Source organism: Neorhizobium phenanthreniclasticum (assembly GCF_040066075.1).
In the GTDB taxonomy this organism is placed as follows: domain Bacteria; phylum Pseudomonadota; class Alphaproteobacteria; order Rhizobiales; family Rhizobiaceae; genus Neorhizobium; species Neorhizobium petrolearium.
Genome location: NZ_JBEAAL010000027.1, coordinates 1 through 55,904, shown reverse-complemented (window position 1 = coordinate 55,904; position 55,904 = coordinate 1). Strand labels below are relative to the sequence as shown.

The following is a 55,904-nucleotide window of genomic DNA, read 5'->3' as shown; positions in this document are numbered from 1 at the left end:
TAGAGCGATTCCGCATCGCCGAGCTCGTTGGCCAGTTCGTTCCAGTCGAGCTTGACCGCCTTTTCGAAATGCGACGGCAGGTTGCGAATCGCAGCCTTCAGGTCTTCGTCGTCCACCCACTCGGAAAGCAGCGCAAGGCCCGCGACAATCGAATTGACGAAGGATTTCGTTGCCGCGACCGCAAGTTCCGGTCCGGCATTGATGTTGATCGCATGGTTCGAAGCGCCGGCAATCGGCGACGGCAGCGTATTGGTGAGCGCGATCGTGACAGCGCCGGATCTGGTTGCGGCTTCCGCCATGGCGACGATGTCCGGGCTTTTGCCGGATTGGGAAATCGCGATCGCCGCGCCGCCCTCGAGCTTCAGCTTCGCGCCGTAGATCGAGGCAAGCGAGGGGCCGAGCGAAGCGACGGGTCGGCCGGCCGTAAGCTCGATCGCGTATTTGATGAAGGTCGCTGCATGGTCGGAGGAGCCGCGGGCGATGGTGATCAGGAACGCGGGGTCCTTCTCCCGGAGCGCCCGGCCGGCGGCAATGATCTCCGCTGCCGACCGGTCAAGCAACCGGGCCGTCGCCTCCGGTATCTCGTTGATCTCTTGCCGCATATGGGTTTGCATGGTTCAGTCCTTGTCAGTTTTCGCCGAGCGAGAGCTCGGCCACGAAATCATAGGCGTCGCCGCGATAGAGCGAGCGGGTGAGCTCCACCACGCGGCCGGATGCCAGATAGGATACGCGTTCGATCGAAAGCCCGGCGGAGCCCACGGGCACTGCCAGCAATCCGGCATCCGGGTTCTTCATATTGCAGGCGGATATCCGTTGTATGGCGCGCACGGGCCGGGCATCCTTTTTTTCCAGCTCCGCGTAGAGCGAATTGGTGACGGCGGAAGGGTCCGGCAGGAATTCGGCGGAAATGCTGGCGCGTTCGATGGCAAGCGGCATGTCGTTGGCGATGCGCAGGCGTCCGAGGCGTGCCACCTTCGTCCCCGGGGCGAGACCCAGCATCATCATTTCTTCCGGGGAAGGGTGGAACAGGCCCCGTTCCAGCCATTCGGACTTGGTCACCAGCCCGCGCCGCGCCATGTCCTCGGTAAAGGACGTGAGCCGGGTCAGCGGCTGCTCGACACGTGACAGCGGCTTGACCACGAAGGTGCCGGAACCGTGCCTGCGGGTGAGCAGTCCATCCTTGACGAGATCGTCGACCGCCTTGCGCACCGTCACGCGGCTGACATTGGCGTAATCCGCAAGGTCACGTTCGGCCGGCAGCGCGTCGCCGTGACCAAGCTTGCCGGAGCGGATCGCATCTTCCAGGCTCTGGCGCAATTTCCTGTAGAGCGGCCCGGTTCCGGCATTCTGCAGGCCGTCGAAGGGAAGGATGGCGGCAAGCGTCTCGTTCATGCACGCGCCTCCGAAGGTGAGCCATAGGCCTTGACCGCGAGCGCCACGGCACCCGTCAGCGCGTCGGCAAGCGGCTCGGAAAGCCGGCTGCGATGCCGTTCTGCGAGATATTCGGGATAGAGCGGTGCGAGGCCGCCGAGCAGGCAGAGCCGGCCTTTACTCCTGGTGATGGCGTTCACTGCATCAAGCGCTTCGTCGATGCCGGCTGCCCCGGTATTCAGGATGCGGATCGCCGCCTCGTCGCCTTGCCGGGCGTATTCGAAAACCTTCGGCGTATAGCGCCCGTAGTCGCCCGGTTTCGCCAGTCGGGCGAAATCGACCACGTTCTCCGGATTGTTCCCGAACTCCGCGAGAATGGCTTTCGAGAGCCCGGTCATCGGGCGGATAGTGTCGTAGGCGAGCAGGCTTTCCTGCAGCGCAAGCTGGCCGAGTCGCGCGCCGCTGCCGAGATCGCTCACCTGGAATCCCCAGCCGGCGATCGAATGAAGTTTTCCGTCGTGCCGCGCAATATAGACGGTTCCCGTGCCGACGATGCCGATCGCACCGTCCTCGTCGCCGATCGCGCCCTGAAGTGCGATCACGCCGTCGGATACGATCTCCGACTGTTTGAAGGGCAATCGCGCCTGCACGTAGTTCACGGCGTCTCCGACATTATTGCCGGCAAGGCCAAGGACGGCGGGCGCGGATGGGAGATCGGGCGTGATCCCGGCCTCCTCAAAGGCGAGCCGTGCCGCCTCGGCGATATGTTTCAACGCGGTATCCGGATCAGTGAGGATATTGGACGCGCCGCTCTTGCTGCGGCCGAGAATAGTGCCATTTCCGTTGGCCAATGCCGCGCGGCAACTGGTTCCCCCGCCATCGATTCCGATAAAATAATCGACCATGGATACCTCCGGAAATTGATAATACCAAAAAAATACCAATAACCAAGAGAGATTTCAGATTTTCGAAATGCTCTGCGATATTGCGCTGAAATGATTGTATTATTTTCATTTTTCCCAAAGTGCGTTATTGATTTGGTGATAAAAGTTAATTTTCCTTCTGGACAATTGGTATTTTTTTGGCATCATTTTGGTCAGAGGGAGAAATCGGATGAGCAAAAACGCCACCGAAGCAAGGCATGGGAAAGCGGAAGGGCTCGACATGCGCGCGCCCGCCGAAATCCTCGGGCTTCTGGCAGCGGCCCAGCAGGAGGCTGCGAAAGCGGTCGATCGCGCCATCCCGGCTATCGCCGAAGCTGCTGATCTTATGGCTGCAACGTTGAAGTCCGGCGGCAAGCTCGTTTACGTCGGTGCCGGCAGCGCCGGTCTGGTCGCCATGACCGATGCTCTTGAATTGCCCGGGACTTACGGGATCGCGCCGGAGAAGCTGGTTGTCCTGTTCGCCGGCGGCCTTTCCCCGGTCACCGATCTGCCCGGCGGACCGGAAGACGATCCGGTGCTCGGGCGGCACGATGCGGATGTCATCTCCGGAGAAGACTGCGTCCTCTGTGTCTCGGCCAGCGGTTCGACGCCCTATACGGTTGCCGTCGCCGAAGTGGCCAGGGCACGCGGCGCGAAACTGGTGGCGATCGCCAACAATGCCGGCGCAAGACTGTTCGATGGCGCCGATGTGGCGATCCTGCTTGAAACGCCGCCGGAAGTGGTGGCGGGCTCCACCCGCATGGGGGCCGGCACGGCGCAGAAGATGGCGTTCAACATGCTCTCGACGCTGGCCGCGGTGAAGCTTGGCCACGTGCATGACGGCCATATGGTCAGCCTGCGCGCCGATAACGACAAGCTGCGGGCCCGCGCCGCCCGCATGGTGGCGGATATTGCAGGGATCGATTTCGAAGAAGCGCGCGCCTGGTTCGGCGCTGCCGATGGTTCGGTGAAGGTGGCGGTTCTGCTTGCGGCCGGTGCGGCCGATGCGGAAGCGGCGAAGGCGCTGCTGGCCAGGTCCGGCGAGGTGCTGCGTGTCGCACTTGATGAGCTGCACGCAGGCAAAAGTTCCATGAAGCGCGCTTGACGGCGCAAAAAGAGGGAGAACATCATGACCCGCATTTTGAAAGGCATGCTTTTCGCAACGACCGTGCTCGCGCCTGCGGGCCTTGTCGCCACCGACGCGTCCGCGCAGACCGCCCAGCTCACCATCGAGAGCTGGCGCAACGACGACCTGCCGATCTGGCAGGAGAAGATCATTCCGGCCTTCGAAGCGAAAAACCCCGACATCAAGGTAACCTTCGCGCCGATGGCGCCGACGGAATACAATTCCGCCGTCAACGCCAAGCTGGAGGCAGGCACGGCCGGAGACCTCATCACCTGCCGTCCGTTCGACCTGTCGCTTGCCATGTTCCAGAAAGGCCAGCTCGCGGCGCTGAACGACCTGCCCGGCATTTCGAACTTCTCCGACGTCGCCAAGTCCGCCTGGACCACTGATGACGGCAAGACCACCTTCTGCGTGCCGATGGCATCGGTCATTCACGGGTTCATCTACAACAAGAAGGCTTTCGAGGAAGCCGGCGTTGAGGTTCCGAAGACCGAGGATGAATTCTTCGCCGTGCTCGAGAAGTTCAAGAAGGATGGCAATTACATCCCGCTCGCCATGGGCACCAAGGACCAGTGGGAAGCCGCCACGATGGGCTACTACAACATTGGCCCGAACTACTGGAAGGGCGAGGAGGGCCGCAAGGCGCTGATCGCAGGCACCGAGAAGCTCACCGATCCGCAATGGGTCGAGCCCTATGCAACGCTTGCCAAGTGGAAGCCTTATCTCGGCGATGGTTTCGAGGCCCAGACCTATCCGGACAGCCAAAACCTCTTCACGCTCGGCCGCGCCGCGATCTATCCGGCCGGTTCGTGGGAAATCGCGCCGTTCAAGGCTCAGGCCGATTTCGAAATGGGCGCTTTCCCGCCGCCGGTGAAGAAGGCGGGCGACGCCTGCTACATCTCCGACCATAACGACATCGGCCTCGGCCTCAACGCCAAGGGGAAGAATCCGGAAGCGGCGAAGAAATTCCTCGCCTGGGTCGCCTCGCCGGAATTCGCCGAGCTTTACGCCAATGCGCTTCCGGGCTTTTTCAGCCTGAACTCGACGCCGGTGAAAATGACGGATGATCTTGCCCAGGAATTCGTTTCCTGGCGCGAGAACTGCAAGACGACGATCCGCCCGAGCGCGGCGATCGTTGGCCGCGGCCAGCCGAACCTCGACCTCGAAATGTGGCGTGTTTCGGCAAACGTCATCAACGGCACGCAAACGCCGGATCAGGCGGCAGAAGAGACCCAGAAAGGGCTCGACAGCTGGTACAAGCCTGCGAAGTAACGCCTCACGCCCACCATCTGCCCCTCACCCTAACCTTCTCCCCGCTTGCGGGGAGAGGAGGCCTACCTCGCTCGACCTTCGAGATGGGGGAAACCGTTGCGGCATATTCCTTCTCCCCGTCAAAACGGGGAGAAGGTGGCGGTAGCCGGATGAGGGGCATTGCCGTAACATCCAGCACCCGCCGTAACTAAAGACCGGAACCCGCGCCATGAGCGATACCGACATAACCGATACCGAGATCGTCCCGGTGAAGCGGCCCGCTCGCTGGCATATCCTCGTCTTCCTGGCGCCGGCCTTCCTCGTCTATACAGCGGTGATGATCCTGCCGCTCATCGAAACGCTCAGGCTCTCGCTCTTCAACATGGTCGAAGGCCAGCTTGCCTTCGTCGGCTTCAACAACTTTCGCGTCCTCTTCAGCGATCCGAGGCTTTCCGCCGATTTTTGGAACGCGCTTGGCAACAACGTCATCTTCTTCATCATCCATATGCTCGTGCAGAACCCGGTCGGCATTGCCATCGCCGCCATGCTGTCGGTGCCGAACCTGCGCTTCGCCGCCTTCTACCGTTCGGCGATCTTTGTGCCGACACTGCTTTCCTTCGTCATCGTCGGCTTCATCTGGAAGCTCATCCTTTCGCCGATCTGGGGCATTGCGCCCGGCATGATGGATTGGGTGGGACTGAAATGGGCCTTCGCGCCCTGGCTTGGCAAGCCGGAAACGGCGCTCATCACCGTCTCGCTGATCTCGGTCTGGCAATATGTCGGCATTCCGATGATGCTGATCTATGCGGCGCTGCTGAATATTCCCGACGAGGTGCTGGAAGCGGCCGAGTGCGACGGCATTACCGGCTGGAGCCAGTTCTGGAAGATCAAGTTGCCGCTCATCCTGCCCTCGATCGGCATCGTCTCGGTGCTGACCTTCGTTGGCAATTTCAACGCCTTCGACCTGATCTACACGGTGCAGGGGGCGCTCGCCGGCCCGAACGGCTCGACGGATATCCTGGGCACGCTGCTCTACCGCACCTTCTTCGGGTTCCAGAACCAGATGGGCGACCGCTCGATGGGCGCCACCATCGCTGCCGTGATGTTCCTCATCATCCTCGCCGGCGTCTCGCTCTATCTCTTCGTCATCCAGCGGCGCATGCGCCGCTATCAGTTCTGAGGAGACGGACATGTCGAAAGCCCGCTCCGCTCCGCTGCGCACCGCGCTCATTCACCTGGCGCTGATCGCCTATACGCTGGTGGCGCTTTTCCCGGTCTTCTTGACGCTGGTCAATTCGTTCAAGAGCCGCAATGCCATCTTCCGCGAGCCGATGGCGCTGCCGACGCCGTCGACCTTTAGCCTGATCGGCTACCAGACCGTGCTGAACCAGGGCGATTTCGTCGGCTATTTCCAGAACAGCCTGATCGTCACGGTCGTGTCGATCGCGCTGGTTCTGCTCACCGGCGCCATGGCCGCCTTCGCGCTTTCCGAATACCGCTTCCGCGGCAATACGCTGATGGGACTTTACCTGGCGCTCGGCATCATGATCCCGATCCGATTAGGCACCGTGGCGATCCTGCAGGGCATGGTGGCGGCCGGCCTCGTCAACACGCTGACATCGCTGATCCTCGTCTATACGGCGCAGGGCCTGCCGCTTGCCATCTTCATCCTGTCGGAATTCATGCGCACCGTCTCGGACGACCTGAAGAATGCCGGCCGCATCGACGGCCTGTCCGAATATGCGATCTTCTTCCGCCTCGTCCTGCCGCTGGTGCGTCCGGCCATGGCGACGGTCGCAGTCTTCACCATGATCCCGATCTGGAACGACCTCTGGTTCCCGCTGATCCTCGCCCCCGGCGAAAGCACCAAGACGGTCACGCTTGGTGCGCAGATGTTCATCGGCCAGTTCGTCACCAACTGGAATGCGGTCCTCTCGGCGCTGTCGCTCGCCATTCTGCCGGTCATGGTTCTATACGTCATCTTCTCGCGGCAATTGATCCGCGGCATTACCTCCGGAGCCGTCAAGTGAACCCGTCCAATCGTCCCATCCGTGTCCTTGTCGCCGGCCTCGGCAATATGGGCAGGAGCCATGCACTGGCCTATTACGACAATGCGGGCTTCGAGATCGTCGGTCTCGTCAATCGCACCAAGCGCGACCTGCCGGGCGAACTCGATGCCTATCCGCTCTTTACGGACTTCGAGCAGGCATTGCGGGAGACGAAGCCGGATCTCTGCTCGATCAACACCTATTCCGACAGCCACGCGGACTATGCCGTCATGGCTTTCGAGGCCAGCTGCCACGTCTTCGTCGAAAAGCCGCTGGCGACCACAGTTGCCGATGCCGAGCGCGTCGTTGCGGCCGCCAGGAAGCATGACCGCAAGCTGGTGGTCGGCTATATCCTCCGCCATCATCCGTCCTGGATGCGGCTGATCGCGGAGGCCCGCAAGCTCGGGCCTCCCTACGTGTTCCGCATGAACCTCAACCAGCAGTCCTCCGGCGACAAGTGGGACGTGCATAAGGCGCTGATGCAGACGACCCCGCCGATCGTCGATTGCGGCGTGCATTATGTCGACGTCTGGTGCCAGATTACCGATGCCAAAGCGGTCGAAGTGCGCGGCATGGGGCTGCGCATGACCGAAGAGGTCGCGCCGGATATGTACAACTACGGCCACATGCAAGTGTTGTTCGAGGACGGCTCGGTCGGCTGGTACGAGGCGGGTTGGGGCCCGATGATGTCGGAAATGGCCTTCTTCGTGAAGGACGTCATGTCGCCCAAGGGCTCGGTCTCGATCCTCGTCGACGCGAAGGCGAAATCCGACGACATCGATACACATACGAAAACCTCGGTGATCCGCGTCCATTCGGCCGAGACCGGCCCGGACGGCCGGTTCATCCGCGCCGACGAGGATCTGTCGATGACCGGCGAACCGGATCACCAGAAACTTTGCGATCTCGAACAGGCCTATGTGCTGAAGGCCATCCGCGAGAATATCGATCTCTCCCGGCACATGGATGATGCCGTACAGTCGCTGCGCATCTGCCTTGCTGCGGATGAGAGCGTGCGCACCGGCAGGCCCGTGAAACTTTAAGGAAAAAGCCCTTGGGTTCCCTCCAACTGAAATCCATCCGCAAGGCCTTCGGCACCCACGAGGTGCTGAAGGGCATCGATCTCGAGGTGAAGGACGGAGAATTCGTCATCTTCGTCGGCCCCTCCGGCTGCGGCAAGTCTACGTTGCTGCGAGTGATAGCCGGCCTTGAGGACGCGACATCGGGCAGCGTGAGGATCGATGGCGCCGAGGTCATCAATGTGCCGCCTGCCAAACGCGGCATTGCCATGGTGTTCCAGTCCTATGCGCTTTATCCGCACCTGACGGTCAAGGACAATATGGGCCTTGGCCTGAAACAGGCCGGCACGGAAAAGGCAGAGATCGACAAGCGTGTCGCCAAGGCGTCCTCCATGCTGTCGCTCGATCCCTATCTCACTCGCCGCCCGGCCGAGCTTTCCGGCGGCCAGCGCCAGCGCGTCGCGATCGGCCGCGCCATCGTGCGCGAACCGAAGCTTTTCCTGTTCGATGAGCCGCTCTCGAACCTCGATGCGGCGCTGCGTGTGCAAACGCGCCTGGAGATCGCCGGCCTGCACCGGCGCTTGAAGGCGACGATGATCTACGTCACCCACGATCAGGTCGAGGCGATGACGCTGGCGGACAAGATCGTCGTGCTGAATGCCGGCGCGATCGAGCAGGTTGGCTCACCCATGGAGCTTTATAATAAGCCGGCTAATATTTTCGTGGCCGGCTTCATCGGTTCCCCGCAGATGAACTTCATCCCGGCCGAAAAGCTGGGCGACGCCGGCGCCAAGACCATCGGCATCCGCCCGGAGCATATAGCCCTCTCGCGTGAAAACGGCGACTGGAAGGGCAAGGTCATCCATGTGGAACACTTGGGCGCCGATACGATCGTCTATCTGGAGACCGAGGCGACTGGCCTCTTGACCGTCCGCCTGTTCGGGGAACATCGCCACATGCCGGACGACGTGGTGTTCGCGACGCCCGACAGGGCGAGCCTGCACCGCTTCGACGCGAATGATCGAGCGATCGCTTAATCGCTCGTCGTCAGCAATTTGGCCCCGCCGGCCGCCTGGACCGCCAGGCTGCCGAAACGGATGCCGGCCCGAAGGCACATCTCTTCCGAGGCTCCATTCAGCCAGGCGTTGATGAACCCGGCATTGAAGGCGTCGCCGGCACCGGTCGTGTCGATCACCGGCACGGTTTCCGCCGGCGCATGCAGCATCCGGCCGCTCGACATGACCCAGGCGCCCTCAGCGCCTCCCTTCAGTACCACCAGCGGAAAGGCGAGCGACAGCTTGCGGATCGCAACCTGAGGATCGGCCGAACCGGTGATCGCCTCCGCTTCCTCCAGGTTCGGCAGGAAGAGATCGACGCCCTCGCAGGCGCGAAGCAGGCCGCGGTCGTAGATCAGGGTGGCATCCCAGCTCGGGTCGAGCGAGACGGTCAGCCCCTTCTCCTTGGCGCGGGACACGAGGTCGGGGATTTCGTGCAGAGTCGCATACTCGGCAATGTGAAGATGGCATGCCTCCTCCCAATCGAGCGCGGCATCAAGCGTCGCGGGCGGTGCCGGCCCGGCCCGGCGGGTGAGGAAGGCCCGGTCCTGCCCGACGACGGCGGCCACGGTAATCTGCGGGCCGGCATCCCCGGCATGTTCGACGAAACGCAGGTCGACCCCGCTTTCACGGAGCTGTGCCTCGACGCCGGCTGACAGTGAATCCATGCCGATCCGTGCGGCGAGTGCCACCTTGCGCCCGGCATGCGCCATATGCGCTGCGGCGATGAAGGCGCCGCCGCCCGCCGCGATCTCCATGCCACTTGCAAAAAGCTCGCGCCCCAACACCGGCAGGTGATCGAGGCCCGTGAAAATAAGGTCGCAATAGACCCGCCCGATGCTGAGCACCGCGGATCTAGTCTCTGTATGCGTCATCATGAACGGCCCAGAAATTTCTCTGTGCTGGCATCGAAGAGGTAAAGGCTGCCGGGCGCGGCTTCGCAGGTGAACTCGCTGCCGACGGCCGGTATGGATTTGTCCCGCGCCGTCGCTATCACCGAGGCGCCGGCAATGTCCAGATGAACCAGTGTTTCAGGTCCCAGTGGCTCCACGGCGGTTACCGTTCCCGTCAGTCTGAAGCCATCGCTGTCTACTGTCTTGGCATGGGCGATCAGGTCGTGCGGCCTGACCCCGATCAGGATATCGCCTGCGGAAGCCATGTCCACGCCGGAGCCGTTGCGCCTGCCGCGCACGAGGTTCATCGACGGGCTGCCGATGAAGCGGGCGGTGAAGACGTCCACCGGGCTTTCATAGAGTTCCGACGGCGTGCCGACCTGCAGGATGTTACCGTCCTTCATCACCACGATCCGGTCGGCCATGGTCATGGCTTCGATCTGGTCGTGGGTGACATAGACGGTGGTGGTCTTCAGCCGTTGGTGCAGGCGCTTGATCTCGATGCGCATCTGCGAGCGAAGCTGAGCGTCGAGGTTGGACAGGGGCTCGTCGAACAGGAAGGCGGCCGGATCACGCACCATGGCGCGGCCGATCGCGACGCGCTGGCGCTGGCCGCCGGAAAGCGCGGCCGGCCGGCGGTCGAGCAGGGCTTCCAACCCGAGGATCTTGCCGGCTTCCTCGATCCGCTTGTCCTTCTCGGCCTTGCTGAGCTTCGACGTGTAGAGGCCGAAGCCGATATTTTGGCGCACCGTCATATGCGGATAGATTGCATAGTTCTGGAACACCATGGCGATGTTGCGCTGTTTCGGCTCGCGCTGGTTGACCACCGCATCGCCGATCTTCAGCGTGCCGTCCGAAATCTCCTCAAGACCGGCGATCATCCTGAGCGTTGTCGATTTGCCGCAGCCGGACGGGCCGACGAAGACGACGAATTCGCCATCGGCGATCGAAAGATCGATACCCTTGACGGCTTCGACCTTGCCGTAGCGCTTTACGAGCTTTTCAAGTTCTATCGTCGCCATCAGCGGGCTCCCGTAAGCGCGGTGAACTTTTCTTTCAATTCCGCAGCAGCAGCGGCCTCATGATCGGCAGCTTCCTTCGCCGCAGCTTCGAACACCGCGAGCTTTTCCCGGTAGGCTCTGAGTGCATCCTGCATCGGCTCGGGTGCCGGGCCGCCGAAGCGGGCGCGCACGGCGACGAAATGTTCCGGCGAGACGATCTCTTTAAATTTTGGAAGATCGACCGAAGGCTTGCGGCCTACCGAATGTTCGAAGGCCTTGAGGAAGGGCTCGTAACCGTCATTGGTAAGGTCGCCCTTGGCGGCGACGACGCTTTTCGCCGTCGCTGCGGCGATCTCGTGCGCCTCGCGGAAGGAGAGGCCTTCGATCCGCACCAGCGAGTCGGCAAGCTCGGTGATGGTGATGCACGATCGGCGGATGTTCTGGTCGACGCGCTCCGGGTCGATGCTGATCTGGCTGATCAGGGCTGCCAGCAGATCGAGCACGCGCGAGGCGGAGGCGAAGGCCTCGTAGCCCATGCCCTGCGTCTCGCCTTCGCTGTCATTCATGTCGGTGAAAGGGGTGTTGTGCATCACGTCGAGCACGGTCCGCGCCCGGCCAAAAGTTTGGCTGGCGAGGTGGCGCAGATGCTCGATCGGCACCGGATTGCGCTTCTGCGGCATGATCGAGGAAATCTGCACCAGCGCGTTCGGCACGTAGATCTGGCCCACTTCGAAGCTCGTCCAGAACTGGAAGTCCTGGATGAGGCGGCCGAGATGCAGGAACATCAGCTCGATGGCCGAATAGGTGGCGGTCGTATAGTCGACCGCCGCGATGCAGGAATAGGAGTTGCGCAGCGGCGCGGAAAAGCCGAGCAGTTCGGCGACGCGAGCGCGGTCGATCGGAAAGCCCGACGTGGTGATCGCCGCAGCCCCCATAGGCGAGAGGTCGACGATGCGGCGGGCCTCGGCAAAGCGCTCGATATCGCGGATCAGCACTTCGATTGCGGCCGAGAGATAGTGGCCGAAGGTCGTCGGCTGGGCGGGCTGGCCATGCGTATAGGCGACGATCAGCGTGGATTTCTCCCGATCGGCCGCATCGATCATCGCCGCAAGCAACAGCCTGGCCTTGCCCATCAGCGCGTCGATCTTGTCCTTCAGCCCGAGCTTGAAGAGCGTGTGGTCGATGTCGTTGCGGGAGCGGGCGGTGTGCAGCCGGCCAGCGGTGTCGACGCCGATGCGCGCCTTCAATTCCTTCTCGATCAGGAAGAAGAAGTCCTCCACCTCGCCGGTATAGACGAGTGTCGAGGGATCGATCTCCCGGTCGATCGCTTCCAGTGCATCCGCGATCCTGGAAGCCAGATCCCGATCAAGGATGCCGGTCTCGACGAGCATGACGAGATGGGCGCGATCGATGCGGCGGAAACCGTCGACATGATGGCTCCTGGCGCCATCGAAGAGGGGCTTGAGCACGGTCTCCTTGTAGACTGGATCGGGGAATTTGCTGGTGTCGGAAAGGCGCGGGTCCGCCATGGCTTTATCCTTTCAGGCCCGCCAGCATGACGCCGCGGACGATGTAGCGCTGCAGGACGAGGAAGACGATGAGCGTGGGAATGGTGGCGATCGCCGCCCCCGTCATGATCATTTCCCACTGGATCTGCTGCTCCACGGCAAAGCTCGAAAGCCCGACCGGCAGCGTATAGAGTTCCTTGCTGGTGGTGACGATCAGCGGCCAGAAGAAGGCCGTCCAGTTGCCGAGGAAGGTGAAGATGGCGAGCGCCGAGAGCGCCGGCGTGACGAGCGGCATGGCGACCTTCCACCAGATCTGGAATTCGTTGAGACCGTCGACGCGGGCCGCCTCGATGAAGTCGTTCGGCACCGTCTCGAAGAACTGCTTCATCAGGAAGGTGCCGAAGGCGGTCATCATGCCGGGGAACATGATGCCCCAGTAGCTGTCGAGCCACCCGAGCTGGCTCGACATCAGGTACCACGGGATGACCAGCATCTCGGTCGGGATCATCAGCGTCGAGAGGATGGCGAGAAAGATGAAATAGCGGCCGCGGAACTCGAACTTGGCGAGCGTGTAGCCGACCAGGCTGTCGAAGAAGCAGTTGGACAACGTGACGATCGTCGCGACCAGCATCGAGTTGAAGAACCAGCGCATGAAGCGCCCGTCCGCCAGCACGGCAATATAGTTGGCGAGCGTCGGAGCGGCGGGGATGAGGCGCAGGTCGTAGACCTGGTCGGCCGTCTTCAGCGAGGTGGAGAACATGAAGGCGAGTGGCGAGACCATGATCAGCCCGCCGATGAAGAGCAGTGTCCAGGCAATGATCCTGCCGGGGCGGACATCGGCCTTGTAGAGCGGCGGGGAGACGGGTGCAGCGTCGCTCATTTCTTTTCCCTCAGGATGAAGAGCTGCAGCAGCGATACGACGAGCAGGATGGAGAAGAGCACCACCGTCTGCGCCGCGGCATAGCCCATGGCATAGGAGTTGAAGGCTGTCTGGTAGATCATCAGCACCAGCGGCTTGGTCGACCCGAGCGGCCCGCCGGGGTCGTTGGTGGTCATGTTGTAGACCTGGTCGAAGATGCGCAGGAAGCCGATCGACGAGAAGACCACCAGGAATACGGTCGTGGGTTTGAGGAGCGGCAGGGTGATCTTGCGCAGGATCGCCCATTCGCCGAGGCCGTCGATACGGGCGGCCTCGTAGAAGGTGGTCGGGATGGCGCGAAGCCCGGCCATGAAGATGATGATCTGGAAGCCGAGACCCGCCCAGATGGCGGTGACCATGATCGAATAAAGCGCCTGGTCCACGGAGCGGATGAAGGGCTGCTGCGGAATGCCGAGCATGCCGAACACGTCGTTGATGATGCCGATCGGCGGCGGCTGGTAGAACCAGCGCCAGACCCAGGCCATCGCCGCGGCGGTCGTGAGATAGGGCAGGAAATAGAGCGCCCGGATGAAGCCGTGCATGAAGCGCACGCGGTCGAGAAAGAAGGCGATCGTGAAGGAGAGCACGAGGCTGATCGGCGTGCCGATGACCAGGTAGGTGAAGGTATTCCGGAACACCTTCCAGAACTGCGGGTCCTTGAACAGCTTGGTGTAATTGGCGATCCCGATGAATTTCGCCGGCCGGAGCAGGTCCCAGTTGGTGAAGGACAGCCAGAAGGCTTGCGCGGTGGGATAGAAGCGGATGACCGCATAGAAGAGGATCGGCAGAACCAGGAATCCCCAGACCCAGAGAAGCCGCTTCGTCCGTATGGAAAGGCGGTCCCCAAAGGATATCCCTGGAGATCCGCCGGGACGGCCGGATGCCGTCCCCTGCTGTTCGATCGATGCCATGACCGGCTCCAGGGATTACGGCTTGGCCGAGTCGATGATTTCCTGCTCGGCCTGCGCCGCTTGGCTGATGGAATCCTCGACGGATTGGCCTTCGAGCAGCACGCGGTTTGCCATGTCGATGGCATTCTGGCGCTGGGCGGCTTCATCCAGGAACAGCGTGGTATGGGCGTATTCCAGGCCCTTCAGGAATGGTCCGTAGATCGGGTCCTTGAGGTTCGCTTCGGTGAGAGCGGCGGAACGGCGTGCCGGCAGTTCGCCGACCGTCTTCAGCCAGATGTCCATGGCTGCCGGAGAGGAGATATAGGCCAGGAATTTCTTGGAGGCTTCGAGTTCCTCGCCCGTGGTCTTGGCGCCGATGCCGTTTGCGAAATAGCTGGCATAATTGGAGCGCACGCCCTCGGCATTGGCGGGCAGTTCGGTCACGCCCCATTCGAAATCCTTGATGGTCCGGAAGGAGCCGAGGCGGAACGTGCCGTCGATCGTCATGCCGGCCTTGCCGCCGCGGAAGGCGGCCTGGCCTTCGTCCATGAAACCGGCCTGACCGATCTTCTTTTCAAGCTGCAGGCTCGTGTAGAATTTCAGCGCCTTGATGCCAGCCTCACTGTCATAGGCAACCTTCTGGTCGTTGTCGGTATAGGGAACGCCGCCGAACTGGCGGATCAGCACCTCGCGCCACCATTGGTGGTCCTGGCCGCCCATGTCGAGCGTGGAGCCGGCCACCGTCAGGTTGCCCGCGGCATCGTGCTTGGCGATCTTCTCGGCCGCGGCGACATATTCATCGAGCGTTTTCGGCGGGTTGTTCGGGTCGAGGCCGGCCTCTGTGAAGAGCTTCTTGTTGTAGAAAAGGGCGAGCGAGCGAACGGCCGTCGGCAGTCCGTAATAGTCGTCGCCGCGCTTCATCGCGGTCACGATCGGGAAGAACTCGCTCTCGATCTTGTCATGCGGGAAGGCGTCGGTCGGCAGCGGCTGCAGGATGCCGCCGGCCGCAAACTTGTCGAGCCAGCCATAGAAGAGCTGCATGACGTCCGGGCCGTTGCCGGACATGTTGGCGGCGATCACGCGGGTCTGGTAATCGGCATAGGGGAAGGTGACCTGCTTGACGGTGATATCCGGATTGGCCTTCTGGAACTCGGCGATAAGCTGGTCCATCGCCTTCACGCGCGTATCGAACACATATTGCCAGTATTCGATTTCGACCGCCTGCGCGGCGTTGAATGCGAACGTGCTGAAGCCGGCGACGAGACCGGCGAACAAGGTTGCCTTGCGCATGTGAGCCTCCATTTGCCCCGCCGGGTCCGCCGGTCTTGGGGTTTGATTGTTCCCTGCATTCGGCCGCATTGCGCGATCCGATGCGTTTTTTGGTTTCCGGAAGGATCGCTTCGATGCCTCCCGTTTGAAGTGCTGCGACCCCTTCGCCTCAGCCCTTTCCTTACGGTTCCCCGACTGAGGCCGTTTGTCAATAAGATAATTTACTTGAATTATTCTATTGCGAGAACCCGTTTTCCGGCGCTATGAATCGCCTGGAACGGAAGGTCGGCGACATGACGATACACACGATCGGCACGCACCCGGTGGCCATCGGCAAGAACCCCGAACGAAGCCGCGATCACAACCGCCGCGTCGTACTGGACGTGGTGCGCCGGCACGGTTCGCTTGGACGCGCTCATATCGCCAAGATCACGCAGCTCACCCCCCAGGCCGTTGCCAATATCGTCGACGAGCTGGTGGGCGAGGGGCTGCTGATGGAAATGGGACGCCTGCGTTCCGGGCGCGGCCAGCCGCCCATCCAGTTTGCGGTGAACCCGGAGGGCGGCGTGACGATCGGCGTGGAAATCGCTGCCGACCGCATGGTGACTGTCGCCCTCGATCTGTCCGGCAGGCTAAGGGAGAAGCGGATCACTTACCTTAAGGACACGACACCGGAGCATATTCTTTCGGCCTTTACGTCGGAACTTTCGACCGTCGAGAAATCTGTGGGGTCGAAATTGCTTGGCACCGGCGTCGTCATGCCGGGCCCCTTCGAGATCGACGGCATGACGTCGGTCGGTCCGACCACGCTTCCCGGCTGGGCCGGCCTCGATGCGGCGCAGGCGCTGGGCGAGGCCTGCGGACATACGGTCGTGGTCGAAAACGATGCGACCGCCGCCGCCGTCGGCGAACGCCTGTTCGGCGCGGGGCTGACGATATCCAATTTCGGCATGATCTATTTCGGCGTCGGCATCGGGTTGGGGATCATTCAGGACGGCGCGCCCTATCGCGGTGCCTTCGGCAATGCCGGCGAAATCGGCCACGTGACCGTCGTTCCCAAGGGACGACCCTGCCCTTCCTGCGGTCAGCTCGGCTGCCTGGAAGGTTACGCCTCCGTCTATGTGCTGAAGGAGAAACTTGGCCGCGCCGGTATCCCGGAATGCGAGTTCGCCGATATCGAGAGGCTTCATGCCGCAAATCATCCGATCGTGGAGGAGTGGGTGGACGAGGCTGCCACCTATCTCGGCCCGATGGTGGCGATGCTCGAAAACATCCTTGACCCGCAGACGGTGATCCTGGGCGGCGCGCTTCCGGACGCCGTCATTGACGATATCATCACCCGCCTGGGCAACAACCTGCCCACCTCGGTCGCCAGCCGCCGCCAGCGCGCCCTGCCGCGCGTGCTGCGCGGAAAGACGGGCCAGTTGACGGCCGCGCTCGGCGCTGCGGCCCTTCCGCTTTTCGACATGGTGACACCCAAGCTCGAGACTTCGCTTGCGGGGCTTGCCGATATTCCTGTCTGACATATTGGGAGAAGATTTCATGCTGACCGCCCGCGAACGCATTGAACGGCAGATGGCCGATCCCTCGCTCGTCCGGCTCCATCGCAAGCTTTCGCGGCTGAAAGCGACGGTCACGATGATGAACACGGGGGCGCATCCGGACGACGAGCAGAACGGCATGCTCGCCTGGTTTCGCCTCGGCCTCGGCATGCGCGTCATCATCGCCTGTTCGACCCGCGGCGAGGGCGGCCAGAATGCGCTGGGTCCTGAGCGGCTCGGCCCGCTCGGCGTGCTGCGCTCCCGCGAACTTGAGGAAGCGGCCCGCGCGATTGACTCGGATGTTTCCTGGCTTGGCCATGGTCCATCCGATCCGGTCCACGATTTCGGCTTCTCCAAGGATGGCGACGCCACGTTCATCCGCTGGGGCGAAGCCCGCACGGTGGAGCGTCTGGTGCGCGCCTACCGCATGGAGCGGCCGGATATTGTCATTCCGACATTCCTCGATGTGCCGGGCCAGCACGGCCATCACCGTGCCATGACGCGGGCCGCCGAGGCGGCGATTGCACTCGCCGCCGACGCCAATGCCTATCCGGAGCATTTCGCCGAGGGCCTGAGGCCCTGGCAGGTCGCGAAATATTACCTGCCGGCGTGGTCGGGAGGCGGTGACACTTACGACGACGAGGTGCCGCCGCCGGATACGACCGTGACGGTGCTGGCGGAAGGCCGCGAGCCTGCGACAGGTGCTGAATACGACCGGATCGGCGAATGGTCGCGCTATTATCATGCCTCCCAGGGCATGGGGCATTGGCCGAAACGGCCGGAGCGGCAATGGGAGCTGCATCTGAAGCTCTCCGCCGTCGGTTCGGTGGCTGAACATTCCGTTCTTGAAAACCTGCCGACTTCGCTTTCAGCGCTTGCCGATTTTTCCGATCTTCCGAGCGATGCAGCGAATGCGTTGCGATCGGCGGATAGTGCGATTGCGGTGGCCATTTCGGCCTTTCCGGATCGCGAGGCGATCATCAAGGCGCTGGCCGAAGCGGCCGGCTGGCTTGACATTGTTGCTTCCTCCGCGCCGGAAGAATTCATGGCCCTGCATGGCCACCGTATCGCGCGCAAGCAGATGGAAGTCGATGCGGCGATCCTGGATGCGGCTGCAGTCTTCGAGCGCGCCTATGCCGTGCCTTCCGTCATATCGCCCGGCGGTGCAGCGATACTCACCGTCGAACTCGGGGAAGGCGCTTCGGATCACAAGGTCGATGTCGTTCCGGTTCTGCCGGCCGGTGTCTCGTCGTCCGTTCAGTCGTTCACCCATGACCGGCTTTTCGCGCTGACCGCCGCCTCCGACGCGCCGCTTTCCGATCTTTACCTTCCCGCCTGGTCGGCGATGGGCGGCAATGGCCATGCGCATGTAAAGGTCTCGGCCGAAATCGCCGGCCGGACCGTTACCGGCACCTTCGATCTGGAAGAACCGTTCGCGGTCGCACCTGCTCAGTCGCTGACCCTGCTGCCCGATGCGCTGGTGGTTCCGCTCGGCACGAAGCAGACCGAATGGCTGGTCAAGGCGGATATCTCCGGCGTCGACGCGCCGGTCTCCTTCAGGACGCCGGCCGGCTGGACGATAAAGAAGGCCGACGGCGACTGGATCGCGTCCGCGACCGATGCCGTCAGGCCCGGCCTCGTCGAAATCGAACCGCAGGTCGATGGCCGCCCTGCCTTCCAAGTCACGCCGATCGCCTACAGGCATATCGGCCGCGCGAGCTTCCGCGCCCCGGCGATGCTGAAAATCCTCTCGCTCGACTTGAAGCTACCGGAAGGCGCCCGCGTCGGCTACGTGGGCGGCGGAGCGGATCGCGCCGGCCTGTGGCTCGCCCGCATGGGGCTCGACGTCACCGAACTCGATGCGCAGGCGCTGTCCGGCGATCTTTCGCGGTTCACCACCATCGTCGTCGGCATCTTCGCCTTCGGCATCCGCAAGGATCTCGCCGCCGCGACTGGCCGCCTGCATCGCTTCGTGGAAGAGGGCGGCCATCTCGTCACTCTCTATCACCGGCCGACCGACGGCTGGAATCCGGAGGAAACGCCGGTCCGCCGCATCGATATCGGCTCGCCCTCGCTGCGTTGGCGCGTCACCGATCCGCGCGCCGAAGTTGCTGTGCTTGCGCCGGAACATGTCCTCCTGAAAGGACCCAACGTCATCGGCCCGGAAGACTGGCAGGGATGGGACAAGGAGCGCGGGCTCTATTTCGTCTCCCGCTGGGATGACGCCTACGAACCGCTGCTCGCCATGCATGACGTCAACGAACAGCCGCTGAAGGGCGCGCTGATCTCCGGTGCGATCGGCAGGGGGCGTCACACTCATACTAGCCTCGTGCTGCATCACCAGCTCGACAAGCTGGTCCCCGGCGCCTTCCGGCTGATGGCGAACCTCGTGCAGCCGGCGTGAGCACGGAAGGGGCGATAGAAACAGACCAGGAGCAGGCATCAAACGCCCGCATCGGGATCGGCTGGCTGCTGCTCGACATGACACTGGTTTCCGGCGGCATGACGGCATTGGTCAAGGCGCAAGGGGCAACCTACCCGGCGTTCCAGCTCGTCTTTATCCGGGCGATGATCGGACTTCTCTTCATCCTGCCGCTCATCTGGCACCATCGGGAGGAGATGGTCCGCATCAAGCACCCATGGCGGAATATTCTCCGCATCTCATGCAATGCGATCGCGCTCACCAGCAATTTCCTGGCGATCACCATGCTGCCGCTCGCCACGGTCAATGCCGTCGGCTTTTCGCGGCCATTGATTACCATGGCCATGGCGGTCGCCTTGCTTGGCGAGACGGTGAGCCGTATCCGCTGGCTTGGCGCGGCCGTAGCCTTTGGTGGCGTATTGATCGTCATGGCGCCGGGCACCGAGAGCTTTGATATCGAGGTCCTGGTTGTCCTGATCTCTGTCGTCTTCGGTTCGCTGGCAATTATCCAGACCCGCGCGCTGAAGGATGAGAATACCACCGTGATGATGGTTTTCTACACGGTCGGCCTTGCCGTCATCACCGCCGTGCCGGCCATCTTCACATGGCAGCCGGTGGCTCGGTTCGACTGGCTTCCGCTGCTCGGCATCGGCTTTCTCGCCCAATTGGGACAATACTGCTTCCTGCGGGCCTACCGCATCGCCGATGCCAGCGTGCTGGCGCCGGTCGGCTACCTCTCGATCGTATTCGTGACGGTCGTCGGTTACGTCTTCTTCGGCGAGGTGCCGGAGGTTCGGGTGGTGGCCGGAGTGGTCATCATACTTGCCTCGCTTCAAGGAGCAGCTTGGCTTGAGCAGCGCCGCGCTCGTGCTGTGCGCAAGATGATGTGAACCAATGTGAGCGGGATCAGACCGCGTTGTCGAACTTTCTGCCGGCCTTGTCGTTACAAAGAGACAAGGAGGCGCCTATGGCCGCTCTATTCGTCATTCTTTCCTGCGTCACGGTTCTGGCCGGCGTATTTACGGTCGTCATCAGGCAGATGGCCGATGCTCATCGGCAGCATTATCGCGATGAAATGGCAGCCAATAACCTTGCATACGCCCGACAGCGCGAGATTGACGAGAAGGCGTCGCGCAAGGTGCGGCTGTTGCGTGGCATTGCAACCTCCCGAAAGCCCACGTCCCGACTGCCGTCAGATCATCCGCACTCTGTGCTGATGAGGTGACGGCTTTTGTCTTGAAGCGTGCGTTTCAGTTCCCGCTGAAAGGAACTTATTGAGGGGGAGGATTTGGTGGAGCTAAGCGGGATCGAACCGCTGACCTCTTGCATGCCATGCAAGCGCTCTCCCAGCTGAGCTATAGCCCCATCAGGGTGGTCCGGTATTTTCCGGTCCTGGGAAACTCCTAGGCGCTGCGCCTCGCGGAGTGGCGGCTTATTACTTCCGGTTTTCGGAGAGTGCAAGCCGAAATTTGTCGGCCCGGCAACTTTTATTGAATTGCCGGGCCTTGGTGTGGAATCCGATCAGACTTCGTCGTCGTCGCCGGTGACGCCGATAATGCCCGACATATCGTCGTCTTCATCGTCTTCATCGGTTTGAAGGAAGGTATCGTCGTCGTCATCGCCGAGATCGACATCGTCGTCGCCGATATCCGGCAGGTCATCGCCGCCGGCGGCCTCGTCGCCTTCTTCGAGCGAAACGAGTTCGACTTCCGGATTTTCGGTATCGACTTCCTGGACGTCCTCTTCCTCGGCCTGTTCCATCTTCACAGCTACGCTGTTTTCTTCGAAGAAGGAGAGCGGCCAGGACTTGCCGGTATAGGGGGAGACCACCGGGTCGCGGTTCAGGTCATAGAACTTCTTGCCGGTATCCGGATCGGTGCGTTTGGTTCCGAGTTCCGCTTTTGCCACAGTCAGAGCCTCATGAGGGATGGCCGAGTAGATCGGCGCGCCGCTTGGAAAGCGGCTCTATTGGGTGAAAAACTAAGCCGGTCCCCATAAGGCTTGTACCCCGTGATGTCAAAGACAAACTTTCATGGATTGCATCAACGCGTCCCCGGTGACCGTCCGGCAGCTTTATGATAGTCACCCCGTCAGGATGGAAGGAAGCCGCCCATGTATCAACCGCCGCATTTTCGAGAAGAAGACCTGGGCACCCAGCATGCATTGATCCGCGCGCATTCGCTCGGCCTTTTGATTACCTCCGGCAATTCCGGCCTCATTGCCAATCCGGTGCCATTCCATCTGGATGCCGATGCCTCGGCAAAGGGAACGCTGAGGCTGCATCTTGCCCGCGCGAACGGCCAGTGGAAGGATATCCGAGACGGAGCGCCGGTTCTCGCTGTTTTCCAAGGTGCGGATTCCTATGTTACGCCCTCATGGTATCAGACCAAGCGCGAGACCGGCAAAGTCGTGCCGACGTGGAATTACGCGATCGTCCAGGCAAGAGGGCCCGCCCGGGTTATGGAGGATGCCGATTGGCTGCTTGCCCAGATCAATGCCATGACCAATCAGCATGAGGGCAAGCGCGCCTTGCCTTGGTCGATAGGCGATGCGCCGGAAGATTTCATTCGCGCGCAGCTGAAGGGCATCGTAGGCGTGGAGATTGAGATCGCCGAGATCGAAGGCAAGTGGAAGGTAAGCCAGAACCGCCCGGTCACCGATCGCAAAGGTGTTGCGGCGGGGCTTGATGAAATGCCCGGACAGGACGATATGGCGGAGCTCGTCCGCCATTATGGCGCAGCGCGCGAAGCTTGAGTTTTCGAAATTGACGTCTGGAATGATCATCGCTATCGACGGACCCGCCGCCTCCGGCAAGGGCACGCTTTCCCGCCGCCTCGCAGAAGAATACGGCTTTCACCATCTCGACACCGGCCTCACCTACCGTGCCACCGCCAAGGCGTTGATCGATGCCGGTCTGCCGCTCGATGATGAAAAGGTCGCCGAGAAAGTGGCAAAGGGCGTTGAACTGGCGGGGCTCGATCGCGATATATTGTCCAGCCATGAGATCGGCGAGGCGGCCTCGAAGATTGCCGTCATGCCTTCCGTCCGCCGGGCATTGGTCGAGGCGCAGCGTGATTTCTCGCAAAGAGAGCCGGGAACGGTGCTGGATGGCCGGGATATCGGAACGGTCGTCTGCCCGAATGCGCAGGTGAAGCTTTACGTGACCGCTTCGCCGGAAGTGAGGGCGAGACGTCGTTATGACGAGATTCTCGCCAAGGGCGGCATGGCGGATTATGCGGCGATTTTCGCCGACGTGAAGAAGCGTGACGAACGGGATATGGGCCGCGCCGATAGCCCTCTGAAGCCTGCCGAGGATGCGTACTTGCTTGATACGTCGGAAATGAGTATAGAGGCCGCGTTTCAGGCAGCGAAGGTTGTCATCGACGCCGCCTTGAAGACGACTTGACGATGTAAGCCGGTTTGCGTCCGGCTTCGTCTTTGAGAACCCGCTTGACGCTCGGTCCCCGCGCCGGATTGGCCTCTACAGAGGAGGCGGACCTGATGCTCAGGCATGTGTAACACGAACCACCGGCGCATACGTGCCTGTTTAGAGGCACTCTAGGAGATTTCATGGCAGTATCTAACCCCACGCGGGAGGACTTCGCAGCCCTCCTCGAAGAGTCCTTTTCCAAGACCGACCTTGCTGAAGGCTATGTCGCCAAGGGCATTGTGACGGCGATCGAAAAGGACGTCGCGGTTGTTGACGTCGGCCTCAAGGTCGAAGGTCGCATCGCGCTGAAGGAATTCGGCGCCAAGGGCAAGGACGGATCGCTGAAGGTCGGCGACGAAGTCGAAGTTTATGTCGAGCGCATCGAAAACGCACTCGGCGAAGCGGTTCTCTCGCGCGAGAAGGCGCGCCGCGAAGAAAGCTGGGTCAAGCTCGAAGCCAAGTTCGAGGCCGGCGAGCGCGTCGAAGGCGTCATCTTCAACCAGGTCAAGGGTGGCTTCACCGTCGATCTCGACGGCGCCGTTGCCTTCCTGCCGCGTTCGCAGGTCGACATCCGTCCGATCCGCGACGTCACTCCGCTCATGCACAACCCGCAGCCCTTCGAAATCCTCAAGATGGACAAGCGTCGCGGCAACATCGTGGTTTCGCGCCGCACGGTTCTCGAAGAGTCCCGCGCCGAGCAGCGTTCTGAGATCGTTCAGAACCTCGAAGAGGGCCAGGTGGTCGAAGGCGTCGTCAAGAACATCACCGATTACGGTGCGTTCGTCGACCTCGGCGGCATCGACGGCCTGCTGCACGTTACCGACATGGCGTGGCGTCGCGTCAACCATCCGTCGGAAATCCTGTCCATTGGCCAGCAGGTCAAGGTTCAGATCATCCGCATCAACCAGGAAACCCATCGTATCTCGCTCGGCATGAAGCAGCTCGAGTCGGACCCGTGGGATGGCATTGCCGCCAAGTATCCGGTCGGCAAGAAGATCTCCGGTACCGTCACGAACATCACCGACTACGGTGCGTTCGTCGAACTGGAACCGGGCATCGAAGGCCTGATCCACATCTCGGAAATGTCCTGGACCAAGAAGAACGTTCACCCCGGCAAGATCCTGTCCACCACGCAGGACGTTGACGTAGTCGTTCTCGAAGTCGATCCGTCCAAGCGCCGCATCTCCCTCGGTCTCAAGCAGACCCTCGAGAACCCGTGGCAGGCATTTGCCTACAGCCACCCGGCCGGCACCGAAGTCGAAGGCGAAGTCAAGAACAAGACCGAGTTCGGCCTGTTCATCGGCCTCGAAGGCGACGTCGACGGCATGGTTCACCTCTCCGACCTCGACTGGAACCGCCCGGGCGAGCAGGTCATCGAGGAATACAACAAGGGCGACGTCGTCAAGGCCGTCGTTCTCGATGTGGACGTCGAGAAGGAACGCATCTCGCTCGGCATCAAGCAGCTCGGCCGTGACTCGGTCGGCGAAGCAGCCGCTTCCGGCGACCTGCGCAAGAATGCCGTCGTTTCCTGCGAAGTCATCGCTGTCAACGATGGCGGCATCGAAGTGAAGCTCGTCAACCACGAGGACATCACGTCGTTCATCCGTCGCGCCGATCTTTCCCGCGACCGTGACGAACAGCGTCCGGAGCGTTTCTCGGTCGGTCAGGTCGTCGATGCCCGCGTGACCAACTTCTCCAAGAAGGATCGCAAGGTCATGCTGTCGATCAAGGCTCTCGAGATCGCGGAAGAGAAGGAAGCCGTCGCTCAGTTCGGTTCGTCCGACTCGGGTGCTTCGCTCGGCGACATTCTCGGCGCGGCTCTGAAGAACCGCAACAACGCCGAGTAATCGACGTCTTGCAGAAATTGAAACCGCCGGATCGAAGGTCCGGCGGTTTTTTCATGCCCTCCCGGCTGTCGTCCTCGGGTTGAAACCCGAGGATCAGGTCCACCCGGCCATACGCCAGTAAAGATCGTTGGCCCGGCCGGCATCCTCGTCGGTCGTGTCCTCGCCTGTTTCCTCGTCCTGATCCTCGGTCGACTTGTTCTCGTGAAACGCCTGGTCCTCGGGCGAATGCTGCTCTTCACCATCCTCGTCGGTTTTTGATATTTCCCGCGTCTTGCGTTCTTCCGGGTCCTTTTCCCGCTCTTCGGGCGGATAGGGGACAAAGGGCAGGGGAATGCCCTCACGCAGCGGTATTGGCAGGGGGAGGGCGAATTGTTCAGGGAGCTGCGACGCACTGGCGGGCTGGCCGCTTGTGTTCGCCTGGGGGAGGGCCGGACGGGTCGCCGGAGCCGGAACGTCCGGTTCCGAGAGGCGGGGCGCGGCAGGCCTCGGCAAACGATCGGCTGCGGCTTCTTTGGTAAGCGGATCAGGTCTTGCAGGGGATTGGCCGTCGGCCCGTTCCTCCAGTTCCTGATGCTCCGGCAAAGGCCTCGCTGCGGGTGGCAGCGGTTCCAGGAGTTCGCTGTTGCCTTCCGCGAAGACCTCGGCAAGCCACTCGGTCATGGCTGCAGGCGTCGCCTTGTTCGATATGATTGAAGGATGCGTCTGTTCAAGGTTTCGCTGCGAAAGACGGGCAAGTGCCGGGCCGTCATAGATAGCAGACGAGGTGCGTCCTTCAATCGAAGCAGGGCGTGCGTTGTTCTCTTCCCCGTTCCCGGGACGCCGTGCCGTGGGTGGAGTTTCCGGCGTCTCCTCCGCCGGGCCCGCAGAGAGATCGGGGCGGTCGCCTTCTGCAACTTCCGCCGCGGCCTCCTGCTCGACCGTAGCTGCTTTGGCGACCTCGCCTTCAGCATTGTTTTCCGCGTGCAGCGCGCTTTCCTCGGGCAATGCGGAGGTCGTGATTTCCGTATCTGTCGAGAGCATGCTCGATTCGGGAGCGGAAAGTACCTGGTCCGCCTCAATCGAAGCCGCGGCCTGCTGTGCTGACGCCTCGCCGCTGCCGGTGGCCTTCGTACCGATATTGTCGCGTTGACCGCCTGGAACGCTGCTGGCGTCATCTGACGGCGGCGCCGAAGCCGCAACCGACTCTGCCTCGGACGAAAAGTTCGTTCCGACAGTCTGATCGGGCGGGACCGGTATGGTATTGGCAGGTCGCGACGGCGGGTTGAGTACCTGCTCAGCCCCGGCATTCTGGCGATAGGAACTGACGACCGCTTTGGCGGCGAGATCGCGGTCGAGCAATTGAGCGGTTTCCATCCGCAAGGCGAGCCGGGCCGCATCCGGCCCTGTGGGATTGTTGAGAATTTCGGCCAGCAACCGCAGCGAAACACCCTTGACGAGCTGATTGAGCATGCGCTCGAGCACAGCACGTTCAGCCGGATTCATCGCTTTGACCGCTTCCGAAAGACGCCTGGCATAATCGAGCAGGGCTTCCCCCTCACGCCGAGGAACTCTGATCAGTTTGCCGATGGTCTCCGCGAAGATCGAGGCACCCTGTGCGAGCTGGATCTGGGCCGAAAGTGAGAGAATGTCCAGCCTGCCGCCTGACAGGGACGAGGACGCGATGGTCTCGGCATTTGCGGAATTGTTGGCGACAGTGATGCGCTGGCGCATGGCCAGCTGCTGCGACGGGTTCTGGTATTCGATGAATGAACTTAACGTGGCACGAACCGGAGGCAGCATTGTCCGCTCCATGTCTAATTGTGACGACAGGACAGTTCGGCCACGCGATTGTGTGTTTTCGCAACGGAACGGCGTTGCGGCCGTAACGCCTCATGGCGTTCCCAATGCCGATAGCTGGCAATCAATCTCCGGCAAAAAGGTTAACGTCTCGCTAACATGCGGGCGAGGAATGATCTTGGACGGCACAGTAAGCGGACAGTCCGGATTATTGCGGGATTACGCGGCCAGTTTCTTTTTCAACAATTCATAAATGCCGATCTCGTCCACGCGGACCGGCAGGATTCCGCCAACCGTGGTTGCCTCGACTGCCTGGCCTTCGAGCAGCGTTTCCACGGCATCGGCGGTGAATTCGCTCGCGGGCGCCTCGCCGGCAACGAGGATCTTGCTGGTCTGGTTCTGATCTTCCGCAGAAGTTGCCTCGTCGACGGCCGGAGTGTCGCCGCCCGGCTCGGACGAATCGGAAAGAGCGACCTGCTCGGCTGCAGCGGCAAACACGCTCAGCAGCGTCTGCGTGTCGACGGAAGCAGCGTCGGTTTTGCCGTCGCCGCCCACGTCCGCTCCATCATTTTTGTTCGTCTTCTCGATGACGTCTTGGACCTTCTGGACGTCTTCGAGCTTCTTGCCGGCTTCCGCGGCCTCGATGTCTTCCAGGCGCTCGGCGCGGGTTTCCTCGTCCTCGACGCGAGTGGGATCGTAACCCTGCGGGCCGAGCTTCAATTCTTCCAGGGTCTTCGGATCGGCAACGTCCTCAAGCCGCTGGACCACGCGGTCGACTTCCGCCCCGAGCTTGCCGCCATTGGCCTTTTTGGTGAAGGCGTCCATCAGGCGCTGGTTGTCGTCGCCGTAGGGATTCTGGATTGCCGCCAGCAGCGTCTTGATGGAGATGCCGATATCCTTGAGCCCGAGATCCTCCTCCAACTTGCTGATCTGGCTCAGATCCATCGGCTTGAGCAGATCTTCAAGCGCTTCGCCCAGCCGATAGTTCGAGCGGGCCTCGTCGGTATCGAGGCCGAGCTTCTTGGCCAGGCGGTCGATGAGATCGATCTTCAATTCGTTGGGATCTGTGCGGTTGGTGCCGAACAGCGCGGAGGTAATCTTCTCCCTGGCGCGCTTGGCCTCCTCGCTGGCGCTGACCCGCGCCTCCGTGACCGGATCGCGTTCCTTGCCGGACCGTTCGGCTTCCTCTTCCTTGCGCTGTTCCTCGATGCTGTCGAGCATCGATTGCATCGCGTTGGTTGCCGCAAGTCCGTAGGTCTGCTGTGTTGGAAGCAACATGCCCGATTATCCGGTCTCATTGAGAGATATGCCGGAGGCGACGATAGGTTTCGAAGGTTAACGAATTATTGCCGGCTGATTAGGACTTGTCCCAACGAGAGTTGGAGGCCGCGGCTTGAGGACCAGCGTGACCAGCACAAAACTGACGTAAAGAAGCAGGTACCAGGATCCGAGCTTGCCGAATGAAACCACATGCCAGGTCTTCTGCGTCGGATAGATCCAGGTCCCGGTCAGCGTGCCGATGTTCTCCGCAACCCACAGGAAGGCGGATGAGAGGAACGCTGCCACGACCAGCGGCATACGCAGTGTCGTCCGGTCTGTCGTGAAATGGATGTCGACGCGCCGGAAGACGACGACAGTTGCTGCGAACAGAAGATAACGCAGATCCGGCAGGTAGTGATGACTGAAGAAATTGATGTAGATCGCAATCGCCAGCAATCCGGTGAGCCACATTGGCGGATAGCGGGTGAAGCGCATGTCGAAGATGCGGATCGTGCGCGCCATGAAGGAACCGACGGAGGCATACATGAAGCCGGAAAACAATGGCACACCGGCGATCTGAATGATCGCGGGTTCCGGATAGGCCCATGATCCCATATGCACCTTGAAGATTTCCATGACGGTGCCGGTGATGTGATAGACTAGGATAACTTTGGCCTCGTCCCAGCTTTCCATCCTGAAGCGCAGAAACAGGAATTGGATTGCCAGTGCAGCGATGAACAGGAAATCGTAGCGGTAAAGCGCCCAGTCCGGCTGCCAGACGAGCTTGGTGACGAGCAGCAGGGTGAGCATAATCGCCGCGAACAGGCAGGCCCAGGCCTGTTTCAGGCCGAAAAGGATGAACTCGGAAAGCCACCAGGGAAGTGGCGCCAGCACACCGCGAACGAGAAGGCGCAGCGGTTCGAGATAAGGCCCCGTCTCATGCGCCGGAGGACGTTCTGGGGAACGCCGTTCCATCAGCTGTGGGCGAAGATGTCCGTCTCTTCCCAACCGAGCAGGTCAAGTTTTGCCCGGGTCGGCAGGAAGTCGAAACAGGCCTGGGCAAACTCGAGGCGTTTGTCGCGCACGAGCCGCTCGTTCAGTTTGTCGCGCAGTGCGTGCAGGTGCAGCACGTCGGAAGCGGCATATTCGAGCTGCGCCGGCGAGAGTACCTCCGCAGCCCAATCGGACTGCTGCTGCGCTTTCGACACGTCGATATCGAGCAGTTCCTTGAGGTTGTCCTTGAGGCCGTGCCGGTCGGTATAGGTGCGTGTCAGGCGCGAGGCGATCTTGGTGCAGAAGGCGGGTGTCGTGGTCACCCCGAATGTTTGAAACAGAACGGCGATATCGAAACGGCCGTAGTGGAAGATCTTCTGCCGGGACGGATCGGCAAGCATGGCGACAAGGTTCGGCGCTTCTCTTTGGCCTGCAGCGATGCGGATCACGTCGGCGGAGCCATCGCCCGGCGAAAGCTGCACGACACAGAGCCGGTCGCGGCGCGGAACGAGGCCGAGTGTTTCCGTATCGATGGCGATAGCACCCGTGTAGCGGGCTGCATCAGCCGCCGGAATATCGCCTTCATGATATCGAATCTCTGCCATGTCCGTCTCCGTCGCCTATGTTCGGCCATCCGCTATAGACCACGTTTTTCGCCAAGGATACCGTCATCTTCGGGAGGGGGAGGCCCGGACCGCCGAAAAGCCTGCTGCCGAGCGACAAGTTCAAGCCTGAGCAAATACTCAGCTTTGCGCTGAATGCATTGCTGCATTGCAACAGAATGGATTGGCACGCTTAATCGATTATCCTATATCAATAGTCATCGAGCGACGCACTCCTCCTCCCAGTGTCGCTTGATACGGATCGACAACACCTCCTCCTCCCAGTTGTCGATCAAGTTTAAAGCCTGGCGCATCCTCCTCCCGCGCCAGGCTTTTCTATTTTCAGCCTTCTCCTCCGATACCCTTTGATCGACACGTTGTTGCGTCGGACGGACTCGTCCGGGTCCGCCGAACGATATGGCGATAACGTCACGTGCGTGTCACGGGCCGCCGATATAGCAATCCTCGCCTTCCCTTTTGAACTTTTCGTGAGGTTTACTATGCGCAAGCTTTTTGCTGCCCTGGTCGTTTCGACCGCACTCGCCGGTGCTGCCCAGGCCGCTACCGTCTATCCGCTGGATCGTGCGACGATCCTCGCCGGCTCCCCTTTCGACTTCAAGGTTGAGTTCAGCAGCGTCGTGAAGCCGGAGGACGTCAAGATCACCGTCAATGGCCAGGACTACAAGGCCGTTCTCGGCAAGGATGTCCAGTTCGTCGCCGAAGAGAAGGTGAAGGACAAGGTTGCCGGCTCTGCCGTCATCCTGCGCGGTCTGACGATTGCCAATGCAGGCGACTACAAGGTTGAGGTTTCCGCAGGCTCCGAAACGAAGAGCGTTACCTGGAACGTCTATAACACCGGTACGACCCCGAAGGCGAAGAACATCATCTTCATGCTTGGCGACGGTCTTTCCGTGGCGCACCGGACTGCCGCTCGCCTCATGTCCAAGGGGATGACCGAAGGCAAGGCCAACGGCCGCCTCAATATGGACGATCTCGATCGCATGGCCTTCATCGGCACCTCGGCAGCCGACTCGATCACCACCGACAGCGCCAATACCATGTCGGCCTACATGACCGGGCACAAGGGTGCCATCAATTCGCTCGGCGTCTACGCCGATCGCACCGCGGATACTCTGGACGATCCCCGCGTCGAGACCATCGGCGAGGCGCTGCGCCGTCAGACGAAGAAGTCGATCGGCATCGTCGCCACCTCGGAAATCGAAGATGCAACGCCGGCAGCCGTCGTGTCGCATACCCGTCGCCGCGACGACAAGGCAGAGATCGTCGGCATGATGCTCGACGTGAAGCCGGACGTTATTCTTGGCGGCGGATCCGCTTATTTCCTTCCGCAGGCGACGAATGGCTCCAAGCGCAAGGACGACAAGGACTATATCAAGATGTTCCAGGATGCAGGCTACAAGCTTGCGACCGACAAGAACGAACTGGCCGCCGCCACGAACGCGGACAAGATCCTCGGCCTCTTCCACACCGGCAACATGGATGTGGCCCTCGACCGGGAAATCCTCAAGAAGGGCACCGTCGGCAAGTTCCCCAATCAGCCGGGCCTCGTCGAAATGACGAAGACGGCGATCGATCAGCTCTCGAAGAACCCGGAAGGCTTCTTCCTGATGGTCGAGGCCGCCAACATCGACAAGATGACGCATCCGCTCGACAATGAACGTGCGGTCGTTGACACGATCGAATTCGATCAGGCGGTCGGTGTGGCCAAGGATTTCGTCGCCAGGAACCCGGATACCTTGCTCGTCGTGACCGGCGACCATACGCATGGCATCACCATTGTGGGCATGATCGACGATGATGCTGAAGGAACCGAAATGCGCGAGAAGGTCGGCGTGCGCGGCTTCCCGAACTATGTCGATGCCAACAAGGACGGTTATCCGGACAGCGTCGACGTGACGAAGCGTCTTGCCATGTTCGTCAGCAACTATCCGGACCATTACGAGACCTTCCGCCCGAAGCTCGACGGTCCGTTCAGCCCGGCTGTTCAGAACGACAAGAAGGAATACGTCGCGAACGAGGCGTACAAGGATGTTCCCGGCGCAGTCTTCGTCCAGGGCAACTTGCCGAAGGATGCGAGCTCGGGCGCCCATACGGTCGATGACGTGGTGCTGCAGGCAACCGGTCCCGCTTCGGAGAACTTCAAGGGCTACATGGAGCAGAGCGACGTCTACAAGGTCCTCGCCGACGCCTTCGCGCTCGGCGTGAAGCAGACGAACTAGAATGGCAATGGCGGCATGCCCATTTGGCGTGCCGCCTGCCGCTTCCTTTGGCCGCTTGCTTTGCCGGTCGGAAAGAAGAAGATAAGTAACGTGATCTGGATTGAGGGAGAGCGGCATGAAAAAGTCGTTTGGGGCGCAATTGAGCCGCCGTCGGACACTGGGTTTCGTGGCCGGTCTGCCATTGTTGATGATGGGGGGCAGGGGCGAAGCTTCCGATGACCTGACCTTTGATGAGCTCTACGGCAAGATCAGCGTTCTGGGGCTCGAATTCTCCGAAAAGGTAAAGGAGCTTGCCGGAAAGCCGGTTGCGATGCGCGGCTTCATGGCGCCACCGCTGAAAGCAGAAGCGCAATTTTTCGTGCTGACCGAAGTGCCCATGTCCATCTGCCCCTTTTGTTCGTCCGATTCCGATTGGCCCGACAATATCGTCGTCGTCTACCTCAACCGCAAACAGACCTTCACACAGCCGAACGAGACGATCGAGGTGCGCGGCACGCTTGAGGTCGGCTCATGGACCGATCCCGATACCGGGTTCGTCAGTCGCCTGAGAATCCGCGACGCCGCATACCAGGCGGTCTGAACATGCTTTCGTTGCGCATTGATGACCTGATCAAGTCGTTTCCCGGGCTGGATGGCCCCGTCCTTCGGATAGATTCCCTGGCATTCTCTCCCGGAGATCGAGTTGCCGTGACCGGCGGCTCCGGTTCCGGCAAGAGCACATTCATCAATGTCGTTACCGGTTTGGAACGGGTTACGACCGGCAAGGTCGTCTGGAACGGGCGAGATATCGCTCGGCTCTCGGAAACATCGCGCGATCGCTGGCGGGCTGAGCATGTCGGCCTCGTCATGCAGGATTTCCACTTGTTCCCGGGCCTTTCCGCCGTTGAGAACGTGCTTCTGCCGGCGCGGCTTGCGCGCGTCGCCGATGCGGCGATGGTCACCCGGGCCCATGAATTGTTGAAGACCGTTGGCCTTTCCCGGCCGGATCAGAAGATCGAGACGATGTCGCGCGGCGAGATGCAGCGCGTGGCGATCGCCCGCGCGCTTCTGCGCAAGCCGGGCGTGATCGTTGCCGATGAACCGACTGCAAGTCTGGATGCGGAGGCGGGCGAGACCGTCGGCCGGCTGCTGCTCGACATGGCAGCGGAGACGAAGAGTACGCTGATCGTAGTTTCACACGACCAACGCCTGACCGATCGGCTGGATCGTCGCCTCACCCTCCGTGCCGGACGTATCGTCGCCGATAGCATGCGTGAAGAGGTGGCGGCATGATTCGCTTCATCCTGTCCGATCTGCGCCGTCTCTGGGCCGGTGCCGCCGTCGTGATACTCCTCGTGGCGCTTGCGACGGCGCTGGGCGTCACCGTCACGCTGCAAGAGCGGGCTTTGCGTCTGGGCAGTGCCCGGGCGGCGGACAAGTTCGACCTCGTCATCGGCGCGGCGGGGAGCGAAACCCAGCTTGTCCTGTCCTCCGTTTTCCTCCAACCCGCTCCCTTGCCGCTGATGCCGGGCGAAGTCCTGGCGAAGCTCTCGAAGGATTCGCGGGTCGCCTGGGCAGCGCCCGTGGGCTTCGGGGACTCCTTCGCCGGCTATCCGCTGGTTGGCACGACGCGCGCCTTGATTTCCAGCACCGTCTCCGGTTTTGCGGAAGGCCGCATGTTCGAGCAGGAAGGCGAAGCCGTGCTGGGTGCGGCCGTCAAGCTGCCGGTCGGTGCAGAAATCAAGCCGATGCACGGCACGGCTGCGACGGGCGGAGAGACCCATGCGGGCGTCGTCTATCATGTCGCGGGTAAACTGCGGCCAACGGGCACGCCGTGGGACCGCGCCATTCTGGTGCCGATCCAGGCCGTCTGGCATGTCCATGGACTCGGTCACGAGCATGGACACGAAGAGGAAGAACATCACGATGGCGACGCGCCTGAAGTGACGCCCGCTGCAGCTGCCACCGATGAGCACGGCCATAGCCCTCTGGAAGCCGCGCAGGAACACGACCACGAGAACGAGGTGGCCGCAGCCGAAGAGCATGAGGGCCACGACGACCATGCCATCGACGTGGATGCCCCGATCGTTGAAGATTTTTCCGCCGACACTCCAGGCCTCCCTGCGGTGCTGGTGAAGCCGAAGACGATCGCGGACGCCTACAAGCTGCGGCAGGAATATCGCAGTGGCAATACGCTGGCCGTTTTTCCAGGCGAAGTGCTGACCGGCCTCTATGCCACGCTCGGTGATGCCAAACTGGTCTTGAGCGCCGTGGCAGCGGGTTCGCAGGGCCTCGTGGCGGCGGCGCTGGTTCTCGTCACCGTCACGCATATCGGCCAGCGGCGACGCCAGATCGGTGCGCTCCGGGCGTTCGGAGCGCCACGGCTTTCGGTCTTCGCGATCGTCTGGCTGGAACTCTTTTCCCTGGTCGCGCTCGGCATTGGCCTGGGTTTCCTGGCAGGTCTGGTCGCCGCCGAGGTGATTGCCGGTCTCTTCACGGCCGAGAGCGGCATCGTGTTGCCGGTCGAATTCACCTATGAGGATCTGCAGCTCGCGCTTGTCCTCCTCGGCGTCTCGGCCGTGCTGTCGGCCGTACCGGCAATCCTGGCCTATCGCCAGTCGCCGGCAACAGCCCTTCGTGCTTAAGCCAATGCCCTGATCGATGCGATCAGCTCGTCCTCGATATCGAGGCCCTGTTCGATCGCCGTTCGGCGGGAGGTCTGGCCGCGCCGGCCGGGCAGGCGAACACGCTCTTCGGCTGTCATCTCTCGCGCCAGTTCGGCTATCCGTTCGGCGGCCGATCCGGCTCCGGCAGAAGGATCGATAACGATCAGCATTTGCCCGACGGAAGGCGGCGTGCCTTTCTCCTCCATGAACGAACTGGCCTCGTAGGAGAAATTCGATCCCGTCAGGCCGGCCGCAAGGATCTCCACCATCAGCGCCAGCGCCGCGCCTTTGGCTCCGCCGGATGGGGCCATGAGGCCCTTCAGCGCGGCATTGGGATCGGTGGTCGGCACGCCTTCGACATCGAAGGCCCAGCCTTCCGGAATGTCCACGCCCTTCTGCTTGGCGGCCATGATCTTGCCGGCCGCCACGGTGGAGAGCGCCAGATCGATGACCAGCGGGTCCTCGCCTGCTACCGGCGCGGCAAACGCAATCGGGTTGGTGCCGAACAGGCGTTTCCTCCCGCCCCAAGCGGCCATGGAGGCCGGCGCATTGGCGAACATCAGCGCCACGAGATCCAGTTCGGCAAACCTCTCGACTGTCAGCGCCATGACGCCGGCATGGTGCGAGCGATGGACGAGGCCAAGCGCGACGCCCTGCTTGCGGGCGATTGCGGGCAATTCCGCGACGGCAAGGTCAAAGGCCGGATAGGCGTAACCGAGCGCAGCGTCGACAGAAAGCACCGCCGGCCGGGGTCGCGTGGCGACCGGCCTTGCCTTTCCGTCCACCTTGCCGCTGCGCGCCTGGCCTATATAGGCCGGAATGCGCCTGAGCCCATGACCGTATTGCCCGGCGGCCTCCGCATGCACGAGCGCGCGTGCGACGGAACGGGCGGTCTCGGTGAGGACGCCATTGGCTTCGAAAACGCTCTTCACGAGCGCTTCGGTTTCTTCGAGGGTCATGTGCATGAAAGGATATCCAGGCTGGTTACGGATGGTTATCCTGCATATAGCCCGATAATCACAGGCAGGTTAGTGCCTGATCGAGATAACTTGCCACACCCGAAGGCGGCGCGGGGATCGGGGAGGCGCGCCGCACGGCCGAGATGATATAGCTATCGATCGCGGAATCGCCGGAGGAGCGAGAGAGCGAGACGCTGGTGACGTTGCCGCGGCCATCGAAGCTGAAGCGCACGGCCGCCGTCCCTGTGCCATCGCCCGGGCATCTGCGCGCTGTTCTGGCGAGCTTCGCCTGCACACGGGATTTCCACTTGGCCGGCGAAATCGATTGCGAGAAGAAGCCTGCCGAGTTCTGGCTGGCGGCGGTGCGGTCCGATTGCCTGGCCTGAACTTTCGCCTCGGCCATATCCTGGCGAGCCTGCTGTTGTTGCTGCTTCGGCTTCTGGGTCCTCTTGGCCTGTTCCTTCCTGGGCTCGGGTTTCTTCGCTTCATCCGGTTTTGGCGGCTCAGGCCGCATCATCGGCAACGGCACCTCGACATTTTCCAGCGCAGCCGTCATCTGCTCCTCGATCGGGTCGATCTCTTCGACAGGCTCCGGTGGCGGCTCTGGAATGGTCTGGGTGATCTGGGGTTCCGGCTCCGGCATTTCCCGAGGCGGTTCTTCGATCACGGGTTCGGGTTGCGGTTCCTCGGCCGGCTCCGTCTGCTCGCTCTTGACCTCCTCCTGATCCTGCTGGTCGGGGGAAATCTGGTCCTCTTCGGTATTGACGGCCTCGGGTTCCGGAGCAAGCTCGATCATGATCGCGGCCGGCGGCGAATTGTCGGCCGGCGCATCCGGCGTTTCCTGCATGAGAAGCGCTGCAGCGCCGATATGCACCGAAAGCATCAGCAGCCCGGCAACGCTCCACAGCGCCAGTTCGCCGGCGCGCCCGCTCGGGCCTGCCTGCGAGACGACGAGGCTCATGGTGCAGCTCCCGGGGAGGGCGTGGCCGGTGGAGCCTGCGGCTGCGGAGATGGCGCTTCGGTAGCACCGGCAGATGGTGTGGGCTGTACCGGGACGGTTTCGAGCCCCACCAGCGCGATCTTCAAATAACCGGCGTCCCGCAGGAGGTTCATGACTTCCATGAACTGCCCGTAGTCGACGGCCTTGTCGGCACGCAGGAAGATCCGCGTATCCTTGTCGCCCTCTGTCACAGCACCGAGCGCTGCCGCCAGCTGGTCGCGGGCCACGGCATCATTGCCGATGTTGAGGCTCAGATCCTCCTTCACGGTCAGGTAGAGGGGCTCGTCCGGCCGTTCGGCCGGCTTGGCGGTCGAGGCAGGGAGGTCGACATTGACGTCGACGGTCGCAAGCGGCGCGGCCACCATGAAGATGATCAAGAGCACCAGCATGACGTCGATGAACGGCGTCACGTTGATCTCGTGGTTCTCCGAAAGGTCGTCGCCATGATGTTCGCGAATGCCGCCGGCCATGGTCGATCAGCCTCCTGCCACCAGCGAGACCGGCGTCTTGCGGGCTCCCGGCGGGATCTTGCGGAAATCGAGGTCGCGGCTGACCAGCCGCTCGACGCCGGCGGCCGCGTCCGCCAGAAGCTGCCGGTAACCGGTGATGGAGCGGGCGAAGACGTTGTAGATGACGACGGCGGGAATGGCGGCGACAAGCCCGATTGCGGTCGCGAGCAAGGCTTCCGCAATGCCCGGTGCGACGACGGCCAGATTGGTCGTGTTGGACTGGGAGATGCCGATGAAGGAATTCATGATGCCCCAGACCGTGCCGAACAGGCCGACGAAGGGTGCCGTGGAGCCGATCGTCGCAAGCACGCCGGTGCCGCGCGACATACGCCGGCCGGCATAGGCCTCGATGCGGGAAAGAACCGAGCCGACGCGCTCCTTGATGCCGTCGCCGTGAGCATGGTCGAGCGCGGCTTCGGATAGCTGCATCTCCTCGGCGGCGGCGCGTAGCATCAGTGCGGCAGGCCCGCCGCGGCTGCCGGCTGCATTGACCGCTTCCGAAAGTGTGCGGGATGTGCGGATGGTCTTCAAAGTCCGGCCTGCGCGGGCGCGGGCGCCGGCAAGCTCAAGCGTCTTGGCAAGCCAGACGGTCCAGGTGACGAGCGAGGCGAAGGCAAGTCCCAGCATCACGCCCTTGACCACCCAGTCGGCCGCCATGAACATGCCCCACGGTGAAAGATCATGCGGCAGGTCGGAGCGGCGTTCCGGTTCGAGGAACTGTGTGAACACATCGACGGGCTCTCGCGCAACCGGCTGTTCTTCCTGTTCGTCGGCCGTCGGCTGCGCACCGTTGTCTGTGTCGCGCTGCACGGTCGAAGAAGCAGGCGCTGAGGTTTCTGGCTGCAAGGGTGTCGTTGCCTGTCGAACTTCGTTCGGTGCTGTGCCGGATGGTGCAGGTGCAGTCTGCGTTTCGGGCGTAGCGACGGACGGGGCAGAAGGAGCAGGAGCGACGGATTGAGCGGGCTCGGTTGCTTGCGGGGCAGCCGATTGCGTCGGCGCCGTTGCCCGCGGCGGCGTTGCCGGCTGCATCGTGGCATCCGGGGCGGGCGCTTGAGCCATCGCCGTCGGGACGGCCAGCAGCGTGGCAGCCAGTATCGTGAGCGTCATCGGGAGCCGGCTCCTGATCGGCTGGCGCATGGAAAAAGCGGGCTTCAGGATAACGGACATAACAGGCGATACTCCGGACTATTCAGCAAGGCAGACCGCGCATGGGCGCGGATCGGCATTGACGGAAACGAAGACATCGGAACGCTGTCGGCCACAGCCGATGCATTCGCGATGTTGCTGCTACCCGATAATAAACATGAGTGGGAATGGCAACTAATAAATCTTGAGAATGCCGATCAAATTCACCTTACACGGCGGCAGTTATGCCGCCGGCACGGGGATCGTTCTTGGTATGCCATAAAACAGGCGGGATTATCGTGCCAGCCAGCCGCCGTCGACCGGCAGAACGATGCCGTGGATATAATCCGAAGCCGGTGCGGCGAGGAAGACGGCAGCGCCTCCGAGCTCCTCGGGCTGGCCCCAATGGCCGGCCGGAATGCGACCGAGGATCGCCGCGTTACGGTCCGGATCGTTCCGCAGCGCTTCGGTATTGTTGGTCGAGAAGTAACCGGGGGCGATGGCGTTCACATTGATGCCCTTGCTCGCCCATTCGCAGGCAAGCAGCCGGGTGAGGCCGGCAAGCCCGCTCTTGGAAGCCGTGTAGGAGGGGATGCGGATGCCGCCCTGGAAGGACAGGAGAGAGGCGATGTTGATGATCTTGCCGCCCTTGCCCTCTGCGATCAGATGACGCGCGAAGGCCTGGGAGAGGAAGAAGACCGTCTTCAGGTTCACGTCCATCACCGCGTCCCAGTCGGCCTCGGTGAAATCGATCGCATCGGCGCGGCGGATGATGCCGGCATTGTTGACAAGGATATCGGCTCGGCCCGTCCAGTCGAGCGTTTCCTTGATTACCCGGTCGACCGGCTCGATCGTGGCAAGGTCCGCCTGGATCGATTTGGCCCGCCCGCCTGCGGCGCTGATCGCCGCTTCCGTCTCGGTCATGGAGGATCGGCCGACCAAGGCTACATCCGCTCCGGCTCCGGCCAGCGCCACTGCGATCGCCTGGCCAAGACCTGTATTGGCGCCGGTGACAATTGCCGTCTTGCCGGTCAGGTCGAATGAAATAGCCATATCCTGTCTTCCTCCACCAAGATAAAAAAACGCCGGGAATTTCTTCCCGGCGGTTCGTAGCATTATCGAGCCAGTGCTTAAAGCGTGCGCGTGACGTGTTCGACGCGGAAGCACTCGATGATGTCGCCGGCGCGGATGTCTTCGTAGTTCTCGAAGGCCATGCCGCATTCCTGGCCGACCGGCACTTCCGAGACTTCGTCCTTGAAGCGCTTGAGCGTCTTGAGCTTGCCTTCGTGGATGACGACGTTGTCGCGGATGAGGCGGACGCCCGCACCACGCTCGACCTTGCCTTCCGTGACGCGGCAACCCGCAACCTTGCCGACCTTGGTGATGTTGAACACCTCCAGGATTTCGGCATTGCCGAGGAAGGTCTCGCGCCGTTCCGGCGAGAGCAGGCCCGACATTGCCGCCTTCACGTCATCCACGAGGTCGTAGATGATGTTGTAGTAGCGGATCTCGATACCTTGACGCTCGGCGAAGGCGCGTGCCTGGGCATTGGCACGCACGTTGAAGCCGATGATCGCCGCATCGGAGGCCTCGGCAAGCGAGATATCCGACTCGGTGATGCCGCCTGCGCCCGAATGGACGATGCGGGCGCGGACTTCGTCGGTGCCGAGCTTTTCGAGCGCACCGGCAATCGCTTCGATCGAGCCCTGCACGTCGCCCTTGATGACCAGCGGAAACTCCTTCACGCCGGAAGTCTGGAGCTGGGTCATCATCTGTTCCAGCGAACCGCGTGAACCCGACTGACGAGCCGCCGCCTTGTCGCGGGCGAGCCGCTGGCGGTATTCGGAGATCTCGCGGGCGCGGCCTTCGTTCTCGACAACGGCGAACTTGTCGCCTGCCTGAGGCGTGCCGGAAAGACCGAGCACTTCGACCGGCGTGGCGGGGCCCGCTTCCTTGACATGCTCGCCCTTGTCGTCGACGAGCGCGCGCACGCGGCCCCACTGATCACCGGCCACGATGATCTGGCCAGGCCTCAGGGTCCCCTTCTGCACCAGCATGGTTGCGACCGAGCCACGACCACGGTCGAGCTGGGCTTCGATCACCGTGCCTTCGGCCGTCCGGTTCGGATTGGCCTTGAGGTCGAGAATTTCCGCCTGCAGCAGGATCGCTTCGAGCAGTTTGTCGAGATTGGTTCCGTTTTTGGCCGAAACCTCGACATCCAGGGTCTCGCCGCCCATGCTTTCCACGAAGACTTCGTGCTGCAGCAGTTCCGTGCGGACCTTCTGCGCATTGGCGCTCGGCTTGTCGATCTTGTTGATCGCAACGATGATTGGAACACCCGCCGCCTTGGCGTGGTTGATCGATTCGATCGTCTGCGGCATCACGCTGTCGTCAGCCGCGACCACCAGGATGGCGATGTCCGTCGCCTGGGCACCACGGGCGCGCATCGCCGTGAAGGCGGCGTGGCCGGGCGTATCGATGAAGGTGATCTTCTGGCCGTTCTGCTCCACCTGATAGGCGCCGATATGCTGGGTGATGCCGCCTGCTTCGCCGGCGACGACGTTGGCATGGCGGATCGCGTCGAGCAGCGAGGTCTTGCCGTGATCGACATGGCCCATGATGGTGACGACCGGCGGACGCGACACCAGTTCGCCTTCGTTGTCGGCAACGTCGAAGATGCCTTCTTCGACGTCCGATTCGGAGACGCGCTTCACGGTATGGCCGAATTCGCCGGCGATGAGTTCGGCAAGGTCGGCGTCGATGACGTCGCCCGGCTTCATCATCTGGCCTTCCTTCATCAGGAACTTGATGACGTCGACGGCGCGCTCGGACATGCGCTGCGACAGTTCCTGAATGGTGATGGTCTCCGGAAGAATGACCTCGCGGACGACCTTTTCACGCGGCTCCTGCATCTGGCTGCGGCGGAATTTCTCCTGCCGGCGGCGGATGGCGGCGAGCGAACGGCCGCGCGAGCTGCCCTCGTCGTCTTCACCGCTCACCGTGGTGATGGTGAGCTTGCCGCGGCGGCGCTCTTCCTCTGTCTTCGGTCGTGCCGGAACCTTGGCAGGTGCCGGAGCCGCCACGCGGCCACGATTGGGGACGCCCCGCGGCGGACCGCGATCCTCCTCCTCCTCCTCATTGGCACGGCGACCACGACCGGCGGCCGGCTGAACGCCTGCGGGCGCCGGAGCACCTGCGGGACGCGGGGCCTGCGGGCGGGCTTCCTGGGGCCGGGCAGCCGGAGCGGCAGCACGTTCGGCCGGCCTCTCGGCAGCCGCAGGTGCCAGAGCAGGGGCTCCGGCCGGGGCGGGTTCTTCGGCGGCCGGCGGCTGCAGCTTGGCCTCTTCCGCACGACGGGCGGCTTCTTCCGCTTCTTCCGCCTTGCGGCGTTCTTCCTCCACCTTGCGGAGTGCTTCTTCCTCGGCGCGACGCTTGGCTTCTTCGACCTCGCGGGCCTGGGCTTCCATCAGTGCGCGACGGCGTGCCTCCATCTCTCCGGCGGAGAGATCGTGCAGGACCTGTGGGCGTTGGGGCTGCTGGCGCTGCGGCTGACCGGACGGACCGCCGGACGGGCGCTGGCCCTGCTGCGGAAGCGGGCGCTGGCTCTGTGGCGCCGGCTGGTGGATCCGGGGTTGCGGCGCGGCCGCCTGAGGGCGTTGCTGCACCGGCTGCGCGGTCTCGGCCGGACGCTGCTGGGCGGGGGCGGGCGCAGTAAAGGCTGGCTTTTCGTCCATCGGCCGGGTTGGCCGCCGCTTCACCGTCTCGACGACGACCGCCTTCGTGCGACCGCGACCCATGTCCTGGCGCACGGTACCCTGGCTCATCCCCGATGGCTTCAGGGTGAGGGTCTTCTTTACGCCGAGTGTCTTGTCGTCTTTATTATCGGTCATTCCGTTCCTGTTCCTTCGGACAGGAACGGATGGAAGCCATCAGAACCTGTCGTTTAATCCGTACATTCCAAAATGGCGGCCGGCCTTCGCCGGTGACCGCGTCATTGTTCTCGCCGGCCAGCGCCGCCATTTGCTCCGGATTGACCGACATCGCGGTACTTTTCGAGCATGGTTGCGCGCTTCACTACACCCTCACCCGCCTGCCCTGCAAGCGCGCAAGCATGGATAAAAGCATTCTGGCCCATCACTTCGTCCAATTCCGCTCCGGTAAAGAACGAAAAGGACGGAATGTCCTCCTCGGCATCGGAGCCGAGCTTCCAGGCCTTGCGGGCCTGGTCTATTTTTCTGACGCCGTCCGGTGCCGCATCGGCGGCATGGAAAACGGCGATTGCCGCGCCCGAACGCACGGCGGCATCCACTTTCGTGGCGCCCGAGATGAACTGACCGGCTTTGCGGGCCAAGTTCATCATCCCCACCAGATCGGCCGCGAGCAGCCGGTCGACGAGTGCACCGAGATCGGCATCGGCCTTCGCCTCGGTCTTCAGCGCCCGGGCGAAGAGCTTTTTATTCACCGCCCGGTCGACAAGTGTCCGTTCCGCCTTGATCCAGCAACCGCGGCCGGGAAGCTGCCGCTTCAGGTCGGGCACGACGCGCCCGTCTGGAGAGGCCACGAAGCGGATCAGGGTTTCCGGCGGTGCAGTCTCGCGTGTGACGATGCAGGTCCGGTCGTTCACGATGATCTCGTCCCACTCGCCATCGCCGTCGGCGTCCGGCGTCTCCCGTAGCGGCATCATTCCTGTTCTGCGGCGTCCGCCTCCTCGGTCTCCGGTTCCGGCTCCGACTCCGGCTGGGCAAGATCCTCTTCGGTGATCCAGCCGGCGAGCAGACGAGCCTGCACGATCATGTTCTCGGCCTCGGTGCGGGAAACGTCGAACTTCGAGAACAGGCCTTCGAACTTCTTCGTTTCGCCGTCCTTGCGTTCGGTCCAGCCGACGAGGTCGTCGGCCGCACAGCCGGCAAAGTCCTCGATCGTCTTGATGCCGTCCTCACCGAGCGCGACCATCATCTGCGCGGTCATGCCGTTGATCTGGCGAAGCTCGTCGGACACACCGAGTTCCTTGCGCTTCGCATCGTTTTCCGCTTCGATCCGCTCCAGATAGTCGCGGGCGCGCGTCTGGATTTCCGTCGCCGTGTCCTCGTCGAAACCTTCGATCGAGGAGATTTCGTCGAGATCGACATAGGCCAGTTCCTCGACCTGCGCAAAGCCTTCCGAGGCCAGCACCTGGCCGATCATCTCGTCGACGTCGAGCGCTTCCATGAAGAGGGCGGTGCGCTCGTTGAATTCCTTCTGGCGACGTTCGGACTCTTCCTGTTCCGTCATGATGTCGATGTCCCAACCGGTAAGCTGGGAGGCAAGACGGACGTTCTGGCCGCGGCGGCCGATGGCAAGCGAGAGCTGTTCGTCCGGAACCACGACTTCGATGCGCTCGGCATCTTCGTCGAGAACCACCTTGGAGACTTCGGCCGGCTGCAGCGCATTGACGATGAAGGACGCCGGATCTGCGGACCACGGAATGATGTCGATCTTTTCGCCCTGCAGTTCGCCGACGACGGCCTGGACTCTGGAGCCGCGCATACCGACGCAGGCACCGACCGGATCGATCGAGCTATCGTTCGAGATGACGGCGATCTTGGCGCGCGAACCGGGGTCACGAGCGACCGACTTGATCTGGATGATACCGTCGTAGATTTCCGGCACTTCCATGGTGAAGAGCTTGACCATGAACTGCGGATGCGTGCGCGACAGGAAGATCTGCGGGCCGCGCTGCTCACGGCGGACGTCGTAGACATAGGCACGCACACGGTCGCCGTAGCGCATGTTCTCGCGCGGGATCATCTCGTCGCGGCGGATGATGCCTTCGCCACGTCCGAGGTCGACGATCACGTTGCCGTATTCGACGCGCTTGACGGTACCGTTGACGATCTCGCCGACACGGTCCTTGAACTCGTCGAACTGACGGTCACGCTCGGCTTCACGGACCTTCTGTACGATCACCTGTTTGGCAGACTGCGCGGCGATGCGGCCGAAATCCATCGGCGGCAGCGGATCGGCGATGAAGTCGCCGATCTTGGCGTCGGGGTTGCGGTCGCGGGCAAGCGCCAGCGGAATCTGGGTCGAATAGTCCTCGGCGTGGTCCACCACTTCCAGGAGGCGCTGCAGTCGGATTTCGCCGGTCTTGGAATTGATGTCGGCACGGATATTGGTTTCCGAACCGTAGCGGGAGCGGGCAGCCTTCTGGATGGCGTCGGCCATCGCGGCCAGCACGATCTCGCGGTCGATGACCTTTTCGCGCGCCACTGCATCCGCGATCTGCAGAAGTTCAAGCCGGTTCGCACTCACTGCCATTGTCGTTGGTCTCCGTAGGTCGCTTGTTATGGCCTCTCCTTGAAGGGCCATTGTGTCTTGTTCGGTTATTCGTCGTCTTCGTCGTTCTGGTTCGCGGCCTGCGTCTTGGCAAGCTTGTCGGCTCGCAGCGCCTCGCGGATCAGATCGTCGGTCAGAATGAGCTTTGCCTCGGCCAGCGCCGAAAAGGGGATTGTCACTCGTGGTTCCTCACCATAGGCGACCTGGTCCCGCTCGAGTGTGAAACCTTCCGCATCCGTTTCCGTGATCCTGCCGCGGAACCGCTTGCGATTGTCGATCATGATCGACGTTTCGCATTTGACGAGATGGCCCTTCCAGCGGGTGAAATCCGACTTGCGGACCATCGGGCGATCGATGCCCGGCGAGGATACTTCGAGATGATACGCCTTATCGATCGGATCTTCCACATCCAGAACGGGCGAAATGGCCGTGGATACGGCTTCGCAACCCTCGACATCCATGGTTCCGTCGTTGCGCTCGGCCATGATCTGCAGCGTCAGGCCGTTCTGGTTCAGCATGCGCACGCGAACCAGCCGGTAATCCATGGCGGTCAGCAGCGGCTCGATGATTTCGGCGATCCTGAGGTCGAGCCCGGTCTCGATGATGAGACGCGGCTCGGTTTCGGTTTGTGGCATAAGCTCTCCGGTTCATTGCCCTCGTCCGGTGTACCGGCCGAGGTTGGAGCGATCGCCTAACAAAAAAGAGCGGGTCCGGCCGGGCCCACTCTTCATCGGACGATCAAGAATATGGCTTGCATATACGCCCTCAGACCCCGGATTGCAAGAGTTGCCTCTTTCGTTGGTCCGAACCGCTGGAATTTGCATAAGCTCGGTCTATAACCGTTTGTAACGACGCACGAAAGAACGAGGATGCAAAGTGCCTGATCGGATATCGACTCTCGCTCCCTTCCGGCACCAAACATTCAGGACGATCTGGATCGCCAGCCTCGCATCTAATTTCGGCAGCCTCATCCAGGCCGTCGGCGCCGCCTGGATGATGACGTCCATATCCGACTCGCAAGACATGGTTGCGCTGGTCCAGGCCTCGACCGCCTTGCCGATCATGCTCTTCTCGATGATCGCCGGCGCGCTCGCCGACAATTTCAACCGGCGCAGCCTGATGTTGACGGCGCAGGTCTTCATGCTCGTCGTTTCGATAACGCTCACAGTCTTCGCCTATCTCGACCTGCTCACCCCCTGGCTGCTGCTTGCCTTCACTTTCCTGCTCGGCTGTGGCGTAGCGCTCAACAATCCTTCTTGGCAGGCATCCGTCGGCGATATGGTGCCGCGCGAAGTCCTTCCGGCGGCGGTGACGATCAACAGCGTCGGCTTCAACATCACCCGCAGCCTCGGCCCGGCGATCGGCGGTGCGATCGTCGCTGCAGGGGGGGCTGCTGCGGCATTTGCCGTCAACTCCTGCAGCTATTTCACACTGATCTATGCGCTTTTGCGGTGGAAACCTGAAAAGCGCGACGACGTGCTGCCGCGGGAAACGCTTTTACGCGCGCTTTCGGCTGGTTTCGGCTACGTGGTTATGTCGCCGAACATCCTGAACGTTCTGTTTCGCGCCTTGGTCTTCGGCATCTCGGCAAGCGCCATCCTAGCGCTTTTGCCGATCGTCGCACGCGACCTCGTCTCCGGCGGCCCGCTCACCTACGGCATCATGCTCGGCGCTTTCGGGGTCGGCGCGATCGCCGGCGCCATGGCCAATTCACGCCTGCGCGAGAAGATGTCGAGCGAAATGATCGTCCGGCTGTCTTTCCTCGGCTTCGCGGCGAGCGCCGCCGTCATCGGCCTGAGCTCAAGCGCCTGGGTCACCACGTTTGCCCTTCTCGTTCCGGGGGCTTGCTGGGTCCTGGCGCTCTCGCTTTTCAATACGACCGTACAGCTTTCCACGCCGCGCTGGGTGGTCGGACGGGCGCTCTCGTTTTATCAAACCGCAGCCTTCGGAGGTATTGCCGGGGGGAGCTGGCTATGGGGTGTCCTGTCCGAGACATTAGGAGTTTCGATCGCATTGACACTGTCCAGCCTTGCCATGCTGGTGGGGGTGGTGATCGGGCTTCGTCTTGCTCTGCCGCAGTTCGTTGATCTCAACCTCGATCCGGTGAACCGGTTCAGCGCCCCATCGCTGAGGCTCGATCTGCAGATGCGCAGCGGGCCGATCGTATCATTGGTGGACTACACCATCGCCGACGAGGACGTGCCGGAATTCCTGACCCTCATGTCGCGTCGGCGGCGCATTCGCATTCGTGATGGCGCGCGGCAATGGGCGCTGATGCGGGATCTCGAACATCCGGAGATCTGGACCGAGACGTATCACACGGCGACCTGGGCCGATTACGTCAGGCATAACCAGCGCAGGACCCAGGCGGATGCCGAGGTATGGGATGCGATCCGCCGTCTCCATCGCGGCGAGGAGGGCCCGCGCGCCCACCGCATGATCGAACGCCAGACCATCCCGCCGCGAAATGACGTGTTCCACAAATCACCACCTGATCTGCATCACTGAGGCACGGGCGTATGTTTTCCTTTCGAAAAGCGAGCCATTCCGATCTGTCCTCCATCGTTGGCCTTCTGGCTGACGATCCTCTCGGCCGGTCGCGCGAAATTGTCTCCGATCCGGTCGATCCCTGCTATGAGCAGGCTTTCGCGGCGATCGAAATGGATGAAAACCAGCTTCTCGCCGTTGCGGTGGATGATGGGGACAGGGTGGTCGGCTGCCTGCAGCTCTCCTTCATTCCCGGCCTCTCGCGCGCCGGCATGTGGCGGGGTCAGATCGAGAGCGTGCGTATCGCAGCTGATCAGCGTGGCAGCGGGCTTGGATCGCAGTTCATCGAATGGGCGGTACAACAGGCGGCGGAGCGCCGCTGCAAGCTGGTGCAACTGACCTCCGACAAGGCGCGGCTCGACGCCATCCGGTTTTATGAGAAGCTCGGTTTCACCGCGAGCCATGAAGGACTGAAACGCAGTCTCTGACTACCTGATCCTTCCTTTGAGGGAAGGGTCGGGGAAGCAGGTGGGTTGAAGCCCGTTCTTCGCCTGCCAGTCGCCCAGCGAGCGGCGGGTCTTGTAGCCTGGCAGACCGTCGACATTGCCGACATCATATCCCCTGGCGACCAGCGCCTTCTGCATGGCGAGCACGTCCGAACGTAGCATTTTTCCGACATCGCCCCAGCTTGCCCGGAACGGTCCGCCACCATTGGCGATGCGGTCGGCCAGGTTGCCGATGAAGAGCGCGTAGAGGTCGGAATTGTTGTATTGCTTGAGCACATAGAAATTCGGTGTGACGATGAATTCCGGCCCGTGCCGTCCGGCGGGAACCAGCATCATTCCGGCAGCCTTGAGATCGGCGGAAGGGAACGCCTTCCCGGAAATGCGGGTGATGCCGGCCGCCGCCCAGGTCGAGATCGGCTTTGCAAGGTCAGGCCCTTCCTGCGCACATGAGACATTGGCCGGAATGGTGACCTCGAACCCCCAGTCGCGGCCGCGTTGCCAGCCTTCCTTCTGCAGGTAATGGGCAATCGAGGCGAGCGCGTCCGGCACCGAATTCCAGATATCGGCATGCCCGTCGCGATCGAAGTCGACGGCATATTTCAGGTAGCTCGACGGCATGAACTGCGGCTGGCCGAGCGCGCCCGCCCACGATCCTTTCATGGTCGCCGCATCGACATCGCCCCGCTCGATCATCGTCAGCGCGGCGATCAGCTCCTCTCGGAACATCTGCTTGCGAGTTGACATGAAGGCTTTGGTTGCGAGCACCTGCACGGCGGAATAGGGCAGTTTTGCGCGCCCGAAGCCCGACTCGCGGCCCCATATGGCCACGATGATCTCGCCCGGCACGCCATAAGCCGCCTCGATCTTCTTCAGCGTTGCTGCATGGGTGGAAAAAAGCCCGCGCCCGGTCGCCGTCAGACCCTGCAGCCGCTTCTCCGAAAAATAGGCACCCGGCGATGAGAACTCCGCCTGGCTCTGGTCCTGCTGTTTCGGAGGCTTCGTGCCTGGCGGCAGGAGATCGGGCAGGGTCCAGTTCAGAGCGATGCCCCGGAATGCGGCCTTCAGCGTCCTCTCGGAAATCCCCGCCCTCTTCGCGTCAGGACCAAGGTCGCTGACAATCCACCGCTGGAACTGCTTTTCGATGTCCGGCCGGTTCTGCGCGAGGGAGGGGAGGGGAAAAAGCATCGCCATTGCCGCGAAAAGCAACGCGGCCATGCGTCTGAAAACACCCCCCTCTGGCCTGCCGGCCATCTCCCCCTCAAGGGGGGAGATCGATTTGGTGCTACGTCTCGCCCACCTCAAACCTCGCGATTGGAGCGGTGTGGGAGCATCTTGCTGATCTCCCCACCTGTGGGGGAGATGGCCGGCAGGCCAGAGGGGGGCGAGCTTGCTCATCGGTCTCCTTCCGAAACTCTATATCGCCGTCCGTGCCCTGAGCGCCGCCGTCAGCGTGCCCTCGTCGAGATAGTCGAGCTCGCCGCCGACCGGCACGCCATGCGCCAGCCGCGTGATCTTCACGTCGATGCCGGAAAGCTGGTCGGTGATATAATGCGCCGTCGTCTGCCCCTCGACGGTGGCGTTGACGGCGATGATGACCTCACGGATGTTGCCCTCGTTCACCCGGTCGATCAGCCCGCGGATGTTGAGATCGTCCGGGCCGATGCCGTCGAGCGGCGAGAGCGTGCCGCCGAGCACGTGATAGGCGGCGTTCATCGCGCCGGCGCGTTCCAGCGCCCAGAGGTCGGACACGTCCTCCACGACGATCAGGACCGACTGGTCGCGCCGCTCGTCGGTACATACGCTACAGGGATCGACCGTATCGACATTGCCGCAGCGCGAGCAGATTTTCACCTTGTCATAGGCCTCGCCCATGGCATGCGACAGGGGGCCGAGAAGCTGCTCCTTCTTCTTGATGAGATGCAGCGCCGCCCGGCGTGCGGAGCGGGGCCCGAGGCCCGGGACCTTCGCCAGAAGCTGGATGAGTTTTTCGATTTCGGGGCCGGTGACTCGCTTTGCCATGCGGCGCTTGTACCTCAAATGCCGGTAAAACGGAATCGCGCAGGAACCGGCGTTCCATAAAACCTGTGACCGAACCGGAAGCTGTATTTCAGCGCGCCGCGATGGCCGCTGCCGCACCCGCCATCGTTCCGGCCGAGAAACGGTTGGCGATCCTGACGGCGCGCGGGCTTTTCAGGAACTGCCGAGCCTTGGCGGCGAGCAGCACCCAGGCGAGATCGACGACGACCAGGACGATGAACATCGCGGCAACCAGTTCCAGCCAGCCGGTCAGCGTCACACCGCCGAGGTCGATGATCGAAGGCAGGAGCGCCACGTAAAACATCATGATCTTCGGATTGCCGAGCGTCACGGTCAGCCCGGCAAAGAACATCTTCAGCGCCGAGCGGCTTTCGGGGAGGTCCTCACCGGGGCCGGCAGGTTCGGCAAACCACATTTTCCAGGCAAGATAGAGCAGGTAACAGGCGCCGATCCACTTGATCGCCACGAAGACGACGTGGAAGCTCTCAGCAATCGCAGCAAGGCCGGCCACCGCGAAGGAGAGCCACACGGCTTCGCCCACCCACATCGCCGCCAGGAAGGGCAGCACGTCGCGGTAGCCCTTGGAAAGCACGCGGGCGACGAGCGCAGCAATGCTCGGGCCTGGCGAACCCGCGGCGACGAACAGCGCCGCCGCGAAGACCAGAAGCGATGTCAGTGTCATTGGAGCCTCCTATCCCTCCGATGGAATGATCAGAACGGCAATTTCATGCCGGGCGGGATCGGCAGGCCGGCAGTCAGTTCCTTGGTCTTTTCGGCGGCAAGCTGCTCGGCGCGTTCCTTGGCGGCCTTGTGGGCCGCGACGATCAGGTCTTCGAGGATTTCGACATCGTCTTCCTTGAAGAGCGACGGGTCGATCTTGAGGCCGAGCATTTCGCCCTTGCCGTTGAGCCTGACGGTGACGAGGCCGCCGCCGGATGTGCCTTCGACGTCGAGAGCGGCGATCTCCGCCTGCATCTTCTCCATCTTGGCCTGCATTTCCTTGACCTTGCCCATCATGCCCATGATGTCGCGCATCTCTCTGTCCTCTTCTTCTATAGCTCGATGTCGTCGCCGGGCAGGATGTCGCCCTCTTCGGATTCCGCGGTCGCCGGTGCCGGCGCTTCCTCGGTTTCGTTCTCTTCTTCTGCGGCGCGGATACGCACGTCGGTGATCTTGGCCCCCGGAAACTGGGCGAGGATCGCCGCCACGTCCGGGTCGGCGCGGGCATCCGTAAGGCGGGCTTCGCGGGCATTGTTATCCGCCTCGACCAGCGTCGGCGCGCCCTCCTCCTTGCTGATGCTGACGACCCAGTGAATGCCGGTCCATTCCTTGAGCTTGACGCCAAGCTCGCCGGGCAGCGTATTCGGACCGCCATCGGCCAACCGCATATCGAGCCGCCCCGGCTCCAGCTTCACCAACCGCACGAAATTGCGCACCAGCGCCTTCAGCTTCGGATCGCGGTTCTGGGTGCAAAGCTCGACGATGTCCTGCAGCGAATTGACCGGCACTTTCGGCTGCGGTTTCTCCGCGGGCTGTTCCTCGATCCGGCCGACCGGCATTTCCTGCCGCTCCGGCGTCGGAACCGATTGCAGCATGGCGGTAGGCCCACGTCCTGAGACTTCGGCCGGCACGCGTGGCGCCGACATCTCCGTGCCGCGGGCATTGACCGATGCGTGCTGCGGCGAAACTGGCCGGCTTCCGCCCCCATTGGCGCCATTGCCGTTCGGGGATGGGGCAGGGCGTTGGCCTTCACCGCTGCCGGAGAAATCCCCCAGCCGGCGTGCGGCCTCTTCCGGCGAAGGCAGATGGGCGGCATGAGTAAGCCGGATCAGCACCATTTCGGCCGCACCGGCGGGACGCGAAGAGTTTTCCGCTTCCGGAATGCCTTTGAGCAGCATCTGCCAGATCCGCGACAGCGTGCTCACCGCGACGCTGTCGGCGAATTCCCGGCCGCGTACGCGCTCGATTTCGCTGAGCGACGGGTCGTTTGCCGCATCGGGAATATACTTGAAGCGGGTGACGAGATGGGTGAAGTCGGCGAGATCGGTCAGCACCACCACCGGATTGGCGCCGGCTTCGTATTGCGCGCCGAACTCGGAAAGTGCCGCCGTCACGTCACCGCGCACGATATGCTCGAAGAGATCGACGATGCGGGCGCGGTCCGCAAGGCCCAGCATGCCGCGCACTGTTTCGGCCTGCACGCTGCCGCCGCCATGGGCGATCGCCTGGTCGAGCAGCGACAGCCCGTCGCGCGCCGAGCCTTCTGCGGCGCGAGCGACCATGGCGAGCGCTTCCGGTTCGGCGGGGATGCCTTCCTTTTCCAGGATGGTCGAAAAAAGGCCGACGAGATCGGCGGCGCTGATGCGGCGAAGATCGAATCGCTGGCAGCGCGAAAGCACCGTGATCGGAACCTTGCGGATTTCCGTCGTCGCGAAGATGAATTTCACATGTTCCGGCGGCTCTTCGAGCGTCTTCAACAGGCCGTTGAAGGCCTGCGTCGAGAGCATGTGCACTTCGTCGATGATATAGACCTTGTAGCGCGCCGAGACGGGCCGGTAGCGCACCTGCTCGATGATCTCGCGGATGTCGTCGATGCCGGTATGCGAGGCGGCGTCCATCTCGATCACGTCGACATGCCGGCCTTCCATGATCGCCTGGCAGTGCTCGCCGGGAATGCGAAGGTCTATCGTCGGCTTGTCGATTTCCGCGGTCTTGTAGTTCAGCGCGCGGGCGAGGATGCGGGCGGTCGTCGTCTTGCCGACACCGCGTACGCCGGTCAGCATATAGGCCTGCGCAATGCGGCCGGTTTCGAAGGCGTTGGTCAGCGTGCGGACCATCGGCTCCTGGCCGACCATGAGGTCCGAAAAATCCTTGGGACGGTATTTGCGGGCGAGCACCCGGTATCCGTTTCCGGTGGGGGTGCTCGTCTGTGTGGGCCCGGTATCGCTCATAAAGTCCTGCCAGCCTGCGCGGGCCGTTCCAGCCACTTGACCGGACCGGAAGCTGACCAAGATGGTATCGAATTGAGGTGGGAGGCTGGCACGGCGACCCGTGCCGGGCTCGTTAGGGCTGCTTCCTTCCGGACCTGACCCGGTTGGCGAGTGGCTCGTCCACCACCAACCTCCCGTCGCACATATCGGCAATAACGCTTCCAAATGCAAGCTGGTGGAATGAATTTGACATTCGAATCTCGTTCGCGGCCCTTTTCAGATCAGATATCGATCCGAAAATTCCACTGGAAATCATATGCTTGCTTGTGGTCCTTGTGATTCCAACATTTGCTTGCGAAGGTGCGCCAAGGATATGCAGATGTTGGAACCGGACCGCCGGATCGGCAAAAACTGCTATCGAATGAAAAACAAACGGGAGGAGAGCTTGAGCGATTTCGAATTGGACGGGAGACTCGCTCGGGATTCGGATCTCGTGACGGTGCTGGGTCTCTGCCAACTCCGTATCCTGAAAGACAGCCGCTGGCCCTGGCTGATGCTGGTGCCGCAACGCAACGGCATGGTCGAGATATTCGATCTCACTCCGCTCGACCAGGCGCTTTTGGCCTTCGAGACGAATACGGTGGCTGCGGCGCTGAAAGAGGCAACCGGCGCGACGAAGGTCAACGTGGGCGCGCTTGGCAATATCGTTCGCCAACTGCATGTCCACGTCATAGCTCGGTTCGAGGGCGATCCCAATTGGCCCGGTCCCGTCTGGGGGTTCGGTCAGGCGGTGCCTTATGACGAACCGCAGAAGCAGGATTTCCTCAAGAAACTCATTGAAGCTCTCTGATCATGACCGCAACTCTTTTCCAAACCGACGCACCGCATCCAGAGCCGAGCGAACTCACCGCCTTTTCCGGCAACAAGCTGGACCGGCAGGCCGAATATCGTGACGACGACTGCCTGGAGAAAGCGCTCGCGGTCGAGGGCATGCATATCTTCGCCTTCACCGGCAGCCGGCTGATCCTGAAGCACGACGGCCAGATCCTCGATCCATTGTTCGCGCCTTACGAACTCGCTGAACTCGAACCTGATTTCGATAACGCCGTTCTGCTCGGCTACAAGGAGAATGGTGAGCCGAGGATTGCCGTGCCGGTATTGATCCCGGTCGAGGGCTTGGCGAGCCATTACAAACCGACGGAGGCGCGGGCGCTCTTCCGTGATTCGCTGATCGAGGGCGAACTGCAGGGCGAGATCGCACAGGCCGTAGCGCTCCTCAACTGGAACGGCGCCAACCGCTTCTGTGGCAAATGTGGTTCTCCGACTGAGCCGAAGATCGGCGGCTACAAGCGTGTCTGCACCCAATGCCAGCATATGACGTTTCCACGTACCGATCCGGTGGTGATCATGCTGACGGTGGATATCGAGCGGGACCGTTGCCTGCTCGGCCGCAGTCACCATTTCCAGGAAGGGATGTATTCCTGTCTTGCCGGTTTCGTCGAGCCGGGCGAGACGATCGAGAACGCGGTCCGCCGCGAAACCTTCGAGGAATCCGGCATTGAGGTGGGAAGGGTGCGTTACCACGCCTCCCAGCCCTGGCCGATGCCGCATTCGCTGATGATAGGCTGCTATGCCGAAGCGACGTCCACCGAGATCAAGATCGATCCGCAGGAAATGGCGGACGTCCGCTGGTTCGAGCGCGCGGAGGTCGCCGCGATGCTGGATGCCGGTCCGGACAGCCCTCATTTTGCGCCGGCGAGGGGCGCGATCGCCCACCGCCTGCTGCGCGACTGGATCGAGTGGAGTGACGAGCGGTCAGGCGCAGCCTGAGCAATCGATCCAGTGAATCGATTGCAGCGAGGAACGCCCTGAGCTCAAGCGAAGGGCCGGGCGGTCAGGCGCAGCCTGAGCAATCGATCCAGTGAATCGATTGCAGCGAGGAACGCCCTGAGCTCAAGCGAAGGGCCGGGCGGTCAGGCGCAGCCTGAGCAATCGATCCAGTGAATCGATTGCAGCGAGGAACGCCCTGAGCTCAAGCGAAGGGCCGGGCGGTCAGGCGCAGCCTACGGAATGATCAGGTGAATCATTTCGAAGGGCAGAGCGTCAGGCTATGCCTGACTGCTCTCTACCCCCTCACTTGCAATTTCTAGCACTTAGCTTTGCTAAGGTGCTGAAATTGCTTTCTCTCCCACAGGGGGGAGAGATAGAAATGCCGCGCCGCCGCGGGCCTACCTCTCCCTTGGTGGGAGAGGTTACAAAATCAACATCTTAGCTTTAGCTAAGTGTTAGATTTTGTTGGTGAGGGGGGTGGCAATCCTAGCCCTTTGCCTTCGTTGAGGTTTCAACTTCATGACCATTGCCCGCTCGGAACGTCTGCTGGTCCTTCTCCAGGTGCTCCGACGTTATCGCCAGCCGGTCAGCGGTGCGAAACTCGCTGCCGAAACAGGCGTCAGCCTGCGCACGCTCTATCGGGATATCGCAAGCCTTCAGGCACGGGGCGCCTTCATCGAGGGGGAGGCGGGCCTCGGTTATCTGCTGAAGCCGGGCTTCATGCTGCCGCCGATGATGTTTTCCGAAGAGGAAATCGAGGCACTGGTGCTCGGCTCCCGCTGGGTGGCGAAGACAGCCGATCCGCGATTGGCCGCCGGTGCCGTGGATGCGCTTGCCAAGATCGCCGCTGTCCTGCCGCCTGAGCTCAAGCAGAACCTCGACACCTCGACCCTGCTTGTCGGCGCGCCGCGCCGGCAGGAGGACAAGGCGGATCTCGGCCTGATCCGGAAGGCGATCCGGGCCGAACACATTCTCGAACTCTCCTATGAGGATGACAAAGGCACACTGACGACCCGGAAAGTCTGGCCCTTCGCGCTCGGTTTCTTCGACAGCGTCCGGGTTCTGGTTGCCTGGTGTGAGCTCAGGCAGAATTTTCGGCATTTCCGCACCGATCGTATGATTTCCGTCACGTCGACGGAACAGCGCTATCCCCGCCGCCGGCAGGTGCTCCTCAAGGAGTGGCGCAAGATGCAGGGGATTCCCGAAGAGCGGTGATCGCTACTGCCATTATCTGACAGCAGGGTGCGATAGCGTCATGTCGGTCTCAAGCACAGGAGCACTGACATGGTTCATCCCGATTTCGTTATTCTCTTCGTCGACAACCCGTTCGCAAGCGCGGAATTCTATCAATCTCTCTTCGGCGTTGATCCCGTCGAACGTTCGGCGACTTTCGCGCTTTTCGTACTGCCGACCGGTCTCAAGGTCGGCCTCTGGTCACGGCACACGGCTGAGCCGCTCGTCACGGACGGCAGCGGCGGGATGGAGATCTGCTTCAGGCGCGAAAATGCGGCCGATGTCGACAGAATCTATGCGGATTGGGCGAAACGCGGCATGCGGGTGCTGCAAACGCCGGTGCAGATGGATTTCGGCTACACCTTCGTCATGACCGATCCGGACGGCCATCGCCTGCGGGTCTATTCGATGAGCGCGGAGTAAGCGCGAAAGGCGGTCGGCAGCGGCGGGCGTGGCACCCCCCTCTGCCCTGCCGGGCATCTCCCCCACAAGGGGGGAGATTGGCTGGACGCCTGCTCACAGCCTTTCATCGAGTGTCCCGAGTGAGCGTCCCGCGTTTGCAACGGCAGTTTGGAAGCGAGGATCACGCCACTTGTGATCTCCCCACCCGTGGGGGAGATGCCCGGCAGGGCAGAGGGGGTATGGCGAGGCAAATCAAAACCTTGGCAAAAATCGACAGGAAAAATCACTCCCGTTCATCCCCGCCCTTTCAACCCATGCCTACAATCTTCGCGTTCCGTTTCGGCTACACCGGTTCAAGCATCGCCGGCGAGATGGGACCGGTGCCCTTTCGGTCTGCCGTTGATGCAGGCGGGTCGTCAGGGGCTGCGCAGAAAATGGTTCCCCTCTCGCCTCAAGGCGGGGCGTGCGTGTGTCGCACACAACCCGGTATGGCATCCGCAAGGACGTAAGACCATATCGCCGCAGAGGAACCGGAGTTGCGC

The 55,904-nt window shown here is 62.2% G+C and carries 51 protein-coding genes, 1 tRNA gene and 1 other RNA gene (1 of these 53 running past the window's edge); 23 read left to right on the top strand and 30 right to left on the bottom strand.

Going from position 1 to position 55,904, the window contains the following annotated elements; translation table 11 throughout:
- The 3 genes in view from ABK249_RS26545 to ABK249_RS26535 are tightly spaced (at most 13 nt apart) and all read right to left on the bottom strand, a layout consistent with a single transcriptional unit that may run on beyond the window.
- Positions 1-614, bottom strand: partial view of an SIS domain-containing protein gene (locus tag ABK249_RS26545; RefSeq protein WP_348864528.1) — the 5' portion only. 409 nt of this gene lie to the left of the window's left edge; 614 of the gene's 1,023 nt are visible here — the first part of the coding sequence; its start codon is at positions 612-614; its stop codon lies beyond the left edge, outside the window.
- A 13-nt stretch (positions 615-627) separates the two neighbouring features.
- Positions 628-1,392 carry a GntR family transcriptional regulator gene (locus ABK249_RS26540; RefSeq protein ID WP_348864527.1) on the bottom strand — a complete coding sequence of 255 codons (765 nt, stop codon included), beginning with the start codon at positions 1,390-1,392 and terminating at the stop codon, positions 628-630.
- The gene (locus tag ABK249_RS26535) at positions 1,389-2,276 is read right to left on the bottom strand and encodes a glucosamine kinase nucleotide-binding domain-containing protein (RefSeq protein WP_348864526.1); all 888 of its coding nucleotides are present in this window, start codon (positions 2,274-2,276) and stop codon (positions 1,389-1,391) included. Before ABK249_RS26535 ends, ABK249_RS26540 begins: the two co-directional genes overlap by 4 nt.
- Before the next feature lie 208 nt (positions 2,277-2,484).
- Between ABK249_RS26535 and ABK249_RS26530 the strand changes: the two genes are divergently transcribed.
- The 6 genes from ABK249_RS26530 to ABK249_RS26505 all read left to right on the top strand — a co-directional run bounded on the left by ABK249_RS26530 (position 2,485) and on the right by ABK249_RS26505 (position 8,775).
- Positions 2,485-3,399 carry an N-acetylmuramic acid 6-phosphate etherase gene (locus ABK249_RS26530; protein ID WP_348864525.1) on the top strand — a complete coding sequence of 305 codons (915 nt, stop codon included), beginning with the start codon at positions 2,485-2,487 and terminating at the stop codon, positions 3,397-3,399.
- Between the two features lie 24 nt (positions 3,400-3,423).
- Complete coding sequence (locus tag ABK249_RS26525; protein ID WP_348864523.1) at positions 3,424-4,692, top strand: ABC transporter substrate-binding protein; 1,269 nt, start codon at positions 3,424-3,426, stop codon at positions 4,690-4,692.
- A 208-nt stretch (positions 4,693-4,900) separates the two neighbouring features.
- Positions 4,901-5,851: a carbohydrate ABC transporter permease gene (locus ABK249_RS26520; protein ID WP_348864522.1), complete on the top strand. Its 951-nt coding sequence runs from the start codon at positions 4,901-4,903 to the stop codon at positions 5,849-5,851.
- A 10-nt stretch (positions 5,852-5,861) separates the two neighbouring features.
- Positions 5,862-6,701 carry a carbohydrate ABC transporter permease gene (locus ABK249_RS26515; RefSeq protein ID WP_037151726.1) on the top strand — a complete coding sequence of 280 codons (840 nt, stop codon included), beginning with the start codon at positions 5,862-5,864 and terminating at the stop codon, positions 6,699-6,701.
- Complete coding sequence (locus ABK249_RS26510; protein ID WP_348864521.1) at positions 6,698-7,762, top strand: Gfo/Idh/MocA family protein; 1,065 nt, start codon at positions 6,698-6,700, stop codon at positions 7,760-7,762. The genes ABK249_RS26515 and ABK249_RS26510 overlap by 4 nt, the downstream gene beginning before the upstream one ends.
- A gap of 11 nt (positions 7,763-7,773) precedes the next feature.
- A complete protein-coding gene (locus ABK249_RS26505) occupies positions 7,774-8,775 on the top strand; it encodes an ABC transporter ATP-binding protein (RefSeq protein WP_348864519.1) in 1,002 nt (333 codons plus the stop codon).
- Here the strand turns inward: ABK249_RS26505 and ABK249_RS26500 are convergent.
- Genes ABK249_RS26500 through ABK249_RS26475 form a run of 6 tightly spaced genes read right to left on the bottom strand, consistent with a single transcriptional unit; the run spans position 8,772 to position 15,306 of the window.
- On the bottom strand, positions 8,772-9,671 hold the full coding sequence (locus tag ABK249_RS26500; protein WP_348864518.1) for a carbohydrate kinase family protein: 900 nt from the start codon (positions 9,669-9,671) through the stop codon (positions 8,772-8,774). The genes ABK249_RS26505 and ABK249_RS26500 overlap by 4 nt on opposite strands.
- A complete protein-coding gene (locus tag ABK249_RS26495; protein ID WP_037151715.1) occupies positions 9,668-10,708 on the bottom strand; it encodes an ABC transporter ATP-binding protein in 1,041 nt (346 codons plus the stop codon). Before ABK249_RS26495 ends, ABK249_RS26500 begins: the two co-directional genes overlap by 4 nt.
- Positions 10,708-12,216 carry an argininosuccinate lyase gene (gene argH, locus ABK249_RS26490; protein ID WP_348864517.1) on the bottom strand — a complete coding sequence of 503 codons (1,509 nt, stop codon included), beginning with the start codon at positions 12,214-12,216 and terminating at the stop codon, positions 10,708-10,710. The genes ABK249_RS26495 and argH overlap by 1 nt, the downstream gene beginning before the upstream one ends.
- A 4-nt stretch (positions 12,217-12,220) precedes the next feature.
- Entirely contained in the window at positions 12,221-13,075 is an 855-nt protein-coding gene (locus ABK249_RS26485) for a carbohydrate ABC transporter permease (RefSeq protein WP_227704869.1), read from the bottom strand.
- Complete coding sequence (locus tag ABK249_RS26480) at positions 13,072-14,025, bottom strand: carbohydrate ABC transporter permease (RefSeq protein WP_348864516.1); 954 nt, start codon at positions 14,023-14,025, stop codon at positions 13,072-13,074. The genes ABK249_RS26485 and ABK249_RS26480 overlap by 4 nt, the downstream gene beginning before the upstream one ends.
- 15 nt (positions 14,026-14,040) lie before the next feature.
- Positions 14,041-15,306, bottom strand: coding sequence for an extracellular solute-binding protein (locus tag ABK249_RS26475; protein WP_081952845.1), 1,266 nt, complete (start codon positions 15,304-15,306; stop codon positions 14,041-14,043).
- 260 nt (positions 15,307-15,566) lie between these two features.
- On the opposite strand from ABK249_RS26475, the gene ABK249_RS26470 reads away from it, so the two are divergent.
- From ABK249_RS26470 to ABK249_RS26455, 4 genes are all read left to right on the top strand, one after another.
- Positions 15,567-16,796: an ROK family protein gene (locus tag ABK249_RS26470; RefSeq protein WP_348864515.1), complete on the top strand. Its 1,230-nt coding sequence runs from the start codon at positions 15,567-15,569 to the stop codon at positions 16,794-16,796.
- Positions 16,797-16,815: 19 nt separating this feature from the next.
- Positions 16,816-19,218 carry a PIG-L family deacetylase gene (locus ABK249_RS26465; protein WP_348864514.1) on the top strand — a complete coding sequence of 801 codons (2,403 nt, stop codon included), beginning with the start codon at positions 16,816-16,818 and terminating at the stop codon, positions 19,216-19,218.
- The gene (locus ABK249_RS26460) at positions 19,215-20,126 is read left to right on the top strand and encodes a DMT family transporter (RefSeq protein WP_037151696.1); all 912 of its coding nucleotides are present in this window, start codon (positions 19,215-19,217) and stop codon (positions 20,124-20,126) included. The genes ABK249_RS26465 and ABK249_RS26460 overlap by 4 nt, the downstream gene beginning before the upstream one ends.
- 77 nt (positions 20,127-20,203) lie before the next feature.
- Positions 20,204-20,461 (top strand): hypothetical protein, encoded by a 258-nt coding sequence (locus ABK249_RS26455; protein ID WP_348864512.1) that lies wholly within the window; start codon positions 20,204-20,206, stop codon positions 20,459-20,461.
- A gap of 64 nt (positions 20,462-20,525) precedes the next feature.
- Here the strand turns inward: ABK249_RS26455 and ABK249_RS26450 are convergent.
- Positions 20,526-20,601, bottom strand: a tRNA-Ala gene (locus ABK249_RS26450).
- Positions 20,602-20,757: 156 nt separating this feature from the next.
- Positions 20,758-21,144, bottom strand: coding sequence for a TIGR02300 family protein (locus ABK249_RS26445; RefSeq protein WP_037151690.1), 387 nt, complete (start codon positions 21,142-21,144; stop codon positions 20,758-20,760).
- A gap of 204 nt (positions 21,145-21,348) precedes the next feature.
- On the opposite strand from ABK249_RS26445, the gene ABK249_RS26440 reads away from it, so the two are divergent.
- From ABK249_RS26440 to rpsA, 3 genes are all read left to right on the top strand, one after another.
- Entirely contained in the window at positions 21,349-21,990 is a 642-nt protein-coding gene (locus tag ABK249_RS26440; RefSeq protein ID WP_348864511.1) for an FMN-binding negative transcriptional regulator, read from the top strand.
- A gap of 22 nt (positions 21,991-22,012) precedes the next feature.
- Positions 22,013-22,642, top strand: coding sequence for a (d)CMP kinase (cmk, locus tag ABK249_RS26435; RefSeq protein WP_348864510.1), 630 nt, complete (start codon positions 22,013-22,015; stop codon positions 22,640-22,642).
- 164 nt (positions 22,643-22,806) lie between these two features.
- Positions 22,807-24,513: a 30S ribosomal protein S1 gene (gene rpsA, locus ABK249_RS26430; protein WP_037151685.1), complete on the top strand. Its 1,707-nt coding sequence runs from the start codon at positions 22,807-22,809 to the stop codon at positions 24,511-24,513.
- A 93-nt stretch (positions 24,514-24,606) separates the two neighbouring features.
- Here rpsA and ABK249_RS26425 read toward each other — a convergent pair whose 3' ends face one another.
- The 4 genes from ABK249_RS26425 to ABK249_RS26410 all read right to left on the bottom strand — a co-directional run bounded on the left by ABK249_RS26425 (position 24,607) and on the right by ABK249_RS26410 (position 29,147).
- A complete protein-coding gene (locus ABK249_RS26425; protein ID WP_348864509.1) occupies positions 24,607-26,292 on the bottom strand; it encodes a hypothetical protein in 1,686 nt (561 codons plus the stop codon).
- 216 nt (positions 26,293-26,508) lie between these two features.
- Positions 26,509-27,567 carry a hypothetical protein gene (locus ABK249_RS26420; protein ID WP_348864508.1) on the bottom strand — a complete coding sequence of 353 codons (1,059 nt, stop codon included), beginning with the start codon at positions 27,565-27,567 and terminating at the stop codon, positions 26,509-26,511.
- Positions 27,568-27,624: 57 nt separating this feature from the next.
- Entirely contained in the window at positions 27,625-28,524 is a 900-nt protein-coding gene (locus ABK249_RS26415; RefSeq protein ID WP_348864507.1) for a DUF817 domain-containing protein, read from the bottom strand.
- On the bottom strand, positions 28,524-29,147 hold the full coding sequence (locus ABK249_RS26410) for a ribonuclease D (protein ID WP_348864506.1): 624 nt from the start codon (positions 29,145-29,147) through the stop codon (positions 28,524-28,526). The genes ABK249_RS26415 and ABK249_RS26410 overlap by 1 nt, the downstream gene beginning before the upstream one ends.
- Positions 29,148-29,644: 497 nt before the next feature.
- Between ABK249_RS26410 and ABK249_RS26405 the strand changes: the two genes are divergently transcribed.
- From ABK249_RS26405 to ABK249_RS26390, 4 genes are all read left to right on the top strand, one after another.
- Positions 29,645-31,384 (top strand): alkaline phosphatase, encoded by a 1,740-nt coding sequence (locus ABK249_RS26405; protein WP_348864505.1) that lies wholly within the window; start codon positions 29,645-29,647, stop codon positions 31,382-31,384.
- Between the two features lie 115 nt (positions 31,385-31,499).
- Complete coding sequence (locus ABK249_RS26400) at positions 31,500-31,964, top strand: hypothetical protein (protein ID WP_037151678.1); 465 nt, start codon at positions 31,500-31,502, stop codon at positions 31,962-31,964.
- Positions 31,965-31,966: 2 nt separating this feature from the next.
- Complete coding sequence (locus ABK249_RS26395) at positions 31,967-32,656, top strand: ABC transporter ATP-binding protein (protein ID WP_348864504.1); 690 nt, start codon at positions 31,967-31,969, stop codon at positions 32,654-32,656.
- Entirely contained in the window at positions 32,653-34,008 is a 1,356-nt protein-coding gene (locus ABK249_RS26390) for an ABC transporter permease (protein WP_348864503.1), read from the top strand. The genes ABK249_RS26395 and ABK249_RS26390 overlap by 4 nt, the downstream gene beginning before the upstream one ends.
- On the opposite strand, the gene ABK249_RS26385 is transcribed toward ABK249_RS26390, so the two are convergent.
- The 9 genes from ABK249_RS26385 to rimP all read right to left on the bottom strand — a co-directional run bounded on the left by ABK249_RS26385 (position 34,005) and on the right by rimP (position 44,572).
- Positions 34,005-34,994 carry an Ldh family oxidoreductase gene (locus tag ABK249_RS26385; protein ID WP_348864502.1) on the bottom strand — a complete coding sequence of 330 codons (990 nt, stop codon included), beginning with the start codon at positions 34,992-34,994 and terminating at the stop codon, positions 34,005-34,007. The genes ABK249_RS26390 and ABK249_RS26385 overlap by 4 nt on opposite strands.
- Before the next feature lie 52 nt (positions 34,995-35,046).
- Positions 35,047-35,949: a cell envelope integrity protein TolA gene (gene tolA / locus ABK249_RS26380; RefSeq protein WP_348864501.1), complete on the bottom strand. Its 903-nt coding sequence runs from the start codon at positions 35,947-35,949 to the stop codon at positions 35,047-35,049.
- Entirely contained in the window at positions 35,946-36,458 is a 513-nt protein-coding gene (gene exbD, locus ABK249_RS26375; RefSeq protein ID WP_037151671.1) for a TonB system transport protein ExbD, read from the bottom strand. Before exbD ends, tolA begins: the two co-directional genes overlap by 4 nt.
- 6 nt (positions 36,459-36,464) lie before the next feature.
- Positions 36,465-37,664 (bottom strand): tonB-system energizer ExbB, encoded by a 1,200-nt coding sequence (exbB, locus tag ABK249_RS26370; RefSeq protein WP_348864500.1) that lies wholly within the window; start codon positions 37,662-37,664, stop codon positions 36,465-36,467.
- 252 nt (positions 37,665-37,916) lie between these two features.
- A complete protein-coding gene (gene kduD, locus ABK249_RS26365) occupies positions 37,917-38,675 on the bottom strand; it encodes a 2-dehydro-3-deoxy-D-gluconate 5-dehydrogenase KduD (RefSeq protein WP_348864499.1) in 759 nt (252 codons plus the stop codon).
- 77 nt (positions 38,676-38,752) lie between these two features.
- Entirely contained in the window at positions 38,753-41,512 is a 2,760-nt protein-coding gene (gene infB / locus ABK249_RS26360; protein WP_227704887.1) for a translation initiation factor IF-2, read from the bottom strand.
- A gap of 101 nt (positions 41,513-41,613) precedes the next feature.
- Positions 41,614-42,306, bottom strand: a complete 693-nt coding sequence (locus ABK249_RS26355; protein WP_152601134.1) for an RNA-binding protein — start codon at positions 42,304-42,306, stop codon at positions 41,614-41,616.
- Complete coding sequence (gene nusA / locus ABK249_RS26350; RefSeq protein ID WP_037151664.1) at positions 42,303-43,919, bottom strand: transcription termination factor NusA; 1,617 nt, start codon at positions 43,917-43,919, stop codon at positions 42,303-42,305. Before nusA ends, ABK249_RS26355 begins: the two co-directional genes overlap by 4 nt.
- A gap of 65 nt (positions 43,920-43,984) precedes the next feature.
- A complete protein-coding gene (rimP, locus tag ABK249_RS26345; RefSeq protein WP_348864498.1) occupies positions 43,985-44,572 on the bottom strand; it encodes a ribosome maturation factor RimP in 588 nt (195 codons plus the stop codon).
- Between the two features lie 241 nt (positions 44,573-44,813).
- Here rimP and ABK249_RS26340 point away from each other — a divergent pair, with 241 nt between their 5' ends.
- Both ABK249_RS26340 and ABK249_RS26335 read left to right on the top strand, forming a co-directional pair.
- A complete protein-coding gene (locus ABK249_RS26340; RefSeq protein WP_348864497.1) occupies positions 44,814-46,445 on the top strand; it encodes an MFS transporter in 1,632 nt (543 codons plus the stop codon).
- 11 nt (positions 46,446-46,456) lie between these two features.
- Positions 46,457-46,912 carry a GNAT family N-acetyltransferase gene (locus tag ABK249_RS26335; RefSeq protein ID WP_348864496.1) on the top strand — a complete coding sequence of 152 codons (456 nt, stop codon included), beginning with the start codon at positions 46,457-46,459 and terminating at the stop codon, positions 46,910-46,912.
- Here ABK249_RS26335 and ABK249_RS26330 read toward each other — a convergent pair whose 3' ends face one another.
- From ABK249_RS26330 to ffs, 6 genes are all read right to left on the bottom strand, one after another.
- On the bottom strand, positions 46,913-48,145 hold the full coding sequence (locus ABK249_RS26330) for a lytic murein transglycosylase (protein ID WP_348864494.1): 1,233 nt from the start codon (positions 48,143-48,145) through the stop codon (positions 46,913-46,915). It lies immediately after the preceding gene.
- A gap of 198 nt (positions 48,146-48,343) precedes the next feature.
- Positions 48,344-48,949, bottom strand: coding sequence for a recombination mediator RecR (gene recR / locus ABK249_RS26325; RefSeq protein ID WP_227704893.1), 606 nt, complete (start codon positions 48,947-48,949; stop codon positions 48,344-48,346).
- Between the two features lie 88 nt (positions 48,950-49,037).
- Positions 49,038-49,649: a LysE family translocator gene (locus tag ABK249_RS26320; RefSeq protein ID WP_348864493.1), complete on the bottom strand. Its 612-nt coding sequence runs from the start codon at positions 49,647-49,649 to the stop codon at positions 49,038-49,040.
- A gap of 29 nt (positions 49,650-49,678) precedes the next feature.
- Positions 49,679-50,002: a YbaB/EbfC family nucleoid-associated protein gene (locus ABK249_RS26315; RefSeq protein WP_037151643.1), complete on the bottom strand. Its 324-nt coding sequence runs from the start codon at positions 50,000-50,002 to the stop codon at positions 49,679-49,681.
- A 17-nt stretch (positions 50,003-50,019) separates the two neighbouring features.
- On the bottom strand, positions 50,020-51,918 hold the full coding sequence (locus ABK249_RS26310) for a DNA polymerase III subunit gamma/tau (protein ID WP_348864492.1): 1,899 nt from the start codon (positions 51,916-51,918) through the stop codon (positions 50,020-50,022).
- A gap of 77 nt (positions 51,919-51,995) precedes the next feature.
- Positions 51,996-52,092: signal recognition particle sRNA small type (gene ffs / locus ABK249_RS26305), an RNA gene on the bottom strand.
- Between the two features lie 226 nt (positions 52,093-52,318).
- Between ffs and ABK249_RS26300 the strand changes: the two genes are divergently transcribed.
- From ABK249_RS26300 to ABK249_RS26285, 4 genes are all read left to right on the top strand, one after another.
- Entirely contained in the window at positions 52,319-52,747 is a 429-nt protein-coding gene (locus tag ABK249_RS26300; protein ID WP_037151879.1) for an HIT family protein, read from the top strand.
- Between the two features lie 2 nt (positions 52,748-52,749).
- On the top strand, positions 52,750-53,727 hold the full coding sequence (gene nudC, locus ABK249_RS26295; protein ID WP_348864491.1) for an NAD(+) diphosphatase: 978 nt from the start codon (positions 52,750-52,752) through the stop codon (positions 53,725-53,727).
- Between the two features lie 519 nt (positions 53,728-54,246).
- On the top strand, positions 54,247-54,942 hold the full coding sequence (locus ABK249_RS26290; RefSeq protein WP_348864490.1) for a helix-turn-helix transcriptional regulator: 696 nt from the start codon (positions 54,247-54,249) through the stop codon (positions 54,940-54,942).
- Between the two features lie 69 nt (positions 54,943-55,011).
- A complete protein-coding gene (locus ABK249_RS26285) occupies positions 55,012-55,383 on the top strand; it encodes a VOC family protein (RefSeq protein ID WP_348864489.1) in 372 nt (123 codons plus the stop codon).
- Positions 55,384-55,904 lie beyond the last annotated feature (521 nt).

Excerpts from the sequence above, each read along its gene's own strand:
- recR (WP_227704893.1), bottom strand. The coding sequence starts at position 48,949 with ATGGCAAAGCGAGTCACCGGCCCCGAAATCGAAAAACTCATCCAGCTT.
- rpsA (WP_037151685.1), top strand. The coding sequence starts at position 22,807 with ATGGCAGTATCTAACCCCACGCGGGAGGACTTCGCAGCCCTCCTCGAA.
- ABK249_RS26480 (WP_348864516.1), bottom strand. The coding sequence starts at position 14,025 with ATGGCATCGATCGAACAGCAGGGGACGGCATCCGGCCGTCCCGGCGGA.
- ABK249_RS26520 (WP_348864522.1), top strand. The coding sequence starts at position 4,901 with ATGAGCGATACCGACATAACCGATACCGAGATCGTCCCGGTGAAGCGG.
- ABK249_RS26315 (WP_037151643.1), bottom strand. The coding sequence starts at position 50,002 with ATGCGCGACATCATGGGCATGATGGGCAAGGTCAAGGAAATGCAGGCC.
- ABK249_RS26440 (WP_348864511.1), top strand. The coding sequence starts at position 21,349 with ATGTATCAACCGCCGCATTTTCGAGAAGAAGACCTGGGCACCCAGCAT.
- exbB (WP_348864500.1), bottom strand. The coding sequence starts at position 37,664 with ATGTCCGTTATCCTGAAGCCCGCTTTTTCCATGCGCCAGCCGATCAGG.
- ABK249_RS26335 (WP_348864496.1), top strand. The coding sequence starts at position 46,457 with ATGTTTTCCTTTCGAAAAGCGAGCCATTCCGATCTGTCCTCCATCGTT.
- ABK249_RS26525 (WP_348864523.1), top strand. The coding sequence starts at position 3,424 with ATGACCCGCATTTTGAAAGGCATGCTTTTCGCAACGACCGTGCTCGCG.
- ABK249_RS26290 (WP_348864490.1), top strand. The coding sequence starts at position 54,247 with ATGACCATTGCCCGCTCGGAACGTCTGCTGGTCCTTCTCCAGGTGCTC.
- ABK249_RS26515 (WP_037151726.1), top strand. The coding sequence starts at position 5,862 with ATGTCGAAAGCCCGCTCCGCTCCGCTGCGCACCGCGCTCATTCACCTG.
- ABK249_RS26405 (WP_348864505.1), top strand. The coding sequence starts at position 29,645 with ATGCGCAAGCTTTTTGCTGCCCTGGTCGTTTCGACCGCACTCGCCGGT.
- tolA (WP_348864501.1), bottom strand. The coding sequence starts at position 35,949 with ATGAGCCTCGTCGTCTCGCAGGCAGGCCCGAGCGGGCGCGCCGGCGAA.
- ABK249_RS26310 (WP_348864492.1), bottom strand. The coding sequence starts at position 51,918 with ATGAGCGATACCGGGCCCACACAGACGAGCACCCCCACCGGAAACGGA.
- infB (WP_227704887.1), bottom strand. The coding sequence starts at position 41,512 with ATGACCGATAATAAAGACGACAAGACACTCGGCGTAAAGAAGACCCTC.
- rimP (WP_348864498.1), bottom strand. The coding sequence starts at position 44,572 with ATGCCACAAACCGAAACCGAGCCGCGTCTCATCATCGAGACCGGGCTC.
- ABK249_RS26500 (WP_348864518.1), bottom strand. The coding sequence starts at position 9,671 with ATGATGACGCATACAGAGACTAGATCCGCGGTGCTCAGCATCGGGCGG.
- ABK249_RS26455 (WP_348864512.1), top strand. The coding sequence starts at position 20,204 with ATGGCCGCTCTATTCGTCATTCTTTCCTGCGTCACGGTTCTGGCCGGC.
- ABK249_RS26410 (WP_348864506.1), bottom strand. The coding sequence starts at position 29,147 with ATGGCAGAGATTCGATATCATGAAGGCGATATTCCGGCGGCTGATGCA.
- ABK249_RS26535 (WP_348864526.1), bottom strand. The coding sequence starts at position 2,276 with ATGGTCGATTATTTTATCGGAATCGATGGCGGGGGAACCAGTTGCCGC.
- ABK249_RS26485 (WP_227704869.1), bottom strand. The coding sequence starts at position 13,075 with ATGAGCGACGCTGCACCCGTCTCCCCGCCGCTCTACAAGGCCGATGTC.
- ABK249_RS26385 (WP_348864502.1), bottom strand. The coding sequence starts at position 34,994 with ATGCACATGACCCTCGAAGAAACCGAAGCGCTCGTGAAGAGCGTTTTC.
- ABK249_RS26400 (WP_037151678.1), top strand. The coding sequence starts at position 31,500 with ATGAAAAAGTCGTTTGGGGCGCAATTGAGCCGCCGTCGGACACTGGGT.
- ABK249_RS26355 (WP_152601134.1), bottom strand. The coding sequence starts at position 42,306 with ATGATGCCGCTACGGGAGACGCCGGACGCCGACGGCGATGGCGAGTGG.
- ABK249_RS26425 (WP_348864509.1), bottom strand. The coding sequence starts at position 26,292 with ATGCTGCCTCCGGTTCGTGCCACGTTAAGTTCATTCATCGAATACCAG.
- ABK249_RS26320 (WP_348864493.1), bottom strand. The coding sequence starts at position 49,649 with ATGACACTGACATCGCTTCTGGTCTTCGCGGCGGCGCTGTTCGTCGCC.
- exbD (WP_037151671.1), bottom strand. The coding sequence starts at position 36,458 with ATGGCCGGCGGCATTCGCGAACATCATGGCGACGACCTTTCGGAGAAC.
- ABK249_RS26530 (WP_348864525.1), top strand. The coding sequence starts at position 2,485 with ATGAGCAAAAACGCCACCGAAGCAAGGCATGGGAAAGCGGAAGGGCTC.
- ABK249_RS26465 (WP_348864514.1), top strand. The coding sequence starts at position 16,816 with ATGCTGACCGCCCGCGAACGCATTGAACGGCAGATGGCCGATCCCTCG.
- nusA (WP_037151664.1), bottom strand. The coding sequence starts at position 43,919 with ATGGCAGTGAGTGCGAACCGGCTTGAACTTCTGCAGATCGCGGATGCA.
- ABK249_RS26420 (WP_348864508.1), bottom strand. The coding sequence starts at position 27,567 with ATGTTGCTTCCAACACAGCAGACCTACGGACTTGCGGCAACCAACGCG.
- cmk (WP_348864510.1), top strand. The coding sequence starts at position 22,013 with ATGATCATCGCTATCGACGGACCCGCCGCCTCCGGCAAGGGCACGCTT.
- ABK249_RS26285 (WP_348864489.1), top strand. The coding sequence starts at position 55,012 with ATGGTTCATCCCGATTTCGTTATTCTCTTCGTCGACAACCCGTTCGCA.
- ABK249_RS26495 (WP_037151715.1), bottom strand. The coding sequence starts at position 10,708 with ATGGCGACGATAGAACTTGAAAAGCTCGTAAAGCGCTACGGCAAGGTC.
- ABK249_RS26415 (WP_348864507.1), bottom strand. The coding sequence starts at position 28,524 with ATGGAACGGCGTTCCCCAGAACGTCCTCCGGCGCATGAGACGGGGCCT.
- ABK249_RS26390 (WP_348864503.1), top strand. The coding sequence starts at position 32,653 with ATGATTCGCTTCATCCTGTCCGATCTGCGCCGTCTCTGGGCCGGTGCC.
- ABK249_RS26540 (WP_348864527.1), bottom strand. The coding sequence starts at position 1,392 with ATGAACGAGACGCTTGCCGCCATCCTTCCCTTCGACGGCCTGCAGAAT.
- ABK249_RS26395 (WP_348864504.1), top strand. The coding sequence starts at position 31,967 with ATGCTTTCGTTGCGCATTGATGACCTGATCAAGTCGTTTCCCGGGCTG.
- ABK249_RS26475 (WP_081952845.1), bottom strand. The coding sequence starts at position 15,306 with ATGGAGGCTCACATGCGCAAGGCAACCTTGTTCGCCGGTCTCGTCGCC.
- kduD (WP_348864499.1), bottom strand. The coding sequence starts at position 38,675 with ATGGCTATTTCATTCGACCTGACCGGCAAGACGGCAATTGTCACCGGC.
- ABK249_RS26300 (WP_037151879.1), top strand. The coding sequence starts at position 52,319 with ATGAAAAACAAACGGGAGGAGAGCTTGAGCGATTTCGAATTGGACGGG.
- nudC (WP_348864491.1), top strand. The coding sequence starts at position 52,750 with ATGACCGCAACTCTTTTCCAAACCGACGCACCGCATCCAGAGCCGAGC.
- ABK249_RS26470 (WP_348864515.1), top strand. The coding sequence starts at position 15,567 with ATGACGATACACACGATCGGCACGCACCCGGTGGCCATCGGCAAGAAC.
- argH (WP_348864517.1), bottom strand. The coding sequence starts at position 12,216 with ATGGCGGACCCGCGCCTTTCCGACACCAGCAAATTCCCCGATCCAGTC.
- ABK249_RS26330 (WP_348864494.1), bottom strand. The coding sequence starts at position 48,145 with ATGGCCGCGTTGCTTTTCGCGGCAATGGCGATGCTTTTTCCCCTCCCC.